Below are 57,671 nucleotides of genomic sequence, written 5' to 3' on the forward strand. Positions count from 1 at the left end.
CCACGTCGGGGGTGGCACAGCCCTCCTCGGTGCCGGCCCACTCCCAGGCACCGGCGCCGCGGGCGCAGTGCGTGCGGGCCTCGTCGAGGGTGAGCCAGTCGAAGCTTGGCTGTTTGCCCGCCACGATCACATTGACGTAGTCGCGGCTGCGCAGCGCATGGTCGGCCACGGAGAGCAGGGTGTTGGCGTCCGGCGGCAGATAGACCCGGACCACCTCCGGGCTCTTGTTGAGGATGTGGTCGACGAAGCCGGGGTCCTGGTGTGAGAAGCCGTTGTGGTCCTGCCGCCAGACGTGTGAGGTGAGCAGGTAGTTCAGCGAGGCGATGGGGCGCCGCCAGGGCAGCCGGCGCGCGGTCCGCAGCCATTTGATGTGCTGGTTGACCATCGAGTCGACGATGTGCGCGAACGCCTCGTAGCTGGAGAACAGCCCGTGCCGGCCGGTGAGGAGATAGCCCTCCAGCCATCCCTGGCACAGATGCTCGGAGAGCACCTCCATGACCCGGCCGTCGCGGGCGAGATGCTCGTCGGTGCCGAGCGTCTGCGCCTGCCAGGCCTTGCCGGTGGCGTCGTAGAGCGCCTCCAGGCGGTTGGACGCGGTCTCGTCGGGGCCCACGACACGGAAATCGCGGCGCTCCGCGGTGGCGGCCATGACCGCTTCCAGCAGCCCGCCCAGCACCCGGGTCGGCTCGTGCAGCACGCTGCCGCGCTTGCCGACCTCCACCGCATGACGCTCCAGCGGCGGCAGCGGCAGGTCCCGCACCAGCAGACCGCCGTTGGCGTGCGGTGAGGCACCGAGCCGGCGCGTGCCCTCGGGGACGCACGCCAGCACCTCGGGGCGCGGCCGGCCCCCGTCGTCGAACAGCTCCTCGGGCCGGTACGAGCGCAGCCAGTCCTCCAGCTGCCGCAGATGCCCGGGGTCGTCCCGTACGCCGGACAGCGGGACCTGGTGGGCGCGCCAGGTGCCCTCGACGGGCCGGCCGTCGACCTCGTGCGGGCCGGTCCAGCCCTTGGGGGTGCGCAGCACGATCACGGGCCAGCGGGGGCGCTCGGTGACGCCCTCGGTGCGGGCCCCGTGTTGGAGGGCGGCGATCCGGTCCAGTGCGTTGTCCATGGCGGCGGCCAGTTCCTGATGGACCGTCGCGGGATCGTCGCCGGTGACATGGATCGGGTCGTGGCCGTAGCCGCGCAGCAGCGCGTCCAGCTCTTCCCGGGGGATGCGGGAGAGCACCGTCGGATTGGCGATCTTGTAGCCGTTGAGGTGCAGCACGGGCAGCACCGCGCCGTCGTGCACCGGGTCCAGGAACTTCGTGGCGTGCCAGGACGCGGCCAGCGGCCCGGTCTCCGCCTCGCCGTCGCCCACCACACAGGCGACCAGCAGACCGGGGTTGTCGAACGCCGCGCCGTAGGCATGGGCGAGGGAGTAGCCCAGCTCGCCGCCCTCGTGGATCGAGCCCGGCGTCTCCGGCGCGACATGGCTGGGCACCCCGCCGGGGAACGAGAACTGCCGGAACAGCCGGGCCATGCCCGCGCCGTCCCGGCTGACATCGGGATAGGTCTCGGAGTAGGTGCCGTCCAGCCAGGAGTTGGCCACCACGGCGGGGCCGCCGTGTCCTGGCCCCCATACGCACAGGGCGTCCAGGTCGCGGGCCTTGATGACGCGGTTGAGGTGGGTGTGCACCAGGTTCAGGCCGGGGGAGGTGCCCCAGTGGCCCAGCAGCCGCGGCTTGATGTGCTCGGGGCGCAGCGGGGTCTCCAGCAGCGGGTTCGCCATCAGATAGATCTGCCCGACGGACAGATAATTGGCGGCCCGCCAGTGGGCGTCGAGCCGGTGCAGCTCGGCGGGATCGAGGGGGCCTGCCGTCGCCGGGTCCTTCGTCGTCCCGGCCGGGGGTTCCGCTTCGTGCATGCTCAGCTCCTCGTCAAGGTGGAGTGCATCGGGCGTGTCACGGGCGGCGGAGCGCAGGGCTGCAGCCCGGTCCGGGCCGGTTCCGGGGGGGCGGTGCACCCCGCGTCCGCGCCCGTCGCGGTGACACGCCCCGTGTCACCGCGACGGGGACCTGCCGGTTCAGTCCGGCGGCTCGGGCACCGGGGTGCCGCCGGGCTCCGGGGCGAGGGGCTCCGCCGGTTCCGGGCCCGGCCCCTCCGGGCCTGGCTCCTCCGGTTCCGCCGGGGCGGGGCCCGGGTCATGCGGCACCGGCCGCGGCTTCCTCGGCACGGGCCCGGGCCCCTCGGGCTCCGGTTCGGTGGTCAGGGCGTCTGTGGTCATCAGGGTCATGGTGCCCTCCTTCCTCCCCATCGTCCGTCCGATGCCTGCGGAAGGCAGGTTCACGAAAAGGGAAGGGAGGGGCGGCCGACAGCTTCGCGGGGACGTGGCTCAGGCGGCGAACGGGCCGCCGGGGTCCGCGGTGTCGCGCAGCGCGCGGGCGGTGAACGGGTCGAGCAGGGCGCTTCCGCTCAGGCCCAGGCTGATCAGCTCCACACCGTCGAGCGCGCCGGTGAGTGCGGGCCAGGTGGAGCCGGGGCCGGCGGCATCGGAGCCGTGGCTGACGCAACTGCCGTGGTGCAGCCAGCTCCTGCGGCCGCTGTCCGGACACGGCTCGTACCCAAGGGCAGCGGCAGTCCGTTCCTGTCGTGGGGGCGGTGGCAGGGTCTGCCACCGCCCCCACCGGCATCAGCCGGGCTTGAACGGCTGGATGTTGTTCAAGCCCCTCTGGAACCGGCCCACGCTGATGCCCAAGGAGAGTGGGCTGTCTTGCCTTCTAGTAGGACAGGTCTTTCTGATCCGTGATCAGGCGGCCGGCGATGTGCAGGTTGCCGTCGGAGTCGAGCACCGCGATGACCTTCTTCGTGGAGCCGTGGTGGGTCGTGAAGTAGATCTTGTCCGCCTCCTGCGAGGTGGAGTAGTTCGTGTTCACGGACAGCTCGATGCTCACCGGCGAGCTGATGAGCACGTCCTTCTTGGGTGAGGTCGGGTAGATCTGGTTCTGCCGCAGCTTGATGCGGCCGTGGGTGTCGCCCTCGTCCCAGTCCGTCGCGAGTCCAAGATCGATCTCGGGCATGTGGCTTCCCCTCCAGTTCAGGCGGACCGCTACTCCCCTCGCAGGTCTACAGCCGCGTCGCGCCATGTCTGCAGCCCGGCAAGGAGGCGCCCCGCTCCCCCAGTGAAAGAGCTTTCAGCCCGGGCGCGTTGCAACGCTTCCCGAGCCAGCTCGAGAATTTACACGGCCTGTTCACCCGATGGGGGTAAACGCCATGGATAGCCATCAAAAGTCCAAAAACATCGTCAGATGTCTAAATAATTGCGCACCAGGCGAGCCGGGGGGGCGGGGCTCCGGCCCGGTGACGCACGCACCCCCCCGGAGGCGATGGGGCCGGACCGGAGATCCAAGTGAAACGGCGTCTAGTACACATCGCGCACATAGCGCTTGTCCGCGGCGAGCTGTTTGACGTAACCGGCGGCCGTCTCCTCCGGCAGGCCGCCGTGTGCGACGGCGATGTCCCGCAGCGCCCGGTCGACGTCCTTGGCCATCCGGGACGCGTCACCGCACACATAGAAGTGCGCGCCATCCTGGAGCCAGGCCCACAGCTGGGCGCCGTGTTCGCGCATCCGGTCCTGGACGTAGACCTTGGCCCGCTGGTCCCGGGAGAACGCGGTGTCCAGCCGGGTGAGCAGCCCGTCGTGGTGCAGCCGGCCGAGGGCGTCCTCGTAGTAGAAGTCCGTGGCGCGCCGCTGTTCGCCGAAGAAGAGCCAGTTGCGGGCGCGGTGGCCGCGGGCGCGCCGCTCGTCCAGGAAGCCGAGGAAGGGCGCGACGCCGGTGCCGGGGCCCACCATCACCATCGGGGTGGCCGGGTCGGCCGGCGGACGGAAGTGGGCGGTGTGCTGGACGAAGACCGGCACCGGGCTGCCGGGCTCGGCATCGGCCAGAAAGGTGGAGGCCACGCCCTTGCGCGGGCGGCCCTGGCGGTTTTCGTAGCGGACCACGGAGACCGTCAGCCGGAGCAGTCCGGGATCGGTCAGCGGGCTCGACGAGATGGAGTACAGCCGGGGCTGCAGACGGGGGAGCAGCCCGGCCCACTCCGCCGCACCGGCCCGGACCGGGAATTCGGCGAGGACGTCGACGGCCTGCCGGCTCCAGGTCCACTGGGCCAGCTCACCCTTGTTGTCGGGCCGCAGCAGCTTCCTGAGGACCCGGTCACCGGTGCGATCGGCGACGAAACGGAGGAGCGCGGGGGTGACCTTGGCGATGTCCAGATGGCGGAGCAGGGCCTCGCCCAGCGGCACCGTGCCCGGACCGGTGAGGTCGACGGCGGCGGCGGGGTCGAGACCGGTGACGGCCAGCCACTCCGTGACCAGGTCCGGGCAGTTTTGCGGCAGCACCCCGAGCGCGTCGCCCACCTCGTACTCCAGCGGGGTGCCGTCGCCGTCCCGGGTGTCGAAGGTGAACTGCCGCACCTCCTTGGTGGCCCCGGCCCGGCTCAGCAGTTCATTGCCGACGAGACGGGCGGTGGCGGGCGCGGCCTTGGAGGGCCGGGAGGGCCGGGCGGCGCCGCCCGCGGCCCGCTCCGGTGCCGCGGGTGCCGGCGCCGGAGCCGCGACGGCCCCGGCGCCCGCCTCCCCGCCGGCGTCAGCCTCCGGAGCGGCGCCGTCCGGCTCCGGCCCGGCTTCCAGGGCCGTGAGCACCTGGTCGAGCCACTGTCCGGCCGGCTGCTCATAGTCCGGTTCGCAGTCCGCACGGGGCACCAGCCGCTCCGCGCCCAGCTCGGCGAGGCGGGCGTCGAGCCGGCGGCCGTGGCCGCAGAAGTCGTCGTAGGAGGAATCGCCCAGCGCCAGGACGGAGTAGCGCATCCCGTCCAGCCGCGGGGTGTCCGGCGCGTTGAGCGTCTCCCAGAAGCCGGTCCCGTTGTCGGGGGCGTCGCCGTCGCCGAAGGTGCTGGTGACGAGGAGCAGATCGGCGCCGCGCGGCAGGGCGGCCGGAGCGCTGTCGGCCATGCTGAGCAGCGTCGCGGTCCGTCCGCTGCCGGTCAGCCGGCGGGCCGCGTCGGCCGCGGCCTCCTCCGCGTTGCCGGTCTGCGAGGCCCACAGCACGATGACCGTGCGGGCCGCCGGCGCGTCGGCCGCCCCGGCCGGGGCCTGCGCCGGGTCCGCCGCGGTCGCCCGCCGGGGCGCCTGCGTACGCGAGAACATCCCGGCCAGTACGCCGTTGACCCACAGTGCGCTCTCCGGGCTGAACGGTGCGTGGGACGGCAGTACGGGAGTGCCGGTGGCGGGCCCGGAGCGCAGCCCGGTGAGGAAGCCGGAGAGATACCGCCGTTCGTGCTCGGCAAGCGCCGGCGGGGCGAAGTCGCCGAGCCCGAACATCCCGGCCAGCACCGCCGTCGCCCCGCCCGGGTCGCCGTCCCCGGGCTCCTCGCCCGTCACCCCGGCTGCCACCTCGCCCGGCGGCTGTGCGGACGCCGCCGCGACCCGGGCCAGCGACACCGCGCAGGCCTTGAACTCGGGCTGGAAGGAGACCGGGTCGACCGCGTCATGGGTCACCGCGTTGACGCTGAGGTACTCGCCGAACAGGTCGTTCCAGTGGAACGGCGCGAAGCAGTTGCCCGGCCGCACCCGGTCGGTCAACATGGCGGGCAGCACCGCCCGGCCGCGCCGCGAGGCGACCTCCACCGTGTCGCCGTCCGCCAGGCCCAGCGCGGCCGCGTCCTGCGGATGCAGCTCCACGAAGGGGCCGGGGTTCAGCTTGTTCAGCTTGCCGACCTTGCCGGTCTTGGTCAGGGTGTGCCACTGGTGGGGCAGCCGGCCGGTGTTCAGCACGTACGGGAAGTCGTCGTCGGGCAGCTCCGCGGCCGGGAGGTGCGGACGGGCGAAGAACGCGGCCCGGCCGGTCGCGGTGGGGAAGGACAGCCGGGGGCGGGTGCCGTCCGGCCGTTCGTCCAGGGTCTGGCTGACGCCGTCGTTGAGGTAGCGCACCGGGTTGCGGTCGGGCCCGTCGACGGCCGCGCTGGGCCACTGCACGGGGGTGTCCCGCAGCCGTTCATAGGTCACCCCGCGCAGGTCATAGCCGGTCTGCGGGTTCCAGGCGCGCTTGATCTCCTCGAATATCTCCTCCGCGCTCCGGTAGCTGAAGGCGTCCGCGTAGCCCATCTCGCAGGCGATCTCCGCGATGATCCGCCAGTCCGGCCAGGCCTCGCCCGGCGCGTCCGCGGCCTGCCGCACCAGCGTCAGATTGCGCTCCGAGTTGACCATCACGCCCTCGGACTCGGCCCACATGGCCGCGGGCAGCACGACATCGGCGTACGCATTGGTCTCGGTCTCCGCGAAGACGTCCTGGGCGACCACGAACTGCGCCGCCTCCAGCCCCTCGATGACCGTCCGGCGGTTGGCGACCGAGGCCACGGGGTTGGTGCAGATGACCCAGCAGGCCTTGATGTCGCCGTCGGCCATCCGCTGGAACATCTCGACGGTGCCCCGGCCGGGCCCGTCCGTCCGCAGCGTCCCCGGCTCCAGGCCCCACAGCTCCTCGACGAAGGCCCGGTCCTCGGCCACCAGCGTCGACCGCTGACCGGGCAGCCCCGGCCCCATGTAGCCCATCTCGCGGCCGCCCATCGCATTGGGCTGCCCGGTGAGCGAGAACGGGCCGCTGCCGGGCCGGCAGATCGCACCGGTCGCCAGATGCAGGTTGACCAGGGCATTGGTGTTCCAGGTGCCATGGGTGCTCTGGTTCAGGCCCATGGTCCAGCAACTCATCCAGTCATCCGCGGCGCCGATCCACTCGGCGGCCCGGCGCAGGTCCGCCTCCGGAATTCCGGTGAGCTCCGCGACCCGCGCGGGCGGATAGTCCTGGAGGAAGGCCGGCATGGCCTCCCAGCCCTCGGTGTGCTCGGCGATGAACTCCGTGTCCAGCCGGCCGTTCTCGGCCAGCAGATGCAGCAGACCGTTCAGCAGCGCCAGATCCGTGCCCGGTGCGATCTGCAGAAACAGATCGGCCTTGGCCGCGGTGGCGGTACGGCGGGGATCGACCACGATCAGCTTGGCGCCCGCCTTGACCCGTTCCATCATCCGCAGGAAGAGGATCGGGTGGCAGTCGGCCATGTTGGAGCCGATCACGAAGAAGACGTCGGCGTGCTCGAAGTCCTGGTAGGAGCCGGGCGGGCCGTCCGCGCCCAGCGACAGCTTGTAGCCGCTGCCCGCGCTCGCCATGCACAGCCGGGAGTTGGACTCGATGTGCCGGGTGCGCACAAAGCCCTTGGCGAGCTTGTTCGCCAAGTACTGGGCCTCCAGCGTCATCTGGCCGGACACGTACAGCGCCAGCGCGTCCGGGCCGTGCTCGTCGACGATCTCGCGCAGCCGCCCGGCGGTCTGCTTGACCGCCGCCGTCATCGCCTCGGCCACCGGCTCGTCACCGCGGTCCGCGCGCACCAGGGCGGACGACAGCCGCCCCGGCGCGGCGAGCAGCTCGGCGCTGGTCGCGCCCTTGGTGCACAGCCGTCCACCGTTCGCCGGGTGGGCCTTGTCCCCGGCCGCCTTGCGGACGGTCCGCCGCCCCTCCGGGTCCGTCGCGACATCCAGCACGATCCCGCACCCGACTCCGCAGTACGAGCACGCCGTCCGCACCTGCGTGAGGCGCTCTGCCAGCGGTTCCGGTGCGGTCACGGACGGTTCCCTTCGTGGTCGGAAGCTTGTTCCGACCCTACGAACGGCCCGTTAACCGGGTGTCACATCAAGCGATCACCAGTCGTTACGGCGGCCACACAGTCACCGGAGGCGCTCCGTGAGAACCGGGCGGCGGCCGCCGCTCAGGGCACCAGGGAGTCCAGCGGCACGGCCGGATCGGCCAGCCGCTCCGGGTCGACGGCCTGCCCGCTCCGCACCAGTGCCTTGATCGGCCCGGTGACGTCCCAGACGTTCACATTCATCCCGGCCAGCACCTGCCCCCCGGAGAGCCAGAAGGCGATGAACTCCCGGGCATCGGTGTCCCCGCGGAAGACGACCTGGTCATAGCCGTCCGGTTCGGCGTATCCGGTGTACTCCATGCCCAGGTCGTACTGGTCGGTGAAGAAGTACGGCAGCCGGTCGTAGCGGACGTCCTGGCCCAGCATCGCCCTGGCGGCGGTCTGCGGCTGGTGGAGGGCGTTGGCCCAGTGCTCGACGCGCAGCTGCCGGCGCAGGAGCGGGTGGTAGGCGTTGGCGACATCGCCGGCCGCGAAGATGTCCGGGTGGGAGGTGCACAGCCGCTCGTCCACCACGACACCGTTGTCGACCTTGAGCCCCGCCGCGGCGGCCGGCTCACTGTTCGGGGTGATCCCGACACCGACGATGACCGCGTCGGCCCCGATCAGGCTGCCGTCGGCCAGCCGCACGCCGTCCACCACGCCGTTCGTGCCGGTGAGCTCCGCGACCTGGACGCCACAGCGCAGCTCGACCCCGTGATCGGTGTGCAGGGTGGCGAAGATCCGGGCGGCCTCGGGCCCCAGGACCCGCAGCAGCGGCAGCGCCGCGGCCTCCAGCACGGTCACCTCGACCCCGGCGGCCCGCGCGGCGGCCGCGGTCTCCAGGCCGATCCAGCCCGCGCCGATCACCACGACCCGGGACCCGGACCGGAAGACCTCCCTGAGCCGGTCGCTGTCCGCCAGCCGCCGCAGGTAGTGGACCCCGTCGAGGTCCGCGCCGGGCACCGGCAGCGGGCGCGGGGTGGAGCCGGTGGCCAGCAGCAGCTTGGCGTAGCCGAGCCGGCTGCCGTCCGCGAGGGTCACCTCGTGGCCGGCCGGGTCGAGAGCGGTGACGGCCTGGCCCAGGCGCAGCTCGACCTCGTGCTCGTCGTACCACTCGGGCGGATGGACGAAGGCCGCCTCCCGCTCGGCGGTGCCCAGCAGATAGCCCTTGGACAGCGGCGGCCGCTCGTACGGCCGCTCGCGCTCGTCGCCCAGCAGCACGAGCGGGCCGTCGAAGCCCTCCTTGCGCAGCGTCTCCGCGGCCTTGGCGCCGGCCAGCCCCGCTCCCGCGATCAAGAATGCCGTGTTCCGGCCCATGTCCCGCTCAGCTCCTTCGGACGATCGGTTTCCCGTCATCCGTTCCCGCCCGGGGCCCCGGCAGGCACCGCCGATGGTGTGGCCGTCACTTGCGTCCCGCGGGGTGGCGGACCTGCCGGGGCATCCGTACGACTGCGGGAGAGCGCCGGGGCCGGCTGCCTCAGACCTCCGCTGCCGCACCGTCGAGGAAGTGGAATCCCGGGCGCGGATGCATCAGGAAGTCATGGTGCGAGATGTTCCAGGCGTACGCCCCGGCCACCCCGAACACCACCCGGTCACCGGCCCGCAGCCCCGGCGCCGGGACCGCGCGGGCCAGTACGTCCTTCGGGGTGCACAGCTGCCCGGTGACGGTGACCCGGTCCCCCCGGGCCACCGACCGCGGCCAGGGGTGCGGCCAGGGCGCGTCGGACGGCAGCACCGTGCAGGGCTGGTCGTGGCCCTTGGTCGCGGGGGTCCGCAGATGGTGGGTGCCGCCGCGCACCACGGCGAACTCCTCGCCGTGGCTGTGCTTCACATCCAGCACCTCGGTGGCGTACCAGCCGCAGTACGCGGTCAGCGCCCGCCCCGGCTCGATCCGCAGGGTGAGACCGGGGTGGGCCGCGGCGAGCCGGGCCAGGCCGGCGCCGTACGCGGTCCAGTCGAAGCGGCGCTCCGGCGCGGCGTAGTCGACGGCCATCCCGCCGCCGACGACCACTTCGGAGAGCGGGATCCGGTGCTCCGCGGCCAGCGCGGCGGCCCAGGTCACCACCGTCTCCGCCACGCCCAGCTGCTCCGGCGCCTCCAGGCCGCTGGCCAAGTGGGCGTGCACACCGCGGAGTTCGAGGTGCGGGTAGGTGCCGTCGGTGAGCAGTGCGACGACCTCACCGGCCTGGACGGGGTCCAGCCCGAAGGGGGTCGGGCGGCCGCCCATGGCGAGCGAACTGCCGTCCAGCGAACCGTCGTCGACCGGCAGATTGAAGCGTGCCAGCACCGCGATCCGGCGCTCCGGGGCGAGCCGGGCGGCCAGGTCCGCGAGCATATGGATCTCGTACACGCTCTCCACATGGAAGCGCTGCACCCCGCACTCCAGCGCCTGGGCGACCTCCGCCGGGGTCTTGCCCGGCCCGCCGAAGGCGAGCGGGGCGCCGGGCACGGCCTTGCCGGTGTGCGCGAGTTCGCCGCCCGAGGAGACCTCGTAGCCGTCGACGTACGGGCGCAGCGCGCCCAGGATCTCCGGCTCCGGGTTGGCCTTGGCCGCGTAGTACAGCTCCACGCGCTCGGGCAGCGCGGCCCGGACCTCGGCCAGATGCGCGCGCAGCGCCGTCAGGTCGTAGACGTAGGCGGGCAGTTCCTCGGGCGCGAGGCCCTGGACGCGGTCGCGGACCGCGTCGGTGGGGGCGAGGCCGGGGGTGGTCATCGGGTGCTCCAGGGGGTGGTGTCGTCGGCGCGCACGGCACCGGACAGAACGGCCTCGGCCAGCGGCGAGGGCAGCAGGACATAGCCGGCCTCACGGTCGGCCTTGCGCTCCCAGCGGGTGAGCAGATTGGCCTTGGCGGGCAGCGGGACACCGGCCAGCAGGGCGGCCAGCCGCGGTGGGCAGCCGTACCGGTCCGCGTGGGTCTGAAGGGTGCGGCGCACCTGCGCCCACAGCTCCGCCTCGGTGCCCGGGTGCAGATCGGCGAGCGCGGCGAGCATCTCGGCGACATGGTTGACCAGCAGGCAGTACACGACCCGGTCCCAGCCGCGCTGGGCGTCGTAGGTCATCGGGGCCGCGACCCGCTCGGGCAGCGACGCCAGCAGCTCGGCGTGGTGCTCGGGGACCAGCTTGGTGCCCTCCAGGTCACGGAAGAGGACCTGGGCGGGCATCCCGTCGCCGTCGACACAGACCAGCACGTTCTGGAGGTGCGGTTCCAGCACCAGGCCGTGGTCGAAGTAGGCGGCGAGCACCGGCGGGAGCAGCAGATTGAGGTAGGCCGCCCACCAGTCCAGTGCGGCCTGCGGTCCGGCGCCGTCCAGGAGCCGGGAGACATGGGCCTCGCTGGTGGGGTACTCGTCGGCGACGGCGGCCGCCAGCAGCGGGGTGGTGCCGGGCAGCAGCCGCTGGGAGAGACCCTCGCGGACGATGACGCCGAACCCTTCGAGCAGTTCGGTGTCCGGCCGGCCGTCGGCGCCGGGCAGCGCCAGGCTGCGGTAGGCGGGCTCGCGCAGCACCGCGCTGCCCGGGAACCGGGTGGCGAGATCCGCGAGCGCCGGCGCCAGCAGCCGAGTGAGGGCCACCGCCCCGGAGAGCTCGTAACTGGCGTTCTTCCGGAGGCAGTTGGTGATCCGGACGTTCAGGCTGAACTTGAGGAACGCCTCGCCGTCGTAGAGCGTGCGCACGGACGCGGTGGCAGCGAACGGCGCCTTTCCGGTGCCCAGGACACGGATGTCGTCGCGGTCCAGCGCCGCCCGCAGCCCGGCGTGGTCACGCAGCAGCTCGTACTGCCAGGGGTGGACGGGCAGCAGCCGGTAGCCGTCCGGGACCTCGGTGTGCAGCGCGTCCAGCGGGGCGGTGGCACCCTCGTCGGCCGCTTCCTCGGCGATCAGCTCCTCGCGCACGGCGAGCAGCAGCAGCGGGAAGGCGGCCCCGGTCTCGGGCGCGTACGACTGCCAGGCGGCGGGATCACCGGTGCGCGCCTTGGGGGTCGGGTGGAAGCGGTGGCCGAGGATCAGCGACTGCTCGGAGGTGACATAGGCGGTCTGCCAGTCCTCCGCGTCCGGCTCCCCGGCGACTGGGCACCGCTCCGTACGCGCCGCCAGCGCCGCGGAGACGGCCTGATGGCTGGAGGCGATCTGGGCCAGGAACTCGTCGTTGTCCACGCCGGTCCGCAACGACAGCTCGGCGTGCACGTACTCGGCCAGCCGGCGCCAGCCGACCTCGGCCCAGCCACCGTCGGTCTGTTCGGACACCGGGCCGGTGAAGCGGTGCGCGCCGAGCAGCGAGGTACGGCGCAGCGCGACCCGCAGCAGGACCCCGCGGCGGGGCAGCCGGATCAGCAGCTGCCCGTCGTCGACGGCGGTCTGGTGCTCGGGTCCGGACACCTCGCGCAGCAGGCAGTTGAGGAGGGTGTGCGCCACGGCCTGGTCGGCGGTGGGCAGCCCGGCGGGGGCGGCGTGCGCCACGGCGGGGCCGGGGGAATTGGTCAGCGGAGGCATCGCGGGCTCCTGCGGGTGCGGGGGAGGCGGGAGAGCAGAACGGGGGCGGCGGTCGCGAGGACGGTGACCACGGCGATCGCGGTGCCGGTCAGGACGGGCGCGACCGGGCCGAACCAGTCGTTGCCGACCGCGGCGGCCATACCGGCGGCGACCGCGCCGGCCTTGGAGAAGAATTCGATCGAGCCGAACAGCCCGCCCGGCGCGCGGCCCTTGGCACACTCCGCGGCCAGTACGGACAGACAGACCAGACCGAGGGTGAGCCCGGCACCGAGGACCAGGCGGACCGCGACGAAGCCGGTGAGCGAGTCCACCAGGCCGTGCCCGGCCAGACCGAGCGCGATACAGCCGAAGCCGATACCGATCCCGAGCCGGGGGCGGGAGCGGAAGGCGGCGTGCACCGCCATCGCCGCGACCAGGTAGCACATGTGGGGAAGGGCGAACAGCACACCGGACACCATGGGGTCGGTGCCGGGAATCCGTTCCTTGATGAGCGAGATCAGGTAGGGGAAGGAGATGACGGTGGAGAAGACGAAGGCGAACTCCAGGGCGTAGAGGGCGCGCAGCGAGGACCGCGGGTCGCGCCCGGAGGCCTCTGCCGCAGCGGCCTCGGCCGCGGCTGTCTCCACCGCCGACGCGCCGTCCGCGTCGACCTCCGCCGTGGCGGCCTGCGGTGCGCCGGTCCGGACCCGCGGCGGCTCCGGGAGCGCCGCCAGCATCACGGCCGCGGTCAGCGGCAGCACGGCCAGCAGGGCGTACTGGCGGTGCGGCGACAGCCACGGCGTCAGCGAGCCGACCACGATCGGGGCGAAGACCAGTGCCGCACGGGCGCTGCCCTGCATCAGGGTGAGCGCCCGGGACAGCGCATTGCCTTCGAGCGCCGCTCCCAGATAGCCGTTCGACGCGGCGAAGGTGCCGCCGAGGATGCCCTGCAGGACCAGCGCCGCGGTGAACGTGCCCATCGAGTCGGCCCAGCCGGCCAGCAGGAATGCCGCCGCCAGCCCCAGCTGCGCCCGCAGCAGGAGCCGTTTGCGTCCGAAGCGGTCCGCGAGCCGCCCCCACAGCGGTGCGCCGATGGCGCCGAAGATGGTGGGGACGATGTAGAGCATTCCGGCCCAGCGGGCGGCGTCGTCGCCGAACTCGGGCAGGATCTCGGTGAGGTACGGCGGCAGGCCGAGGGCGGCGAACGACGCCACGAAGTAGCAGCCGGCCACCGCGTGTACCTGGCGGCGGGCGAGGCCGGGGCGGTCCTTGGTTTCGACGACGGCCGGTTCGACCCGGCGTGCAGTGGTGGTCCTCATCGCGAAGTCCCCGTCGGGAGCAAGTAGTTGGGGCCGGTGGTGTAGTGCTTGTTGATGTCGGCCGCGCCCGAACGCTCCTTGGAGAGCAGCGTCCCGGCGCTCACCATCGCCTTGATGGGGAGGTGCGGGGCCTCCAGGACGTAGGCGCGCAGCGCGGCGCCCGGCTCGCCCGGGGCGCTGCCCAGCCGCTCGACGGCCTCGGTGAGCCGGTCGCGGACCAGATCCAGCAGCCGCGCGAGCGGCGCCCGTCCGTGCCGGGCGAGTCCGAAGGCGTACGAACCGGCGCACAGATGGACGGTGATGGTGGCGAACAGGTCCAGCACCGGCCGGTCGCTCTCGGCGAAGATCCGCGGATCGGCGAAATCCGCGGGGCCCGGGGCGTCGGCTCCCAGCGTGTCCCGCAGCCGGGCGGCGTTGATCCGCGGCCCGTCGTTGTCCTTGAACAGCAGCCGCAGCCGCGTGCCGTCCGCCGTGCGGTCCCACACCAGCGAGATGTTCTGCTGGTGGGACTCCAGCGCGATGCCGTAGCCGAAGAGCGTGGTCTGCCAGTCGAAGAGCAGGGTGAGGCAGGCGTCCAGCAGGGCGAGCGGATCGCCGCCGTAAAAGCGGTCCGCGAGGTGGTCGATCACCAGCCGCCCGCCGGGGGCCCGGCTCAGCAGTGCGGCCATCGGCACCACGGCACTGTCGTCCAGTCCTGCGGGGTAGCGGCGGCACAGCACGGTCAGCAGCTCGTGGTCGGCGTGCGCGTAAACGGTCTCGTCGGCCTGGAGGACCGATTCCCGGAAGCGCGGCTCGCGGGCGAGCACGGTCTCCAGCAGCCGCTGCCCCGCCGCGCCGTCGATGAGCGTACGGGGCTTGATGGTGCGCCGGTTCCGCAGGCCCAGCGTGGCGGTGGCCAGCGGCAGCTTCAGATGGAGCCGGGGACCGGCGTCCAGCGCCACGGTGCGCATCGACAGGGTGGGGACGACGTCGACCAGGGCGCGCTCGGACAGCACCGCGTCGTCGGCCAGGCCCGATTCACGCAGCGCACCGTCCAGCGGGTCGCCGAGCGTCAACGGGTGGACGGGCAGGGCGAGATGGCTGTCATCGAGGTGGGCGAGGCCCAGCTCAGCAGGCGTCGGCCAACAGGCGGGCAGCGCCGCCTCGCCCCCCGGAACGGTGACCGCGGTACGCGGCACGGCGAGCCAGCGCAGCGCGAAATCGGGGCGGAACTCGGGTGCGTAGGCGCGCAGCCGGTCCTCGGTCAGGCCGGACCGGCCGCGGGAGGTCGGGTAGACGGGGTGGTCGAGCCGGGCGGCGAGCGTGTCGTACGCCAGACCGCCCTTCAGTCCCGGCCAGTCGGCGGGGTCCGCGCCATGGCGGTCCATCAGCGCGTTCTCGGTCTCGTCGCGGGTCCGGGTGTGCAGCCGCATCGTGTCCAGGGTCTGGCGGCACTCCTCGGTGAAGGCCTCGAAGCCCTCGTGGTCGGCCGGATCGGCCAGCGCGTGGAGCGCCGTGAGGACCTCGTCGACGGTGGTCAGCCGGGCGCCGTCGGACTCCCGCACCAGGAGCGGCAGCCGCGCCGTGTGCGTGCTCTGGTAGCCGTCCTCGCCGAGGGGCAGCAGCAGCGCCCCGGCGGTCTCGTCGGCGGGCAGCCGCAGCCAGGGGCCGTCCGGCCGCTCCAGCAGCGTGCCACGGGTGCGCAGGCCGACCACGTCCTCGCGCAGCAGCGCGCCCAGGACACGCAGCAGCAGCGCGGATTCGTCCGCGTCCTGCGCGGCCGCGGCCCGGCCGGTGGCGGTGTCGAGCGCGGCGGTCACGACGATATCTCCCAGCGCTCGGCCGCGAAGAAGGCGTCCGACACCCGGTCCACGGTGCTCCGGTCGGTGCCGGTGGCCCGCAGTACGCCGAGGTAGTCGCGGTTGGTGCGGTAGTGCGGGTGCTCGGTGCCGACCTCGCGCAGCGGCCGGTAGCTGAGCCGCACGCCGTCCACCGTCCGGTCCGCGGCGGCGGGCGCCGCGGTGAGCGTCCCGGCCCGGTCGGCGCAGGCGTACTCCACCCGGCCCGCCCCGTCGCGCCGGGCGCCGAGGCCGGCGGGCAGCGGCTCGCCCAGGTGGGTCCGCAAGATGTGCTCGAACAGGGGGATGTCCAGGACCTGCGCGAGCATCAGGTCGCACTGGTCCCCGATGACGCGGTAGTTCACCTCGATGAGCCGGGCGCGGCCCTCGTGGACCATGAATTCCGTGTGGGCGGCGCCGAACCCGACGCCCAGCGCGTCCAGTTGGGCCAGCACCTGTGCCACCACGGGCTCGGGGTGGGCGGCGACGAAGTCGAGCCGCTCCTCGATGAAGGCCGGCGGGGCGGAGACCGTGGTGTGAAAACCGCCCAGGACATGCCGTACCCGGCCGTCGCCCAGGGTCTCCAGGGTGTAGAGCTCACCCTCCAGGAACTCCTCGGCGACCAGCGCCGCCTGCGGGCGCCGCGCCTGGATCTCCTTGGCGAGCGACACCAGCTCTTCCGGTCCCCCGGCGAGCACCACGTCCTCGCTCGCCACGCCCTCGCGGGGCTTGACGACGCAGGGGTAGGGCAGGCCGGCGGCGGTGAGCGCGGAAGGGTCCTCGCCGGGCGCGAGCTCCGCGGACCGTACGGTGTCGACGCCGGCCGCGGCGAGGCGCCGGCGCATCTCGGCCTTGTTCTTGGCGCGCAGCGCGGCCCGCCAGTCCTTGCCCGGCAGCCCGAAGTAGTCGGCGGCCAGGGCCGCCTGGGTCTGCAGATGGTCGCTGTTGGTGAAGACCGCCGCAGCGGGGTGGTGGTTCGCTATGCGGGTGATGACGGCGCGGAAGTCATGGACGTCGCACTCCAGGACCTCGGTCTGCGGGGAGACCACACGCCGGTGCGCTTCGGGCTGGTCCGTCAGGACCGTGAGATCGAGGCCGAGGCGGGCGGCGGCGGGCAGGAACCCATCGGTGACCGAGTCGGTGGGGTTGAGGGCGAGCAGATACATCCGCATGAGCGGGGCCCCTTCGGGGTCGAGGTGGTGCGGGACATCGGGGCGGGGGCGGGCCGGGGGACGGCGGCCCACCCCCGGTGGGGTCAGCTCTTCGGGAGCTGCACGCCGGCGGCCTTCGCCACGTCGGCGAGCATGTGCTCGGCGGCCTGGATGCCGATGCCGGACATCCAGGTCTCGTCCGGCACGGTGAAGACCTTGTGGTCCTTGACGGCCTTCAGGTCCTTCCAGACGGGGTTGGACGTGACGTCCTTCTGCTGGGTCTTGTCCGGGTCGTCCGCGACGGTCACGAACACCAGGTCGGCGTCGGCCTTGTCGATCTGCTCCGGGCTGACGTCGAGCATCGTCTTGACCGGGTCGGTGGAGCTCTGGGACTTCGGCCGGGCCAGGCCGATGTCGTTCAGGACCACGCCGCTGTAGGAGGACTTCTGGTAGAGGCGGGTCGGGCCGGCCACGAAGCGGACCACGGAGGCCGACGGCATCTTGCCGTGGTTCTTCTTCTTGATGGCCTCGCCCAGCGCCTTGGCCCGGCTCTCGTACTCCTTGAGCTTCCGGTCGGCCTCCTTCTCCAGGCCCAGGGCCTTGGCGTGGACCTTCAGATTGGCCTTCCAGGGGCCGCCGGTGGTCTCGGTGAAGACGGTCGGCGCGATGGCCTTGAGCTTGTCGTAGATCTTCTCGTGCCGGACCTTGGAGGACAGGATCAGATCGGGCTTCAGCATCGCGATCTTCTCAAGGTTCGGCTCCAGCAGCGGGCCGACGTCCTTGACGCCGCCGATCTCGTCCTTGAGGTACGCGGGGAAGCCGCCCTCGGTCTTCATGTGCGGGGAGACCGCGCCGACGGGCTTGACGCCGAGCGTGGTGACGTCGTCCAGCTCACCGGTGTCCAGGACGACGACGCGCTTGGGCTTGGCCGGGATCTTCACGTCGCCGCCCTGGACGCTCTTGACGGTGCGCGGGAAGCCGGCGCCGCCCTTCGCCGCGTCGTCGCCGCCCGAGGACGTGTCGCCGCCGCAGGCGGTCAGGGTCGCGGCCCCGACGGTCGCGGCGAGCAGGGCGGCCGGCACCCGGCGGCCGGAGAGAGCAGTTCTGAACATGAGGGACTTCCTTCGGGGGGAGCGGAAAGGGAAGTGCTCGTGGGGGAGAGCGGGTTCGGGTCAGACGGAGACGGCGGTGTGCCGTGCGGCGCTGCCCTTGGGGACGACCAGCGGGGTGCCGGTCTCGGGGTCGGGGATCACCCGGCAGTCCACGTCGAACACGGACTTGACCAGCTCCGCGTCGAGGACCTCCGCCGGGGCGCCCGCCGCGGCCAGCTGCCCGTCCTTGAGGACCACGAGATGGTCCGCGTAACGGGCGGCCTGCCCGAGGTCGTGCAGCACCATCACCACGGTGCGGCCCGCCTCGGAGTGCAGCGCGGCGACCAGGTCGAGGACATCGAGCTGGTGCCGCAGATCGAGGAAGGTGGTGGGCTCGTCGAGCAGCAGCAGATCGGTGTCCTGGGCCAGCGCGAGCGCGATCCAGGCGCGCTGCCGCTGGCCGCCGGAGAGCTGGTCGACGGACTGGTGGCGCAACTCCTCGGTGCCGGTGCGCCGCAGCGCCTCCTCCACCGCCTCCTGGTCCGCCGCCGACCAGGGGCTCAGCAGCCGCTGGTGCGGGTAGCGGCCGAGCCGTACCAGCGCCTCGACGGTGATCGCGTCGGGGGTGACCGGCTGCTGCGGCAGCAGCCCCATCCGCAGGGCCAGCGCACGGGCCGGCATCCGGTGGATGTCGGCGCCGTCCAGTGTGACGGTGCCGGCGGCCGGCGCCAGCAGCCGGGTCAGCCCGCGCAACAGGGTGGACTTTCCACAGGCGTTGGGGCCGACGACGGCGGTGACGGCGCCGCCGGGCAGCACCAGGTCGAGGCCGCCGACGATCAGCCGGTCGCCGTAGCGCAGGTCGAGTCCGTGGGTGGAGAGCTGGTTGGCGGTCATCGGACACTCCTGTTCACGGAACTGCTCTGACGGATCATCAGCGCCAGCAGCCAGGGCGCGCCCAGAGTGGCGGTGACCACTCCGACCGGCAGGCCGCTGACCGGCAGCAGATACTGCGCCACCAGATCGGAGGCGAGCAGCAGTACGGCACCGGCGAGGGCGGACAGCGCCAGCGTCCCGGCGGTCGGCGGCCCGGCGAGGAACCGCACCATGTGCGGGACGGCCAGCGCCACGAAGGCGACCGGGCCGGTCAGCGCGGCGGCCAGCGAGGCCAGCACGATGGCGATGACCAGGATCTGGAGCCGGGCGGTGTGGGTGTTGAGGCCGAGCGTGCCGGCCGAGTCGTCGCCCAGGTCGAGGACGGCGAGCCGGCGGTGCAGGACGAAGGCGAGGGCGAGCCCCACGGCCACCGCACCGCCCGCGGACCACACCTCGGTCCAGGTCCGCCCGTACACCGAGCCCGTGGTCCACTGCAGGGCCGAACCGGCCAGCTGGGTGGGGAAGCTGACGACCATGAAGGTCACCGCCGCGCTCAGCCCGGCCTGTACGGCGAGACCGACCAGCACCAGCCGGGTCACGCCGGTGCCGGAGCGCCCGCCGAACACCCCCAGCAGCACCGCCGCGAGCAGCCCGCCGCCGAGCGCGGCCAGCGGCATCAGCGCCTGCGAGGCCCCGGCGGCCAGCATCGCCACCGCGCCGAACGAGGCCCCGCCGGTCACCCCCATCACATCGGGGGAGGCGAGCGGATTGCGGAACAGCCGCTGCAGCAGCGCACCGCCCACGGCCAGGCCCGCCCCCGCGACGATCGCCGCGGCCATCCGTGGTGCCCGGAACTCCTGGACCACCAGCACCGTGCCGGGGTCACCGACACCGAACAGCCCCTGGAGCGCCTCGACGGGCGGCAGCGCCATCTCGCCCTTGGCGACCGAGACCGTCACCAGCGCGCCGAGCACCACCAGACCGGCGAGCGCGAGCAGCGGGGTCCGGCCGCGTCCCGGCCGGCGCCCGGTGGCCGGGGCCGGCGAGCCGAGCGCCTTCGCGCTCTGTACGACGTCGTTCATCGGGCCACCTTCCGGGCCAGCAGCGCCAGCAGCGGCGCGCCGAGGAACGCGCTGATGATGCCGACCTGGAGCTCGGACGGCCGGATGACGAGCCGTCCGAGAATGTCGGCGGCGAGCAGCAGCAGCGGGCCGGCGATCAGACAGCCGGGCACCAGCACCCGGTGGTCGGAGGTGCGCAGCAGCTGCCGGACCAGGTGCGGCGCGGCCAGCCCGATGAAGGCCAGCGGACCGGCCACGGCCACCGCGGACGCGGCGAGCAGCACGACGGCCAGCCCGCCGAGGGTGCGGATCCGGGACACCGGCACACCCAGCGCCTGCGCCGAATCGTCGCCCAGCGCCAGGGCGTTGAGGGAGGGGGCCAGGGCGAGCGCGAGGACCAGGCCGATCACCAGGGCCGGCAGCACCGGGTAGAGCACCTCCAGCGGGCGCTCGGCCAGCGAACCGGCCAGCCAGAACCGCGCCTCGTCCAGCGACCGCTTGCTGGCCAGCATGACCGTCGACGTCCAGGACAGCAGGACGAGCTGGAGCACGGTGCCGCCCAGCGCGAGGCGCACCGGGTCCAGGTCACCGGCGCGCCGGGCCAGCGCCTGGGCGAACAGCGCGGCCGCCGCGGCGCCCGCGAACGCGAACCAGAGGTACTGGACGGGCCGGGTCAGATGCAGCGTATAGATCGCGGTGACCACCGCGAAGCCCGCGCCCGCGTTGATGCCGAGCGTCGTGGGGGAGGCGAGCGGATTGCGGGTGATGCCCTGGACGACCGCTCCGGCGACCCCGAGCGCGGCGCCCACCGCGAGCGCCACCACCGTCCGCGGTACCCGAAGCCCCGTCACGACCAGGGCATCCGGGCCGTGTACGGCACCGGTCAGCGCGTCCCAGACGGTGGAGAGCGGTACGGAGCGGGCACCGAGGGCGAGGCTCAGGGCGGCACAGACCGCCAGTGCGCAGAGCCCGGCCACGAACAGCGGGACGCGCCGCAGGGCGTTCGCGGCGGGTCGCGCATCGGGCACAGGGGGTGCGGTGGCGGGTGGTTTGGTCGTCGACACGCGTCGTTACATTAGGTTAGGCATACCTAATTCTGCAACCGCGCGTTCGATAAACGATCAACTGTCCCTTTTGTCGGGTGGTCGTCACCTCGCTGCGCCCCGAGGGGGTGCGACCGAGTCACGAACCGAGGCCCCCGACCTGGGAGGACCTACCCATTCCGCTACCCGCCCACGCTCGCCGGACCCCTCGATGGCGACTCGTCAAGAGCTTTCACCGTCTCTGGGTTGAGTCGTCCGAAAAACGCCTCGATTGCACGGGATGGGTGGCTGTGTTGTGCTGAGGAAGGGGCCTGTGAAGGGGGCCCGTGACCCCGCCCGGCCGAGGAGCGCCATGCACCCCACCTCTTTGCGCATCGCGGTCATCGGTGCCGGCCCCGGCGGGCTGACCTGCGCCCGAGTGCTCCAGCGGAACGGCGTCCCGGTCACCGTCTTCGCCCATGAGGAGCCGACCGCCACCGATCCCCAAGGCGGGACCCTGGAACTGCGGTTGACGACCGCTCGGACCGCGCTGACGGCGGCGGGTCTGTACGAGGAGTTCACCGCCGTCGCCCGCCCCGCGGGCCGGAAGCTGCGGCTGCTCGACCACACCGGGACCGTCCTCCTCCAGGACACCCCCGACGCGCCCGCGCCCGAAGGGACCGTCCCCGACGCCTCCGCCGCGACGCCCGACCGCACCGCGATCGACCGGCCCGCGCTGCGCCGGCTGCTGCTCGACTCCCTCACCCCCGGCACCGTGCACTGGGGCAGCTATCTGCGCACCCTGCACCCGCTCGGCGACGGCCGCCACCGGGCCGAGTTCGACGACGGCCACAGTGAGACCTTCGACCTGGTCATCGGCGCGGACGGCGCCTGGTCCCGGGTGCGGCCGATGCTCTCCGACGACACGCCCCACTACTCCGGTGTCACCTTCGTCGAGACCGCCATCGAGGACGCCGACCGCCGCCTTCCGCACCTCGCGGATCTGGTCGGCGACGGCGGTGTGCTGGCGCTGTCCGCAGGCAAGGGGCTGCTCGCCCGCCGGTACGGCCGGGACCGGCTCCAGGTGTACGCCGGTTTCCGCGGCTCCCAGGACTGGGCGCTGGAGGCCGGGGTGACGGTGGCGGACGCCGGGGCCGTCCGCGCCCTGCTGCTCGACGCGTTCGCGGGGTGGGACGAGCGGCTGCGGGCGCTGCTGCGGGAGAACGACGGCGGGTTCGCCAGCCGTCCGCTGTTCGCACTGCCGGTGCCGCACACCTGGGCGCACACCCCGGGTCTGACCCTGCTCGGTGACGCCGCGCATCTGATGCCGCCGTTGTTCGGCGGGGGCGCGGGCCTGGCCATGCTCGACGGCGGCGAACTCGCCCGGGTCCTCGCAGGGGGCGGCGATCCGGACGCGGCGGTGCGCGCCTACGAAGCGGCCATGCTGCCCCGCGCCGCGCGGGCCGCCGAGTACGCGGCCCACGCCCTGGTCCGGGCCTTCGCCCCCGACGCCCCGGACGGCGCGCTGCGCTTTCTGCGCGCCACCCGGCAGTGAACCGTCCGGCGCGAGGGTCTCCCGCGCGGGCCGCCGCGGTCGCCCGGCCGCCCCGCCCTCCGGTTGCGCCCCCGCCCCGCCCGTCGGACGATCGGCAGCGTACGAGCGTACGAGCGTGCGGAGGCCGGAATCGGCGGCGCACGGAGGCGAGCGCGGCACCGCCCGGCCCTCGCCCGGCGCGGAGGGACGGAATACACCGTGAAGATCACTGAGCCCACGCCCGGTGGCCCCTGCTGGGTGGAGCTGGGCACCTCCGATGTGGATGCCGCCACGGTGTACTACCGCCATGTCTTCGGCTGGCGCGCCGAGACCGACCCGCGGAAGGAAGCGGGCGGCTACACCACGCTGTACCTGGGCGACGACCCGGTCGCCGCGCTGACCCCGCTCTACGCCCCCGGGCAGCCGACCGCCTGGACCGTTTCGTTCGCGACCCGGGACGCCGACGCGACGGCCGCGGCGGTCACCGCGTCGGGCGGGCGGCAGCTGATGGGGCCGAGGGACGTGTTCGACGTGGGCCGCTTCGCCGTACTGGCCGACCCGGAGGGCGCCGTCTTTTCGGTGTGGCAGGCCCGTTCGTTCGCCGGCGCCGCGGTGTTCAACGCACCCGGCTCGCTCGGCTGGGTCGAGCTCGCCACCCGGGACGCCGAGGCCGCCAAGGCCTTCTACACCACGGTCTTCGGCTGGACCGTGGGCACCCACGCGGACTATCCGCAGTGGGGCCTCGACGGCGCCGACTTCGGCGGCCTGAGCGCCCTGGACGAGTTCTATCCGGAGGACGTCCGGGCGCACTGGCTGCCGTACTTCGCGGTCGCCGACGTCGACGACACGGCCGCCCGCGCCGCCGAGTCCGGCGGAATGCTGCTGGTGCCCCCGACGGAGGTCCCGCACGGGCCGAAGGTCGCGGTGATCCGGGACCCGCAAGGCGGCTCGTTCGGGATTCACCGCGTCGGCACCGAGGGCTGACGCCCCGGCCGTCCCGGTGTGCAGGGCGGTTGCGGAGGTCCCTGGCCCGGGTGCGCCCGCCCCGTCACACGATCGGCGGCCTGTTCGTCGTTTCACCACATCCCCTTGGTGGTTTGCGCGTAATGTCCACTTCCCACCAGTGGGTGGCACTGCGCGTCAAGAACAGGAGACCCCTATGTCCACGACCGACATCCTCGCGGCCCGAGGCAAGCGGCTGGCAGCCGGCGCCGGCGCGCTGGCCACGGCCGTCGCCCTCGGTGCGACGCTGTTCGCCGCGGCCCCGGCCCGGGCGACGCAAGGCCCCGACAAGCCCTACGGCGTGATCATCGCCAAGAAGGGCCTGAGTGTGCGTCAGTACCCCAGCACGGACTCCTCCGTGCGGGGCTACCTCCGGCACCGTGCGCAGGTCGGCCTGGTGTGCAAGGTGCGCACCCAGAACGTGGGCGGCAACTCCTTCTGGTACCTGACCCGCGAGGAGCGGGGCGCCTGGGTCTCCGCGAAGTACGTGACCAACAGCGGCCGCGTCAAGTTCTGCAAGGACGTCCATCGCACCCGGGTGCAGCCGAAGCACCCGACGAAGCATGCCGTGGGCTGATGGAGCCCCGGGGAGGCCCGGTCCGGTACCGCAACGGTGCCGGACCGGGCCTTCGTGTGTGTCGGTGGCACGCGCCCTGCCGCCCGCCCCGCCGCCCCCTTCCGTATTACTGAAACAAGTTCTACTGTGCCTTCGTTCCGGCAGCCGACGGACCGTCAGTTTCGCGGGCCGTCCTCGGACCGGACGACCGGACCGGACGAACTGGAGGGGCCGTGCACCTCGAATACACCCCCGAGCAGCAGCAGTTGCGCGCCGAGCTGCGCACCTACTTCGCCGCGCTGGTGCCGGACAACACCTACGGCCGGGACCCCGGGAACACCCGCGGCGCACCCCTCGCAGACCCCGCCGCCCAGAAACGCTTCTACCGCGAGACGGTGCGCCGGCTGGGGGCCGACGGCTGGCTCGGCGTCGGCTGGCCCAAGGAGTTCGGCGGCCGCGGACTGTCCCCGATGGAACAGTTCATCTTCTTCGACGAGGCGGCCCAGGCGGGTGTGCCGCTGCCGCTGATGGCACTGAACACCGTCGGCCCGACGATCATGCAGTTCGGCACCGACGAGCAGAAGGCCTACTTCCTGCCCCGCATCCTCTCCGGCGAGATCGACTTCGCCATCGGCTACAGCGAACCCGACGCCGGTACCGACCTGGCCGCCCTCAAGACCCGCGCCGTACGGGAGGGCGACGAGGACACCGGCCGTTATGTCGTCAACGGACAGAAGATCTGGACGACCAACGGGGACACCGCGGACTGGGTGTGGCTCGCGGTGCGCACCGACCCGGAGGCCCCGCCCCACAAGGGCATCACCATGCTCCTCGTCCCCACCAGCGACCCGGGCTACTCCTGCACCCTGATCAACACCCTCGCCTCGCACGACACCACCGCCAGCTACTACGAGAACATCACCGTCCCCGCCACCCGCCGCGTCGGCCGGGAGAACCACGGCTGGCGGATCATCACCAACCAGCTCAACCACGAGCGGGTCACCCTCGCCGCCCACGGCACCATGGCCATCCGCGCCCTGCACAACGTCCAGCGCTGGGCCGCCGACACCGAACTCACCGACGGCCGCCGGGTCATCGACCTGGGCTGGGTCCGCGCCCGGCTGGCCCGTACCCATGCCAGGCTGGACGCCATGAAGCTGCTGAACTGGCAGATGGTCGACGCCCTCCAGCACGATGCGCTCACCCCGCAGGACGCCTCGGCGGTCAAGGTCTACGGCTCCGAGGCCCGACGGGACGCCTACGCCTGGCTCATGGAGGTCGTCGGCGCCGCGGGCCCCCTCAAGGAGGGCTCGGCCGGCGCGGTCCTGCACGGCGAACTGGAACGCGGCTACCGCTCCGCCGTCATCTTCACCTTCGGCGGCGGCAACAATGAGATCCAGCGCGAGATCATCTCGTGGATCGGCCTGGGGATGCCGCGGGTGCGGCGCTGAACCGACAGCGGGAGGTGTGGTGAGAGCGGACGACCCGGGGCTCTTCGGCCCGCGTTCGGTGACCTGGCAGCTGCATGCGGACCCGATGATGTGGATCGCGGGAATCCGCGCGCTGTACCTCCAGGCGCTGCATCCGCGCGCGGTGCGCGGGGTGTTCCAGAACTCCGCGGCCTTCCGGATGAGCGAGCAGGGCAGACGGGACGCCTGGGGCCGGCTGATGCGCACCGCGGACTTCGTCGGCACGCTCACCTACGGCACCACCGAGGCCGCCGAACGCGCCGGCGCCGCGGTCCGCGGCATCCACCGCCGGCTGTCCGCCACCGACCCGGCGACCGGCGAGCGCTACCGCCTCGACGAACCGGACCTGCTGCGCTGGGTGCACTGCGCCGAGGTGGACTCCTACCTGCACGTCCTGCGCCGCTCCGGCTACCCCGTCGACGACGACCGGGCCGACGCCTACCTCGACGAGCAGCGGGAGAGCGCCCGGCTCGTCGGCCTCGACCCGGCCGGAGTGCCCGGCAGCCGCGCCGCGTTCGCCGCCTACTTCACCCGCGTACGGCCTGAGCTGGCGCTGACCCCCGAGGCCCGCGAGGTGGACGCGTTCCTGCGCCGGCCGCCCACCCCGGCCGTGCTGGTCCCGGCCCGCGCCCTGCTCTGGCGGCAGGTGGCCCGGCTCGCCTACGGCGCCCTTCCGGCGTACGCGCACGCGCTCTACGGGCGCCCCGCACCACCGCCGGCCGCCGTCACCCGCCGGCTGCGCGCCACCGGGCGCCTGCTGCGCGCCGTCCCGCCCGCGGTCCGCTGGCGGCTCCCGCCCCAGCACCTTCTGCGCGCCGTCGAACGACTCGGCCCCGACACCCGCCCAGCGCCCTACAAGCTCCGCCGCTCCGCCGCCATACTGGACGGGCAGGAGGGCACGCAGGGGGAGCTGCGCGGCTGACCGCGGGGAACGGGGACGGGGGCGGCGAAACATGGTGGCGGAAAACAGACTGGTTCAACAGCGGTACCGGCTTCTCGGCACCATCGGGCGCGGCGGTATGGGGGAGGTGTGGCGGGCCCGCGACGAGTCGCTGGGCCGGCAGGTCGCGGTCAAATGCCTCAAGCCGCTGGGGCCGCGGCACGAACCCTCGTTCCTCCAGGTCCTGCGCGAACGATTCCGCCGGGAGGCCCGGGTCGCGGCGGCGCTCCAGCACCGCGGCATCACCGTCGTCCATGACTTCGGCGAGGACGACGGCACCCTCTTCATCGTGATGGAGCTGCTCAGCGGCCGGAACCTCAGCCAGCTGCTGGACGACAACCGCCGTCAGCCGCTGCCCGTCCCGGACGTCATCGAGATCGCGGAACAGGTCACCGCCGCGCTCGCCTACACCCATGAACAGGCCATCGTGCACCGTGACCTGAAACCGGCGAACGTCGTCCGGACCGCCGACGGCACGGTCAAGATCTGCGACTTCGGTATCGCCCGGCTCGGCCATGACATCGGCTTCACCGCCCGCCTCACCGGCACCGGCGTCGCCATGGGCAGCCCGCACTACATGTCGCCCGAGCAGATCGGCGCCCACGGCGTCGACCACCGCAGCGACCTCTACTCCCTGGGCTGTGTGCTCTACGAGATCGCCACCGGCGTGCCGCCGTTCGACCTGGGCGACGCCTGGGCGGTGCTCGTCGGCCACCGCGACCTGGCGCCGAAGCCGCCGCGTACGCTCCGCCCCGACCTGCCCGAGGCCTACGAGCGGATCATCCTCGACCTCCTGGCCAAGGACCCCGACGAGCGGCCCAGGGACGCCGACGAGCTGGGCAAACGCCTCGCCGATGCCCGTCAGCCGCACCCCGGCCGGGCCACCGTGGCCGCCGGTCCGGACGAGGTGACGGTGCCCGCCTGGCAACTGCCCGCCTGGACCGACGGGATGACGCTCGGCTCCTGGGCGGGCGCCGGCCGCCGGCCGCAGCGGTATCCGGCCGACGGGCCCGCCACCGTTCTCACCGGTACCTGGACCGGCGGCACCGGCCCGGAGGGCGACGACGGGTCCCCGGCCGCCGGGATCGCCAGCCCCGCACCGCCGGACGACCGCCGCACCGCCCTCGCCGAGCTGGCCGGACGGCACACCGCCGCACTGGAGCTGGGCCGGCTGGGCCGCTGGGAGGAGGCGGGGGCGGCGCACCGCGCGCTCGCCGCGGCCCGTGAGCGGCTGCTCGGCGCCGACCACCCCGACACCCTCACCAGCCGACTGGAGGCCGGTCATGCGCTGGGCCGGCTCGGCCGGCACTTCGAGGCGCACCAGATCTACGCCGAGGTGCTGGCGGGCCGCGAACGCGCGCTGGGCCCGGATCACCCCGACTCGCTGACCTGCCGCCACCACGTGGCACGCAACCTCGGCCGGCTGGGACGGCTGGAGGACTGCCGCGCCATGTCCCAGGAGGTGGCCGCGGCCCGCGCCCGGGTGCTCGGCGCACAGCACCCGGACACCCTCGCCACCTGCTGTGAACTCGCGCATGTAATGGGCAAGTTGGGGATGTGGGCGGAGGCGCTGTACAGCTACCAGGAGGTGGTGGCGGCGCGCACCGCCACGCTCGGGCCCGACCACGAGGACACCCTCGCCGCCCGCTACGAGGTCGGTATCGGCCTCGGCCGGCTCGGCCGCAGCGCGGACGCCCTGGCCCTCTACCGCGGACTGGTCGCGGACCGCACCCGCGCCCAGGGCGCCGGCCACCCGGAGACCCTGCGCGCCCGGCACGGCCTGGGCGTCAACCTCGGGCGGCAGAACCGCTGGCAGGAGGCGCTGCTGGAGGCTCGTGAGGTGGCCGCGGCGCGCGCCCGGGCGCTCGGCCTCGACCATCCCGACACGCTGGTCAGCCGCCGTGAGACCGCCGTCGCGCTCGGCTGGCTCGGCCGGTGGAGCGAGGCGCTGGACCTCTACCGCCAGGTCGCCGACGCCCGCGAACGGGTGCTGGGCGCGGCCCACCTCGACGCGCTGGCCAGTCAGAGCGACCTCGCCCAGTGCCTGGAGCAACTCGGCCGCGGCGACGAGGCGGCCGCGCTCCACCGCCGGACCGCGGCGCTGCACCAGGAGCGCGCCGCACGGCGGCGGTGAAGCGCTCCTGGCGCCCGCCCTTCGCGTCAGTCCGGCGTGACCCGGTAGAGCACCGTGCCGTGCGGCGGCACCTCGTGCGCCACGATGTTCCGCTCGCTGCGCGTACGGCGGCCGGTGACCAGATCGCGCAGCCGGTAGGAACCGGCCTCCGGCAGCCCGGCCGCGCCGGCCGCGACGGACAGCGTGCGCGGGGTGCTGCCCGAGTTGAACAGGGCGATCGCCCGGTCGCCGTTCCTCAGCGGCTTGGACAGCACCGCGGAGCCGTCGTCCTGGGCGACGACCCGCCCCTGGACGCCGAGCGCGTCCTGGTCGACGGCGATGACCCGTGGGTTCCCGAGCACCTCGCGGGCTGCCGTGGGCAGCGCGCTCAGATCCGTACTGGAGATCAGCGGCGCGGCCATCATCGCCCACAGCGACATCTGGCTCTGCATCTCGTGCCGGTTCAGGCCGGAGTCCCCCGCCAGCAGGAAGTCCGGGTCGTTCCAGCGTCCGGGCCGCTGGAGGCCTGCCAGGCGGGAGTTGTAGCGGAAGTTGTAGACGATGGAGGACCACTTCGCGGCCGGGGTGCTCTTCTGGAGGGCCACATCGCGGCCGCCCCGCCACAGGTTGCCGACCTCGGCGGACCAGCCGATCACCCGGTGCCAGACGCGGTCGCCGTCGAACTGGAAATAGGCCGGGGCCGACACCGAGAAGGTCATCCGGCGGCCGGTGGCACGCAGCGCCCGGCTCAACTGCCCGTACAGATCCCGGTAGGTCTCCTCCTTGGTGTGCCCGGACGGGACCGGCACATTGCAGCCGTCCGCCTTGACGTAGTCCACCTTCCAGCGGGCGAACTGCTCCGCGTCCTGCGGGAAGTGCCCCCGGCTGCCCGGGTACTTCTCGCAGGTGAGCGTGCCGACGTCCGTGTAGATCCCGAACTTCAGCCCCATCCGGTGCAACTGCCGCCCCAGGTACGCCATACCGTGCGGGAACTTCGTCCGGTCCGCCACCAGCTGTCCCTCGGCGCCGCGCTGTCTGCCCATCCAGCAGTCGTCGACGGTGACGGTGCGGTACCCCTTCCGGGCCAGGCCCGTACGGACCAGCGCCCGCGCGTTGTCGAGGACCACCCTCTCGTCGAGGTCGCACATGTAGTACGACCAGTTGTTCCAGCCCATCGGGGGGCGCGGGGCCAGATTCGGATAGCTGCCGGCGGTGCGCGGGGCGCCGGGTGCGCGGACCGGGTCGGGGGTGGCGGCGGCGGGCGCGGGGGCCGCGAGCAGCCCGGCCGAGCAGGCGGCGACGGCGGTCAGTCCGGCGACGGTGCGGCCGAGGCGGGGTACCGACGGATGGGACACGGGTCACCTCACGGGTGGGCGGGACGGCTCGCGGAGCGGACGGCGGGCGGTGCCGGGGCGGAGCACGGCCGGACGCTAGGAGCAGCCCCCTGCCCGGTCAAGAAGCCGCACCGGCCCGGCGGAAGGTTTCAGCCGCCTGCACCTGGCGACCGGGATCACCGCGTGCTACCAAGGGGCATGCCGGAACGGACTTCGTATGACGCGGTCATCGTCGGCGGCGGGCACAACGGACTGGTGGCCGCCGCCTATCTCGCACGCGCCGGGCGCAGTGTGCTGGTGCTGGAGCGGCTGGACCACACCGGTGGTGCGGCCGTGTCGACCCGGGCGTTCGCCGGGGTCGACGCCCGGCTGTCCCGTTACTCCTACCTCGTCAGCCTGCTGCCGCCGAAGATCGTGCAGGACCTCGGCCTGCGGTTCGCGATCCGCAAGCGCACCGTCTCCTCGTACACCCCCGCCGTACGCGACGGCCGCCCCACCGGACTGCTGGTCGGCGGCGGGGAGGCCAGGACCCGTGCCGCGTTCGCCGAACTCTCCGGCTCCGACCGCGAGTTCACCGCCTGGCAGCGTTTCTACGGCAGCACCCGGCGGCTGGCCGAACGGGTCTTCCCCACCCTGACCGAGCCGCTCCCCACCCGTGAGGCGCTGCGCTCCAGGATCGACGACGACGCCCTCTGGCAGGCGCTCTTCGAACGCCCCCTGGGCGAGCTGGTCGAGCAGACCTTCACCGACGACCTGGTCCGCGGGGTGGTACTCACCGACGCCCTGATCGGCACCTTCGCCACCGCGCACGACCCGTCACTGCGCCAGAACCGCTGCTTCCTCTACCACGTCATCGGCGGCGGCACCGGTGACTGGGACGTCCCCATCGGCGGGATGGGCGCCCTCACCGACGCACTGGCCGACGCCGCCCGCCGGGCCGGCGCGGAGATCGTCACCGACTGCGCGGTGACCGGCCTCGCGACGGACGGCCGGACCGCTGAGGTGACCTGCGACCAGGGCACGATCGGTGCCCGCCGGGTCCTGGTCAACGCCGCCCCGCGGGAGCTGGCCCGCCTCCTGGGCGATGCCCCGCCGCCGCCCGCCGAGGGCGCCCAGCTCAAGGTCAACATGCTGCTCACCCGGCTGCCGCGGCTCCGGGACACCCGCGTGGATCCACGGGAGGCCTTCTCCGGCACCTTCCACATCGCCGAGGGCTACCACCAGCTGGAGCACGCCTACCAGCAGGCCGCGTCCGGCGAGCTGCCCACCGCCCCGCCCTCCGAGATCTACTGCCACTCCCTCACCGACCCCTCCATCCTCGGCGCCGACCTGGTCCGCCAGGGCTACCAGACGCTCACCCTGTTCGGTCTGCACGCCCCGGCGCGGCTGTTCACCGCCGATACCGCCGACCACGCTCCCACCCGCGACCGCCTCCTGGCGGCCACCCTCGCCGCACTCGACAGCCACCTCGCCGAACCCCTCGCCGACTGTCTGGCCCAGGACGCCGACGGCCGCCCCTGCATCGAGGCCAGGTCCCCCCTCGACCTGGACCGGGAACTGGGCCTGCCGGGCGGCAACATCTTCCACCGCGACCTGGCCTTCCCGTACGCCGAGCCGGGCGAGGCCCTCTCCGACGACACCGCCGCGGCCCGCTGGGGTGTGGCGACGGCCCATCCCAACGTCCTGCTGTGCGGTGCGGGCGCGGTGCGCGGCGGGGGAGTGAGCGGCATCCCGGGGCACAACGCGGCGATGGCGGTGCTGGCGGAGGAGGAGGGGTAACGCGACCGGCCCGGGAGTTTTCTGACGCAGCATCAGAAAATCTCTTCCCTCGTCCGGCCCGCTGCGGCATCCTGCGCCCATGCAGACGGAGCTGAGCAACACGCTGGGAGCCGCGCACGCCGTCTTCGGGTTCACGCCCTTCCCCGCGGTCGCCGCGGCGATCACCCGGGCCGGCGGGTTCGGGGTGCTCGGGGCGGTCCGCTACACCGCGCCGGACGAGCTGGCGCGCGACCTCGACTGGATGCAGGAGCACACCGACGGGCTCCCGTACGGGCTCGATGTGGTGATGCCCGCCAAGAAGGTGGCCGGCGTCAGCGAGGCCGAGGTCGAGGCGATGATCCCGGAGGGGCACCGCCGCTTCGTCGCCGGACTGCTCGACACGCACCGGGTACCGCGGCTCGCGGAGGGCGAGGAGTCCGGCTGGCGGATCACCGGATGGATGGAGGAGGTCGCCCGCACCCAGCTCGATGTGGCCTTCGACTATCCGGTCAAGCTGCTGGCCAACGCCCTCGGTTCCCCGCCGGCCGATGTCATCCGGCGTGCCCACGACCGCGGTGTCCTCGTCGCCGCGCTGGCCGGCAGCCCCCGGCACGCCCGGCACCACAAGGACGCCGGTATCGACATCGTCGTCGCCCAGGGGTACGAGGCGGGCGGACACACCGGCGAGATCGCCACCATGGTGCTCACCCCGGAGGTGGTGGCCGCCGTCGACCCGCTGCCGGTGCTCGCCGCGGGCGGCATCGGCACCGGGGAGCAGATCGCCGCCGGGCTCGCCCTCGGCGCCCAGGGCGTCTGGCTCGGCTCGGTCTGGCTGACCTGCGAGGAGGCCGAACTGCACTCCCGGCGGCTGACCGCCAAGCTGCTCGCCGCGGGCCCCGGTGACACCGTCCGCTCCCGCGCCCTGACCGGTAAACCCGCCCGCCAGCTGCGCACCGAATGGACCGACGCCTGGGACGACCCGAACGGCCCCGGTCCGCTGCCCATGCCACTGCAGGGCCTGCTGGTCGCCGAGGCCAACTCCCGTATCCAGCGGCACGAGGTCGAACCGCTGCTGGGCACACCCGTCGGCCAGATCGTCGGCCGGATGAACAGCGAACGCAGCGTACAGACCGTCTTCGACGAGCTGACCCGCGGCTTCGAGCGGGCCATCGACCGGATCAACCGCATCGCCGGACGCGCGTGAACCCGAGGAGGACAGCGGAATGAGCACCGACTCCCCACCGCCCAACGGCTTCTGGGCGCAGGCCGCCGCCGACCCGGACCGTACGGTCCTGATCGCTCCGGACGGCGCGGAGTGGACCGCGGGCCGGCTGCACGCCGCGAGCAACCAGCTGGTCCACGGGCTGCGCGCGGCGGGCCTGGAACGCGGCGACGCCTTCGCCGTGGTCCTGCCCAACGGCGTCGAGTTCTTCACCGCCTACCTCGCCGCGTCCCAGGCCGGCTTCTACCTGGTCCCCGTCAACCACCACCTGGTCGGCCCGGAGATCGCCTGGATCGTCGCCGACTCCGGGGCGAAGGTGCTGATCGCGCACGAGCGGTTCGCGCAGGCGGCCCGGCACGCCGCGGACGAGGCGAAGCTGCCCGCCTCGCAGCGCTACGCCGTCGGAGCCGTCGACGGCTTCCGGCCGTACGGCCAACTCCTCGAAGGGCAGCCGGAGTCCGCGCCCGCCGACCGCACCCTCGGCTGGGTCATGAACTACACCTCGGGCACCACCGGACGCCCGCGCGGCATCCGCCGCCCGCTGCCCGGCACCCCGCCCGAGGACTCCCACCTCGGCGGCTTCCTCGGCATCTTCGGCATCAAGCCGTTCGACGACAACGTCCACCTGGTCTGCTCGCCGCTCTACCACACGGCCGTACTGCAATTCGCCGGTGCCTCACTGCACATCGGCCACCGCCTCGTCCTCATGGACAAGTGGACACCGCAGGACATGCTGGCCCTGATGGACGCGCACCGCTGCACCCACACCCATATGGTGCCGACCCAGTTCCACCGGCTGCTCGCGCTGCCGGCAAAGACCCGTGAGGCGTACGACGTGAGCGCCATGCGGCATGCCATCCACGGCGCCGCGCCCTGCCCCGACCACGTCAAACGCGCGATGATCGACTGGTGGGGCACCTGCGTCGAGGAGTACTACGCGGCGAGCGAGGGCGGCGGCGCCTTCGCCACCGCCGAGGACTGGCTGAAGAAGCCCGGGACGGTCGGCAAGGCCTGGCCCATCAGCGAACTGGCCGTCTTCGACGACGACGGCAACCGGCTGCCCCCGGGCGAACTCGGCACCGTCTACCTGAAGATGAGCACCGGCGGCTTCCGCTACCACAAGGACGAGGGCAAGACCCGCAAGAACCGGATCGGTGACTTCTTCACCGTCGGCGACCTCGGCTGTCTCGACGAGGACGGCTACCTCTTCCTCCGCGACCGCAAGATCGACATGATCATCTCGGGCGGGGTGAACATCTACCCCGCCGAGATCGAGTCCGCGCTGCTCAGCCACCCCGCGGTCGCCGACGCTGCGGCCTTCGGCATCCCGCACGACGACTGGGGCGAGGAGGTCAAGGCCGTCGTGGAACCCGCCGAGGGCCACCCGGCGTCACCCGCACTGGCCGCGGAGATCCTGGACCACTGCGCCCGGCACCTGGCCGGCTACAAGCGGCCCAAGTCGCTCGACTTCATCGCCGCCATGCCGCGCGACCCCAACGGCAAGCTCTACAAGCGGCGGCTGCGTGACCCGTATTGGGAGGGCAGGGAGCGCGCCCTGTAACCGGAGCGGCCCGCGCGGCCGTTCCCTCCTCCGGGACCGGCCGTCCGCTCCGGACCCTCCGCCCGGTGCCTTGACCCGGCGGGGGGTGCGGCCCAGGATCGCGCCATGACGCAAGCGCGGAGCAATACGGTCGACGGAGTCCTGCGACGCAGCGCCCGCCGGGTGCCCGGACGGACCGCGGTGCGGTACGCGGACCGGTCCTGGACCTACCGTGAGCTGGACGACGCGGTGACCGCCGCGGCCCGCGTGCTGCGGGCGGACGGCCTGGAGCCCGGCGACCGGGTCGCCGCCTACGGACACAACTCCGATGCGTATCTGATCGGCTTTCTGGCCTGCGCCCGCGCCGGACTGGTGCACGTGCCGGTCAACCACGGCCTGACCGGCGAGGATCTGGGTTACCTCCTCGACCAGTCGGGCAGCGCGCTGGCGCTCACCGACGCCGCGCTCGCCCACCGGCTGCCGGACTCCGTACGCGCCATGCCCTTCCACGGGGCGCCCGACGGGCTGCTGGAGCGGCTCGCGGCCCGGCAGGAAGCCGCGGACGACGCGCCGGGGGACGCCGGTCCCGGCGCCGCGGACCCGGTGGACGAGGTAGCCGACGACGCCCTCGTCCAGCTCCTCTACACCTCGGGAACCACCGCGCTGCCCAAGGGCGCGATGATGACGCACCGCGCCCTGGTGCACGAGTACACCAGCGCCGTCCTCGCCCTCGACCTCCGCGAGACGGACCGGCCGGTGCACTCGCTGCCGCTCTACCACTCCGCGCAGCTGCATGTGTTCCTGCTGCCCTATCTGGCGGTGGGCGCGGAGAACACCATCCTGGACGGGCCCGACCCGGGGCGGATCTTCGACCTGGTCGAAGCGGGCCTGGCCGACAGCCTGTTCGCGCCGCCGACGGTGTGGATCGCGCTGTCGCAGCACCCCGACTTCACCGTCCGGGAGCTGAGCGGGCTGCGCAAGGCCTACTACGGAGCCTCGATCATGCCGATGCCGGTCCTGGAGCGGCTCCGCGCCCGGCTGCCCGGCCTCGCCTTCTACAACTGCTTCGGACAGAGCGAGATCGGGCCGCTGGCCACCGTGCTCGGCCCGGAGGAGCACGAGGGCCGGATGGACTCCTGCGGGCGCCCGGTGCTGTTCGTCGAGGCACGGGTGGTGGACGAAGCGGGCCAGGAGGTGCCCGACGGCACCCGGGGCGAGGTCGTCTACCGGTCACCCCAGCTCTGCACCGGCTACTGGGACAAGCCGGAGGAGACCGCCGAGGCGTTCCGCGGCGGCTGGTTCCACTCCGGGGACCTCGCGGTCCGTGACACGGAGGGCTATTTCACGGTGGTCGACCGGGTCAAGGACGTCATCAACTCCGGTGGCGTCCTGGTCGCCTCGCGCCAGGTGGAGGACGTGCTCTACGAGCATCCCCAGGTGGCCGAGGTCGCGGTCATCGGACTGCCCGACGAGCGCTGGATCGAGGCGGTGACCGCGGTGGTCGTACGGCGCACGGACGGCACCGCCGGTGGCGAGGCGGTCGGGGAGCAGGAGCTGATCGAGGCGGCCCGCGCCCGCCTGGCGCCGTTCAAGGCACCCAAACGGGTGATGTTCGTGGACGCGTTGCCGCGCAACGCCAGCGGCAAGGTCCTCAAGCGCGAGCTGCGGGCGCGGTTCGGCGCGCCCTGAGCCGGGCCCGGCGCGGCGTGCGTGAAGGGCGGCTGTCAGTGCCCCCTGCCATGCTGAGAAACGGCGCGCACACCGCCGTGGGCGTCACGATCCGTGCAACGGAGGCCCCGCCATGCTGACCACCGACTACGTCCCGGGAACCCCCAACTGGCTCGATCTGGGAGCCCCCGACATCGACGCCGCCGTCTCCTTCTACTCCGCCGTGTTCGGCTGGAGCTTCCAGTCAGCCGGCCCGGACGCCGGCGGGTACGGCTTCTTCCAGCTCGGCGGTCAGACGGTCGGTGCCATCGGCCCGCTGACGGACGAGGGCGCCCGCTCCGCCTGGACCGTGTACTTCCACACGCCCGACGCGGATGCCACGGGCAAGGCGGTGGAGCAGGCCGGCGGCTCGGTGCGGGTCCCGCCGATGGACGTCTTCACCGCGGGGCGGCTGGCCGCCTTCACCGATCCGGCGGGCGCCGACTTCGCCGTCTGGCAGCCGGGCGACGTGCAGGGCCTGGAGCGGGTGATGGAGCCCAACACCCTCTGCTGGACGGAGCTGTACACCACCGACGCGGCCGCGGCGAAGGACTTCTACCGCTCCGTCCTCAGCTGGGACTACGAGGACATGCCGATGGGCGCCGACCTCATCTACTCCGTGGTGTCCGCACCGGGCGGCGGCCGGGGCGACGACTCCGGGCAGGGCGGCATCATGCAGCTGCCGGAGGAGAACCTCAAGGCCGGCTCGACCCCGGAGTGGCATCCGTACTTCGGCGTGACCGACTGTGACGCCACCTTCGCCGCCGCCACCGGCCAGGGCGCCACGGTACTGATCCCGCCCACCGACGCCCCCGGCGTCGGCCGGCTGGCCATGGTCAAGGACCCGGCCGGGGCTCCGTTCGCCCTGATCAAGGGGGACCCGACGATGACCTGAAGGGCCCCGCCGGAGGGCGGATGCGAACGCCGGGCTGCCGACCCCCGGCCGCCGACCCCTGACTGCCGGCCGACGCTTGCCGACCGCCGTCAGGCGGTGTCCCGCGGCCGGGTGTCGACGATGCGCTTGATCTTGCCGACCGAGCGCTCCAGGGTCTCCGGGTCGACGATCTCGACCGCGACCGAGACCCCGATGCCGTCCTTGACGCTGCGTGCGATCAGCCCGGCGGCCGCCGTACGTGCGTCGGAAGTCGCATCCGCCCGCGCCTCGGCACGCACCGTCAGCCGGTCCATCCGGCCCTCCCGGGTCAGCCGGAGCTGGAAGTGCGGGGCGACGCCGGGGGTGCGCAGCACGATCTCCTCGATCTGCGCGGGGAAGAGATTGACCCCGCGCAGAATGATCATGTCGTCGCTGCGTCCGGTGATCTTCTCCATCCGGCGGAAGGCGGGGCGGGCGGTGCCGGGCAGCAGCCGGGTCAGATCCCGGGTGCGGTAGCGGATCACCGGCATCGCCTCCTTGGTGAGCGAGGTGAAGACCAGCTCACCGTGCGCCCCGTCCGGCAGCACCTCACCGGTGAGCGGATCGACCACCTCCGGAAAGAAGTGGTCCTCCCAGACGTGCAGTCCGTCCTTGGTCTCCACACACTCCTGGGCGACGCCCGGCCCCATGACCTCCGACAGGCCGTATATGTCCACGGCGTCGATGGCGAAGCGTTCCTCGATCTCCCGGCGCATCTCCTGGGTCCAGGGCTCGGCACCGAAGACCCCCACCCTGAGCGAGGTCGTCCGGGGATCGACGCCCTGCCGCTCGAACTCGTCCAGCAGGGTGAGCATGTACGACGGCGTGACCATGATGATCTCGGGGCGGAAGTCCTGGATGATCTGCACCTGGCGGGCGGTCATCCCGCCGGAGGCCGGGACGACCGTGCAGCCCAGCCGTTCCGCGCCGTAGTGGGCGCCCAGTCCGCCGGTGAACAGCCCGTATCCGTAGGCGTTGTGGACGGTGTGACCGGGCCGGGCACCGGCCGCGTGGAGGGAGCGGGCGACCACATCCGCCCAGTGCGACAGATCGCGCTCGGTGTAGCCCACGACCGTCGGGCGGCCGGTGGTGCCGCTGGAGGCATGGAGGCGGCGCACCTCCTCCTTGGGGACGGCGAACATCCCGAAGGGGTACTGGGCGCGCAGATCGTCCTTGACGGTGAACGGGAAACGCGTGAGATCGGCGAGCGAGCGGCAGTCGTCCGGGTGCACCCCGGCCCGGTCGAAGGACTCCCGGTAGAACGGGACGTGGTCATAGGCGTGCCGCAACGAGGCGCGCAGCCGGGTCAGTTGCAGCGCGCGCAACGCGTCCCCGGAGAGCCGTTCCGCCTCGTCGAACGTCTCATGGCCCGTAGTCGCTTCCGGCATGGAGTTCACCGCCTCGATTTCACCTACCGATCATTCGGTAGCTGCATGCCGGTCCCAAGTAATCAGCGCGCGGCGAACACGTCAAGGGGCGTGGCGCAGCCGGCCCACGGGTAGCGTCCAGCGCATGAGTGACGTCCAGAAAGTGCAGGTAGGTGCGGTCCAGCTGGCATACCGGGTGTGGGGGGAGGAGGACGCGCCCCCGGCGCTGCTGCTGCACTGTCTCGGTGAGGACGGCGAGGACTGGCGCGGAGTGGTCGGCCGGCTCGCCGGCACCCATCGTGTCCTCGCCCTCGACCAGCGCGGCCACGGTCACAGCGACTGGCCGGGCGACTACGGCTTCACGCAGTGGCGGGACGACGTGATCGGCTTCCTCCAGGCGCTCGGTCTGGAGCGGGTGACCCTCATCGGGCATTCGCTCGGCGCGGTGGCCGCCCTGCTGGTGGCCGCGGAGCGCCCGGATCTGGTGGGCCGGCTGGTCCTGGAGGAGGTGCCCCCGCCGGTGCCCGCCGACGGGCCGCAGGAGGTGCCGGAGCAGCCGGCCGGCCCGCAGTCGTTCGACTGGCAGGCCAAGGTCGCGGTGGTGGCGGAGCACAGCGCCCCCGACCCCGTCTGGTGGCAGGCGCTGGCGAAGATCACCGCACCGACCCTGGTCATCGGCGGCGGCGACACCGGCCAGGCCGCGCGGGGACACCTCGACGAGCTGACCGAGCGGATTCCCGATGCCCGCCTGGTGACGGTCGAGGGGGCCGGCCACCTCGTCCACGAGGAGCGCCCCGGAGAGTTCCTCGCCGCGGTCAACTCGTTCCTGGCGCCGAGTCCGTAGCCTGGCGCGGGGGCCACGGCGCCCGTGCGGCCGGTTCCGCTCGGACTCGCGGCCGTAACCCCGCAGGCCCGCAGCCCCCGCAGCCCCCGGGGCCCGAGGTTCGAGAAAGGCCGACCGTGCAGCTGACCCCCTCGATGCGGAGTGCCCTGACCGCAGGCGTCGCCGTGACCGTCCTGCTCACCGGAACCGCCGGGGCCGTCGCGGCACCTGCCGCGCCCCCGGCCCCGGCCGCGTCAGCCACCCCCGCCGCACCCACCGCGCACTCCCCGTACGGCCAACTCCGCCCGCTCGCCGCGCTGTCCGCGGAGCGGCTGGCCACCGCCGATCTGGTCGCCGCGGCGAAGTGGGGCACCGGGAGCCCGGTCGAGGACCCGGCCCGGGAGCGCGAAGTACTGCGGGCGGTGGCCGAGCAGGCCCGGGAGCTGGGCGCCGACCCGGCGGTCACGGTGCGGGTCTTCCGGGACCAGATCGAGGCCGGCAAGACCGTGCAGCGCGCGCTGCACCGTGCGTGGGACGCGGACCCCGGCCGGGCGCCCACCGAGCGGCCCGGCCTCGCGGAGGTGCGAAGGGAGATCAACCGCGTCAACGGCGAGCTGGTACGGGCCCTCGCCGCCTCCCCGTCCGCCCGTTCGGCGCCGTACTGCACTCCGCTGCTGACCGCGGCCGCCGTGCGGGTACGCCACGAACGGCGTCTGGACGGGCTGCACACCGGTGCCCTGGCCCGCTCGCTGCGCTCGGTCTGTGACGGGCGCTGAGGCCGCGGCCGGACGAGGGCGCCCCGAGGCCGGCCGGGTCGGGCCCCTCGCGCCGTCGGGCCGCCCACCCGGTCGAGGCTGCCCACCAGCTCAAGCCCCCCGCACCGTCAGCCCGCCTCAACCCCCTTCACCCCGCCCGTTCCCCCGAAGCCACCGCCTTCGCCCAGCGGTAGTCCGCCTTGCCGCTGGGTGACCGCCGGATGTGGTCGGTGAAGACCACGGTGCGCGGGATCTTGTAGCCCGCCAGCCGTGTCCGGCAGTGCAGCTGGATGTCCGTCAGGGCCAACTCGGCCGCACCGGAGCGGAGTTGCACCACGGCCGCGACCCGCTGGCCCCACCGGTCGTCCGGCACACCGGCCACCAGCGCGTCATAGACGTCCGGATGCGCCTTCAGTGCCTGCTCGACCTCCTCCGGGTAGATCTTCTCGCCCCCGGAGTTGATGCACTGCGAGCCCCGGCCGAGGACGGTGACGACGCCGCCCTCGTCGACGGTGGCCATGTCGCCCAGCAGCACCCACCGGTCGCCGTGCGCCTCGAAGAAGGTCTCGGCGGTCTTCTCGGGGTCGTTGTGGTAGCCCAGCGGCACGTGCCCGCGCAGCGCGATCCGGCCCACCTCGCCGACCGGGACCGGCTCGTAGGTGGCCGGGTCAACCACCGCCGTACGGGAGTTGACCTGAAGCCGGAAGCCCTTGTCGGGGCCCGAGTCCGCGGTGGCGGTGCCGTTGAACCCGGATTCCGAGGAGCCGAAGTTGTTGAGCAGCATGACGTGCGGGAGCAGCGTGCTGAACTGGGCCCGTACGGTCTCCGAGAGGATCGCCCCGGAGCTGCTGACGCTGAACAGCGAGGAGCAGTCGGTGCCCTTGAGCCGCCCGCCGAGCGCATCGACGAGCGGGCGCAGCATCGCGTCGCCGACCAGCGAAACGCTGGTGACCCGCTCCCGCTCGATGGTCCGCAGCACCTCCTCGGGCACGTACTTGCGGTGGATGACCACCTTCTGGCCGAAGTGGAAGGCGATGAACGCGGTGAGGGTGGAGGTGCCGTGCATCAGCGGGGGAGTGGGGAAGAAGACCAGGCCGTCGCCCCCGGCCGCGACCCGCTCGGCCAGCTCCTGCGGGCGGGTGACCGGTTCGCCGGTCGGTGCCCCGCCGCCCATCCCGGAGAAGAAGATGTCCTCGTGGCGCCATATGACGCCCTTGGGCAGACCGGTGGTGCCGCCGGTGTAGATGACGATCCGGTCGTCGGCGGAGCGCGGCCCGAAGCCGCGGGCGGGTGAACCGGCCGTCTCGGCGTCCGTGAGGGCGACGGGGGCGATCCGCGGTTCGGGGGCGTCGGCGGGCGGGGTGCCGACCCGGACGAGATGGCGTAACCCCGGGGCGTGGGGGAGGGCGGCGGCCACCCGCGCGGTGAACTCCGCGTCGAAGACCAGCGCCGCCAGGTCGGCGTCCCGGTAGAGGTAGGCCAATTCCTCTTCCACGTAGCGGTAGTTGACGTTCACCGGAACCGCGCGGATCTTCAGGCAGGCGTAGACCGCCTGGAGGTACTCGACGCCGTTGTAGAGGTGCAGTCCGACGTGCCGGCCGGGGCCGATGCCGTGGTCGGCGAGGTGATGGGCCAGGCGGTTGGCGGCGCGGTCCAGCTCCGCGTACGTCAGCCGCCGCTCGGCGCCGGTCCCTGGATGGTCGACGTGCACCAGCGCCTCGCGGTCGGGGACGGTGTCGACGATCGACTCGAAGAGGTCGGCAAGGTTGTACTCCATGTCTCCTCCAGACCGGGTGGCGTCGGCTCGGCGGTCATTAGAGCGCTGCCGCGAGGAGCAGGGAAGAGGCCCGGCCAAGAAATCTGACTGTCTGTCAGAAAAGCCTTGAAGTCGCTGTGCGGCTACTGCAACCTGTTCTCGTCGCGAGACGGGAGGACGGAACATGGGTGGTACGGAACATCTCTCGGTGGAGCGCGTCGGCGCGACACTGGTGCTCACCCTCAACCGGCCGGAGGCGAAGAACGCGCTCTCGCTGCCGATGCTGGTGGGCCTGTACGACGGCTGGACCGCCGCCGACGAGGACGACGGGATCCGTTCCGTCGTCCTCACCGGCGCCGGCGGCACCTTCTGCGCCGGTATGGACCTCAAGGCCCTCGCGGGCGACGGGATGGCCGGCGAGGAGTACCGCGACCGGCTGCGCGCCGACCCGGACCTGCACTGGAAGGCGATGCTGCGGCACCACCGCCCCCGCAAGCCGGTGATCGCCGCCGTCGAGGGGTACTGCGTCGCGGGCGGGACGGAGATTCTCCAGGGCACCGACATCCGGGTCGCCGGAACGGGCGCCACCTTCGGGCTCTTCGAGGTCCGGCGCGGACTGTTCCCGATCGGCGGCTCCACCGTCCGGCTCGCCCGCCAGATCCCCCGCACCCACGCCCTGGAGATGCTGCTCACCGGCCGGCCCTACTCCGCGCAGGAGGCCGAACGCATCGGCCTGATCGGCCATGTCGTGCCGGACGGTACCGCGCGGGACAAGGCCCTGGAGATCGCCGAGCGGATCAACGGCTGCGGGCCGCTGGCCGTCGAAGCCGTCAAGGCCTCCGTCTACGAGACCGCAGACATGACCGAGACCGACGGGCTGGCGGCCGAACTCGCCCGCGGCTGGCCGGTCTTCGAGACCGCCGACGCCAAAGAGGGCTCCCGGGCCTTCGCGGAGAAGCGCCCGCCCGTCTACCGGCGGGCCTGACGCAAGGAGACCCGAATGTCCGAGGTCCTCACGGCACCACTCGTGGTGGAGTTCCCCTTCACCCGCTCGCTCGGCCCCGTCCAGAGCGCCTTCCTCACCGGGCTGCGCGAGCGCACCGTCCTCGGCGTCACCACGAGCGACGGCCGGGTGGTCGTACCGCCCACCGAGTACGACCCGGTCACCGCCGAGGAGGTCCGCGACCTCGTCGAGGTGGGCAGCCGCGGCACCGTCACCACCTGGGCCTGGAACCCGTCCCCCCGCCGCGGCCAGCCGCTCACCGCCCCCTTCGCCTGGGTCCTGGTCCGGCTCGACGGCGCCGACACCGCGCTGCTGCACGCGCTGGACGCACCCGGTCCCGACGCGGTGCGCACCGGCATGCGGGTCCGGGTCCGCTGGGCCGCCGAGCGCACCGGCGCGATCACCGACATTGCCTGCTTCGAGCCCGACGACCGCCCCGGCGACGGCGGCGAACCGGTTCCGCACAGCGGAGAGTTCGCGCACCCCGTCACCGGCATCACCACCCCCACCCGGCTCGACTACACCTACTCACCCGGCCGCGCCCAGTCCCGCTACCTCCAGGCCCTCGCGGACCACCGGATCACCGGCGAACGCTGCCCCTCCTGCCGCAAGGTCTATGTCCCGCCCCGCGGCGCCTGCCCCACCTGCGGCGTCGCCACCGACACCCAGGTCGAGGTCGGCCCCCGCGGCACCGTCACCACCTTCTGCATCGTCAACATCAAAGCCAAGAACCTCGACATCGAGGTCCCCTACGTCTACGCCCATATCGCCCTGGACGGCGCCGACCTGGCCCTGCACGCCCGGATCGCCGGCATCCCGTACGACCGGGTCCGCATGGGGCTGCGGGTGGAACCCGTATGGAGCGAGGACGGCCGCTTCCCCGACCACTACCGCCCCACCGGCGAACCCGATGCCGACTACGACAGCTACAAGGAGCTGATCTGATGCGTGAGGTCGCCATCGTCGCCTTCGGGCAGAGCGATCACCTCCGCGACAGCGCGGAGACCTCCGAGGCCGAGATGCTGATGCCGGTCCTGCACGAGGTGCTCGACCGGACCGGCCTGGCGGCCCGGGACATCGGCTTCACCTGCTCCGGCTCCTCCGACTACCTCGCCGGCCGCGCCTTCTCCTTCACCATGGCCCTGGACGGTGTCGGCGCCTGGCCGCCGATCTCCGAGTCCCACGTCGAGATGGACGGCGCCTGGGCGCTCTACGAGGCCTGGGTGAAACTCCTCACCGGCGAGGCGGACACCGCGCTGGTCTACGCGTACGGCAAGTCCTCGCCGGGCGACGTCCGCGAGGTCCTCACCCGCCAGCTCGACCCCTACTACGTGGCCCCGCTCTGGCCCGACTCGGTCGCGCTCGCCGCCCTCCAGGCCCAGGCCCTGATCGACGCCGAGCTGACCGACGAGCGGGAACTCGCCGGAATCGCCGCCCGCAGCCGCGCGGCCGCCGGGGCCAACCCGCACGCCCAGCTGCGCGGCGCGGTGCCCCAGGGCGAGCACGTCGTCGCCCCGCTGCGCACCGGCGACTGCCCGCCCATCGGCGACGGCGCCGCCGCGGTCGTCCTCGCCGCCGGCGACACCGCCCGCCGGCTGACCGACCGCCCCGCCTGGATACGCGGCCTCGACCACCGCATCGAGGCCCACGGCCTGGGCGTCCGCGACCTCACCGACTCACCGTCCACCCGGCTCGCCGCCGAGCGCGCGGGAGCCTTCGAACGGACCCCGGACACCGTCGAGTTGCACGCCCCCTTCACCTCCCAGGAAGTCGTGCTGCGCCGCGCCCTGAAGCTCGACGCGCCGGACGGCACGGTCCGGATCAACCCGTCCGGCGGCGCCCTCGCCGCCAACCCCGTCATGGCCGCCGGGCTGATCCGCCTGGGCGAGGCCGCCGCCCGCATCCACCGGGGAGAGTCCGACCGCGCACTCGCCCATGCGACCTCCGGGCCGTGCCTCCAGCAGAACCTGGTCGCCGTCCTGGAAGGGGAGAACCGATGAGCGAGACGAACAAGGAGCCCGTGGCCGTCATCGGCATCGGCCAGACCAAGCACGTCGCCGCCCGCCGGGACGTCTCCCTCGCCGGACTCGTCCGCGAGGCCGCCCGACGCGCCCTGGACGACGCCGAGTTGAGCTGGGCGGACATCGACGCCGTGGTGATCGGCAAGGCCCCCGACTTCTTCGAGGGCGTGATGATGCCCGAGCTGTACCTCGCCGACGCCCTGGGCGCGGTCGGCAAACCGATGCTGCGGGTGCACACCGCCGGTTCGGTCGGCGGCTCCACCGCCCTGGTCGCCGCCAACCTCGTCGCCGCCCGGGTCCACCGCACCGTCCTCACCCTCGCGTTCGAGAAGCAGTCCGAGTCCAACGCCATGTGGGGCCTGTCCCTGCCGGTCCCCTTCCAGCAGCCGCTGCTCGCCGGCGCCGGCGGCTTCTTCGCCCCGCACGTCCGCGCGTACATGCGGCGCACCGGCGCCCCGGACACCATCGGCTCCCTCGTCGCCTACAAGGACCGCCGCAACGCCCTCAAGAACCCCTACGCCCACCTCCACGAGAAGGACCTCACCCTGGAAAAGGTCCAGGCCTCGCCGATGCTCTGGGACCCGATCCGCTACTCCGAGACCTGCCCGTCCTCCGACGGCGCCTGCGCCATGATCCTCACCGACCGCACCGGCGCCGCCCGCGCGCCGCACCCGGCGGCCTGGGTGCTCGGCGGCGCGATGCGCAGCGAACCCACCCTCTTCGCCGGCAAGGACTTCGTCTCCCCGCAGGCCGGCAAGGACTGCGCCGCCGACGTCTACCGCCAGGCCGGTATCACCGACCCCCGCCGGGAGATCGACGCGGTGGAGATGTACGTCCCCTTCAGCTGGTACGAGCCGATGTGGCTGGAGAACCTGGGCTTCGCCGAGGAGGGCGAGGGCTGGAAACTCACCGAGTCCGGCGTCACCGAACTCGACGGCGCGCTCCCCGTCAACTCCTCCGGCGGGGTGCTGTCCACCAACCCGATCGGCGCCTCCGGCATGATCCGCTTCGCGGAGGCCGCCCTCCAGGTGCGCGGCCGGGCCGGAGACCACCAAGTCGACGGTGCGCGAAGGGCGTTGGGGCACGCCTACGGCGGCGGCTCGCAGTTCTTCGCGATGTGGCTGGTGGGCGCCGACACGCCGGGCGGCTGACCTCCCCCGGGGGCCGACGCGCCCGGCCGGCGCGCCCGCCCCCGGATCACCACTCCACCGCCTCGCCACGTCCCCTGTCCGTCCCCGGACACAGTGGTTAGGCTGACCGCGGACGACGAACCGGGAGGTGCGGTACACGTGACCGACAGCATCACGGAGCAGCGGCTCATGGGCGGGCCCAGGCCCGATCTCGACCTGACACAGGCCGAGTGGCAGTCCAGCCCCCAGGGCGTGGGCGGCGTCCAGATCGCCTTCGTCGAGGGCTATATCGCGATGCGCAATCGCCGCAGCCCCGAGATCCCGGCGGTGATCTTCACCCCCGCCGAGTGGCGCGCCTTCGTCCTCGACGCGCGCGAGGGGGAGTTCGACCTCACGTAGGTCATTGATCACGGGCATTGGTTACGGCCGGCCTCATCGGCGTCGGCCCGGCAGACCGCGCAGGTCCCGTCGTCACGGCCGGGCCGGCTCAGCGCCGCAGGGCCCACTTCTGCACGGCCTCCAGCGGACCGGTGGAGAACCGGCGCAGCCACAGCGTGGAGCCCATCATGAGGACAGCGCACACCCCGGCCCACAGCCCCATCACCCACCAGGGGCGGCCGGTGTCTCCCCAGCGGGCGGCGAGGCCGAGTCCGATGCCGTAGCAGAGCAGCATGCACAGCAGGTTCTGCAGCACGTACGCGGAGAGCGCCGTCCGGCCGACAGAGGTGAGGCCGGCGGTGAACGGGCCCGGGCGGCGTATCCGGCTCACCACCGCGCCGATCAGCCCCATGTACCCGACCGCCACCAGCGGAGCGGCACAGTACCGTTCCAGCAGGATGAAGCCGCTGCCGCCCACGGCGGTCGCGGCGGAGAGCGGTACCCCGAGGCCCAGGCCCCAGCCGAGCATCCGCGCCCTGATCCGCCGGCCCGTCTCGTCCACCGCGAACGCACCGGCCCGGAACAGCCGTACCCCGAGCAGGAACAGGAAGACCATGAGCCCGAAGGCGAGCACCGGCTCCAGGCGCAGCGCGAAGGCGGTCTCCAGCCGGAACGCGATCTGGTCGGGGTAGCTTCCGTGCGCGTACAGGTCGACGATCCGCTGGGACACCCCGCCGCCGCTGCCGCCATTCCCGGCCAGCAGCGTGGTGAGCGCACACATCAAGGCCAGGTGCAGCCCGGCTGCCCACCACATGGCGCGCCGTCGGGTGCGTTCCGACCGGGCCAGCAGCCAGGCGACGAGGAGTGCGGTGACCGCGTAGCCCATCAGGACGTCCCAGGCGAAGACGAGGACGAAGTGCACGGTGCCCTCGGCGAACAGGAACAGTGCCCGCCACCGGTAGCGGCCCGGCCAGGGCTGACCGCGCCGGGCGGCCGCGTCGAACTGGATCGCGAGGCCGACTCCGAACAGGATCGTCAGCATCGAGAAGGACTTGCCGTTCGCCACGAGCTGGAACAGGCTCTCGGCCGCCGCCGGTAGGGACCCGTATCCGGCGTGTCCGGAGCCGTTCTGCAGGAACCCCCACTCGGCGCCAGGACTGACGAAGACCCAGACATTGGTCATCAGGGTGCCGAGGATCGCGGTGCCGCGCAGTACGTCGAGCAGGGGGAGCCGGCCACCCCCGGCATCGGACGAAAGGGGCGGTGAGTGCAGTGTCCGGGTCATGCCTTCATCGTCGACGCGGCCTGTCCGGCATTCCTCGTGAGCGCAGACGAATTGCCATACATCGAAAGATGCACCCGCTGGGGGAAAGCTTCCCTCTGCGGTCGGACGGCCGTGGACGCCCTCGCCGTCATGCGCCCCCGACCTCCTGCCCCTGCTCTCCACCGCACGGGGTCCGGGGAACGGCGGGGAGTCAGGTGAGCACCACGCACCCCCGCTCCCGGAGGGCCGACACCGGCTCCGCCGCGTCCGCCACGGCGTTCCAGCGCAGATCGAGCTTCTCCAGCGACGGCAGCCCGGCGATCCAGGGCGGCAGCCCCGTGATCCGGTTGCCGCGCAGGTCGATACGGCGCAACAACGGCAGGGCGCGCAGCACCTCGGGGACCTGGCGGAGGGCGTTGTCCCGCAGCTCCAGCACCCGCAATGCGCGCAGCGCCGCGAGGCTCCCGGGCAGTCCCGTCAGCGCATTGCCGCCCAGCCACAGCTCCCGGAGCCGGCCGAGCCGCCCCAGCGACTCCGGAAGGTCACTCAACTCCGCCCGCTGCGCGCGGAGTTCGACCAGCCCGGCCATCGCACCGAGCGCCGCCGGCAGCCGGCCGAGCGGATTCTCGCCGACGTTGAGATAGCCGAGCCGGTCCAGTCGGCCGAGGCTGTCCGGCAGTGCGGTGAGCCGGTTGTCGTGCAGATAGAGGTAGCGGGCCAGCCCGGCGAGTTCACCGAACACGTCGGGGACCGCGGTCAGCCGGTTGTGGCCGAGGTCGAGGGTGTGCAGCGCCCGGAGACGGCCGAGCGCCGCCGGGATCTCGGTCAGTGCGTTGTCGGCGAGGATCAGTACCTCCCAGTCGGCGCGCCGCCAGACCTCGGGCGGCACCGCGGCCAGGCCCGCCTTCCAGAGGTTGAGCACGGGAGGGTGGCCGGAGCCGGGGTGCGTCACGGGTGAGTTCCTTCCGGGCGGTGCGACCGGACTACGGCCAGTCGAGCAGCTCGGGCAGCGGAGCCGGCGCGCCCGGTCGGCGGCAGTCCAGCGGGTGGTGCGGCCGGCGGCCGGCCAGCCAGGCCGCGAGATCGGTGACCGGGCCGCACACGGTGACCCGCGGCGCGTCCACGCAGCCGTACCGCCGTACCGGTGTGCCGTCGGTGTCCGTCAGAACGAGGTGCAGATCCGCGGGAACGCGGGGCGCCAGGTAGTCCAAAAGGTGGCGGCACAGCTCCCGCGGCCAGTCCTGCGGGCCGTAGCCGATCCGGGCGTCCGCCGCGTGGATCTCCAACTCCCGCCACCAGGCCAGCAGTGCGGAGCGCAGATCGCCGTTGCGGTGCCGCACCGGCCGCGACCAGTCGGCCGGGCCGACCACCGCCCAGGCCGCGGACGCCTCGGCCAGCGCGGCCCGCACGGCGTCCCCCAGCGCCGCCGCGTCCCGCAGCGCCCCGGCCTCGATCGCGGCGGCGCGCGCCGGGCGACCACCGTCGTACGGCTCGATCAGCTCCCCGCGCAGCCCGTAGCGGGCCTGCCGGGCCAGGGCCAGCGCGACACCCTCGATATGCGAGAGCACATGCGCGCGCGACCAGCCGGGCAGTTCACTGGGCTCCCGCACCCCGTCATCGGTCAGCGCGGGCAGCAGGGCACGCAACCGCTCCTGGCCGGCCCCGACCTCGGCCCGTACCGCCTCGGCCGTCATCGTGCGCTCCGTCGTCTTGGCCACCGCAGCTCCTTCGTCCTGGCATCCGGCGCGGGGAACCGTGCCCGTACGGCGCCGGGTACGGACACGGGTACACAGGTCCCGCCCGTCGTCCGCCGTGCCGCCGACAGGCCGCACATGAGCCGGCCGCATACGGGCGGACCGCACTCGAAGTCCCGGCGATTTCATGGCAGTTGACGCATTCCGGCCACACCGCCTCCGCTACCGGTTAATGGTCGGCGGTGACATTACCATTAGCCTCATGACCGCAACCCGGCTCGCGCTCGATCTCGCCGTCACCCTCCGCCACGACGGGCACGGCGGCGTCGCCGATGACCTGGCTCACCCGGAAGGACTCGCCGACTGGATACGCGAGCGGGTGTCGCTGCTCGACTGCGCCGGTCAGCCGGTCACCGTGGACGAGCCGCTGCACACCGCCGTACGGGACCTGCGGGCCGCGGTCCGCTCGCTGTTCGCCCGCGCCGTCCGGCCGGGACCGCCCAGCTCCGCCGACGCCCACCGGCTGCTCCCGGAAAGGGGGGCGGTCCAGCGGCTGAACGCCGCCGCTGCCCTGGTCCCCACCGTCCCCCGGCTCAGCTGGGAGCCGGATGCCCGGCCCGCACTGCGGCTGCACCCGGCCGGCTCCCCGCCGCCCGCGGACCGGATCGTCGCCGCCCTGGCCCGCGCCGCCCTCACCTTCCTCGACGGGCCGGACCGCGCCCTGCTACGGGCCTGCCCCGCCCCGCGCTGTGTGCGCTACTTCGTCAAGGACCACGCCCGCCAGGAGTGGTGCACCCCCTCCTGCGGCAACCGCGCCCGGGTCGCCCGCCACCACGAACGCCGCCGGGAAGCCCGGGACGCACCCCAGGCGCAGTCCGGCGCGGCGGATCACCCTTCAGGGCCGAGGGGACGCAGGTCGTAGAGGTGGGACCGGTCTCCCTTGAAGCTGCGCCAGACCGTGGCCGGGGGCTCGTGTTCGTCACCGTCGCTGTTCAGCGGGCAGGCGGTGACAAGGCCGTCGGCGATCTCGCAGTGCCAGCCGTCATCCGGTCCCCAAACGCACCACACCTGCCCGTCTGTCCGACAGTAGGCAGGTCGACCGTGGCGCTCACCATCGCGCTCGAATTGATGGCGAAGCCCGTCGACGTGGCGCACGAAGGCGAAGGAATCAAGAGCCGTCATACCGTCGGCACCGTACTGGGCAAGGCTGTCCGTGGCGACGGTGTTCTGGCGTGGCCCGGTCGGCGGCTTCTCGCCGGTGCGGCGATGCAGTATGATCATGATGCAGCTTCGGGCAGCGGTCCGGAGTCGCGCGTCTGTGGTCCAAGGAAAGACGCCCATCAGCCGGTGGGAAATGTAGGTGCAAGGCCTGCCGGGCGCTCCGCGAAGGGGCCCTTCCCCGTATGAGGAAGGGTCCCTTTTTGATGCTGTCCGGCCCTGGGGATGACATATGTCCTGCCGGGGCGCTGAACGGTGCGTTCTCCGCGGCGAAGGCGCTCCCGAAGCGGACAAGGCCGCGTCGGTGCCTCAACTCTCCTACTGCACAGGAGAGTTGGCTTACGCGCTATGTCTTCGGTGTGCTCGACGCCGCAGCGAAGCGGCATGCTCCCGTCTGTACGAGGTCCGGAGGCCAGGCGGCCACGTGACCCGGCGGCCCCCCCCGGTAGGGTGAGAGCATGACAGGTGAGCGCGATCTCCGGACCCTGCTGAGCGGGATGCGTCCCGAGCTGAACGAGGGCCGTTACGTCTTCGTCAGTGTTCCCGGCGCGGTCCCCGACGGGCTGACGCCGGTGGTCACCGTCACCGAGCCCGAAGGCCGCACCCTCGTCGTCCACCAGGAAGAGGCCGACCGCGCCGGCCTCGGGTACGACTACGTCGCCGCCTGGATCACCCTGCGGGTGCACTCCGCGCTGGACGCCGTCGGGCTCACCGCCGCTGTCGCCACCGCGCTCGCCCAGGCCGGCCTCAGCTGCAATGTCGTCGCGGGCTTCCACCACGATCACCTCTTCGTGCCGTATGCCGCGGCGGACGAGGCGCTGCGCCGGCTGCGCGCGCTGGCCGAGCAGGCCTGAGAGCACCGGCCACGGGGCGGACGGCGGCGCCGCGCACCGGGTGTCGCCGACCTCGACGCCCGCGCGGCGCGCCCGGCCGGGCCACGTACGATGGCGGCATGTCCTTCCTCCGCCGCCGCAGCGCAGCCACGCCCGCCGGGCCTGACTTCGACGTCCTCGCCATGGACCCCGGGGACTGGCCGGGCAACCTGGGAGCCGGGCTGCTGCCCGCGCCCGACGGGAGCTGCCAGGGCGTCTTCCTCCGCTACGACCTGTTCGGCGGCCGCGGCCCCGCGATGATCATCGGCAATCTGCCGGAAGGCTCCCCGGCCCGTGAGCTGGAGGACGACCAGGTGCCCTTCGAGGTGGCCCAGCTGCTGGCCGCGCTCGGCAACGACGAACCGGTGACGGTCGTCGAGACCGAGGACACCCCGGTGATGCACGACGACAACCTCCTGATCGTCAAGCGCATCAAGTGCTCCGAGGGCCGGATCTCCTGCGCCCAGTTCGACCGCAGCGACGGGGTGCTGGTCACCATCGCCAGCTGGGACCGGCCGATCACCGACGACCTCTACGCCCTCCTCAAGCCGCTGCCGGCGGAGCTCTTCCAGCAGGGCTGAGCCCCGGTGCGGCACCGGAGCGGACACAGCGTCGCGCCCGGTGGACGGTTCGTCCGTCCACCGGGCGCGACGCGCTCATCCGCCGTTTCCTAGGCGTCCGAGCGCCGCACCTCGACATCCGCCGCCCGCACATAGCCGACCCGGTGCCCGAGCTGGATCTCGTAGTAGACGTCCTTGCCGCGCACGACCGTGTGCTTACTGACGTCGAAGGTCGGGGAGTAGAAGTAGTCGCCCCGCATCCGGCCCCCTACGGCGTACATCTGGCCCGCCGCGAGCTTGTACGGCAGCGGGGAGACCGACTGGTAAGGGACCCCGGCCGGGTAGGCCTCCTTCTCCGGGTACGCCCGGCCGTAGACCGGGATCTCCTGGCGGTCCGCCTTAGGGGTGGCGATCAGCCCGTTGGCGTGCACCGCCGCCGGCTCGTCCTTCGGATTGTGGAACCACGCCTTCTGCCCGAGGTACCAGATCGCTGTCCAGTCGCCGGACCGGCCGGCCACCGCGAACCGCTGCCCCGTCGTGGCGCGGGCACCCGTGTCGTTCACCCCGGTCGTCGAGTCGCTGCCGTTCGGGTGCAGGCCGACGTCCTTGACCAGCGGCGCGTCCTCGTCGGGTGCGCTGTGCAGCCGGACCGCCGTGGAGCCGTGCGGCGCACAGGGGTCACCGGCCTTCGTGCAGCCGGTGTAGAGCGGCTGGTTCTCGTCGTAGTCGGGGCGGATGGTGACCAGCCCGCCGCGCGGACCCGCGGTGGCCTTGAAGGGCTTGCCCAGCAGGGTGAAGTAGTGCGCCCAGTCCCAGTACGGGCCGGGGTCGGTGTGCATGCCCGGGATGGTGGCCGTCGTCGTGGCGGGCACATTGTCGTGGCCGAGGATGTGCTGCCGGTCGAGCGGTACGTCGTACTTACGGCTCAGATACTTCACCAGCCGGGCCGAGGCGCGGTACATCGCCTCCGTGTACCAGGCGTCCGGCGCGGCCAGGAAGCCTTCGTGCTCGATGCCGACGGAGTGCGAGTTGATGTACCAGTTGCCCGCGTGCCAGGCGACGTCCTTGGTCGGCACGTGCTGGGCGATCAGGCCGTCCGAGGAGCGGATGGTGTAGTTCCAGGACACATAGGCCGGGTCCTTGATCAGCTTCAGCGTGGTTTCCCAGGAACCCTCGGTGTCATGGATGACGATGGCCCTGACCCGTTGGTCCGCGGGTCGGTCCGCCTTGTCGTGGTTGCCGTAGTCACCGTCGCCGAACTCCTCGTACGGCGCCGGGACCGACTCGCAGGCGACATTCCACGGGCACTCCAGCCGGTGGTCGGCGGGCGCCGCCGAGGCCTTGGTGGCCGGCGCGCCGAGACGTTTCTGCTGCGCGGGATCAGGAGCCAGACCCGGCGCCGCGGCCAGCGTGACCCGCTGTCCCGCGTCGGTGGTGCGGGCCTGCCCCTGGCGCATCACCGCGAACACCTCGTCCGCGAAGGCCTTGCCGCTGCGCGCACTGTCCTGTCCGCCGTAGCGTGCCACCGCCGCGTACCACCGGGCCGGGCCGGCGCCCGCGGCCGTCCCCAGCTTGCGCTGCTCCGCGGCGAGCAGCGCCGCACCGCCGAGCACATTCGCCGCGGGATCGCTGCGCAGCTTCTCCACCGGAATCCCGGTCAGCCGCGCGGCCGTCGGCAACGTACGGAGCCGGGCCGGGAGTTCGGCCGGCAGCGCGGCCCGCTGCGCCGGACCGGCCGGCACCCGCTTACGGGCCCGTGCCCCGTCGCCGCGGGCATCCTCGGTGCCCCCGCTGAACTCCGGCGTCCGCGTCAGGGCCGTCCGGGCGTCGGTCAGATGCATCGGACCGTAGCCACCGGAGACGCTGGGCGCACCGCCGTGACCGTCCCAGCGCGACTCCAGATACGAGACGCCGAGCAGCACACTGCGCGGCACATGGAAGCGGGCGGCGGCGTCGGTGAAGGCCTGTTGCAGCGCGTCCGTCCGCGGCTGGCCGGCCTCTGCGGACGGCGCTCCGGAGAGCGGCAGCAGCAGCACCGCGGCCGCGACGGCGGTGGCGGATCTCCGCAGCGCGGGGCGGCGGACTCTCTTCTCGTCTTCCGGGGCGGATCCTTGCAAAGCAACCTCCTCGAGCCGGCCCCGAGCCGGGGCGGTGTGACGGTGGGTGCGCAAACAGCCGCACGGGCGGGACCCGAGACTAGAGCCCCTGTCGGCTCAGAGCTATACGTCTGCCGACAGTCCGTCAATCACCAAGCCGGTTCGGGATTCCGCATGTCAGGGCGTCTCCAGAGGAGCCTTCCCGAAGCGGTGCCGGGCCTGCGGAGCGTCAGTGGAATGGACCAATGCCCCGCCCCGGAGGGTGCGGAGAAGCGCCGGCCCGCGGACCGGCGCACAAGGGTGAGCGGCGCACCCCGTGCCCGGGCGCGCCGCTCACAGTCCCCCCTCGGCGGTCAGCGGGTGCCGACCGCCGCCCGTACCGCACGCCGCGCCATCTGGCAGTCGTCGTGCAGTCGGCGCAGGAGCAGCCGCTGCTCCTCGCCCGCCGCGGGCACACCGGGCTGTCCCGGAACCGGTGTCCCCGTCGGCGTGGGCTCGCGCATGGTCCGCTGGACCGCGGTCTCATAGCGCCGGATCTCGCGGGTGAGCACCAGCATCAGATTCACCAGGAAGGCGTCCCGCGAGGCCGGTCCCGCGTTCTGCGCGAGCTGGCTGATGTGGCGGCGGGCGACCGGCGCGTCGCCGAGCACCGACCACAGCGTCGCCAGGTCGTAGCCCGGCAGGTACCAGCCCGCGTTGTCCCAGTCCAGCAGCACCGGACCCGCGGGGGACAGCAGCACGTTGTTCAGCAGCGCATCGCCGTGACAGAACTGGCCCTGGGTGTGCGACAGGCCGTGCATCAGCTTCTGCAGGTCGCCCAGGTCCCGGTCGGTGAGCAGCCCCAGGTCGTGATAGCGGCCGATGCGGTCCGCGTAGTCCAGCGGGGTGTCGAACAGTCCGGCCGGCGGACGCCAGAGATTGATCCGGCAGATCGCGCCGAGCGCGGCCCGTACGTCCGCACGGGGCGGGGCCTCGGACGGGTGCCGGGGCAGGGCCGCGACCCGGCCGGGCATCCGCTCCATGATGAGGGTGCAGTTGTCGGGGTCGGCCGCCACCAGCCGCGGCACCCGAACCGGCGGACGATGCCGGACGAATGCGCGGTATGCACTTATTTCCTGCCGGAACCTTTCCGCCCAGGCCGGAGACTGGTCGAGTAAACACTTGGCGACCGCGGTCATCCGGCCCGTCGTCCCCACGAGCAGGACGGATCTGCCGCTGCGGCGCAGTACCTGCACCGGGTTGAACTCCGGGCAGATGCGGTGCACCGAGGCGACGGCGGCGCGCAGCTGGGCGCCCTGGGGGCCGGACAAGTCGAGCCGGCCGCTGAGCGGTTGGGGGCTCGTCCCGTGCATCCGCCGCGTACGCCCGCCGGGGAGACCGGTGACCGCGGCGGCCGCGGAGGGGGACGGGTCGAGATACGGGCCGCCTCCGGTCGGATGCGGGCGGTGCGGCCGGGTGGGGGCGGTCACGGCGGACGATGCTGCATACATGGGTGAGACAGATCCCTTCGTGCGCCGGCGAGTTGCGTGCGCTCCCCGGCCCGGTGGTGGGAACCCGTGAACGGGCCCCGTGCAGGAGGCCGATCCAGGGTCCCTGTGAAGGGCGCGCACCCTGGGGAATGCGGTCCCGCCACCAGGCCGGGGGCGGCATGTCTACAGAACACGTGGCTGCGGGTGGCAGACCATCTGGCGCAGGGTGGCGAACCCTGGCGAATGGACCCAGTGCACGTCAACGGCCGTTACTGTCAACTCAGTCGAGGAACCTGGGGGCTTGACGTGGACAGGCAGCCGAACACCCGTCTCGCGGACCTTTTCGGCCTGGCCGGCTGGTCCAAAGGAGAGCTGGCGAGACTGGTCAACCGGCAGGCGGCGGCCATGGGCCATCCGCAGCTGGCGACCGACACCTCACGAGTGCGGCGCTGGATCGACATGGGGGAGACCCCGCGCGACCCGGTGCCCAAGGTCCTGGCTTCCCTGTTCACCGAGCGCCTCGGCCGTGTCGTAACCATCGAGGACCTCGGGTTCGCAAGAACCGGCCGCTCGGGGAAGCGGCAGGCCATGGACGGTCTGCCGTGGGCTCCCGAACGGACCGCCGCGGTCCTCACGGAATTCACGGGAATGGACCTCATGCTCAACCGACGCGGCTTGGTGGGTGCAGGCGCTGCGCTCGCCGCGGGTTCCGCACTCACCGGCGCCATGTACGACTGGCTGCACACCGACCCGACACCGGCCGGCGCACCGCGCCACGACACCCCGTTCGCCTCCGACTCCGTCCATGACGTCGACCAGATCGGCTTCGACCGCTACGAGGCGGCCCCCGTGGGGTCCCAGGAGATCGATGCGCTGGAGCGCTCGGTCGAGGTGTTCCGCGCCTGGGACGCGGCCCGTGGCGGCGGACTCCAGCGCAAGGCCGTGGTGGGCCAGCTCAACGAGGTGGGCGGCATGCTCGCCTACCGCCACCCCGAGCATCTGCAGCGCAGGCTGTGGGGGGTGGCCGCCAATCTGGCGGTGCTGGCCGGCTGGATGTCCCACGACGTGGGCCTGGAGCCCACCGCCCAGAAGTACTTCATCATCGCCGCCCATGCGGCCCGCGAGGGCGGCGACCGCCCCCGTGCGGGGGAGGCCCTGTCCCGGGCCGCCCGTCAGATGGTCCACCTGGGCCGCCCGGACGACGCACTCGATCTGATGAAGCTGGCCCAGTCCGGTTCCGGCGAGGAGACCCTGCCGCGCACCCGCGCCATGCTGCACACCATCGAGGCCTGGGCGCAGGCGTCCAAGGGGCAGGGCCAGGCCATGCGCCGCACCCTGGGCGAGGCGGAGGACCTGTTCGTCTCGGACAAGGGCGATGTGCCGCCGCCGAGCTGGATGCAGATGTTCGACGAGGCGGATCTGCACGGCATGCAGGCGCTGGCGTTCCGGACCCTCGCCGACCACGATCCCGCGGCCGCCCGGGTCGCCCAGCACCACGCCAAACGGGCGCTGACGCTGCGGGAGAACGGCCGCCAGCGGTCGCAGATCTTCGACTACATCTCGATGGCGTCGGCCTGCTTCATCGGCAACGACCCCGAACAGGCCGACCGTTACGCCCGGCTGGCGCTGGTCTCCATCGGGGAGAATTCCTCGCACCGGACCTGGGACCGGCTCCGCGAGATGTTCCGGCTCACGGGGCAGTACGCCAACTACGCCACGATCCAGGACCTGCGCGAGGAGATCCAGCATGTCCTGCCGAAGGCGAAGCCCAAGTCCAAGGGGTCGGGCCTGGGCCCCGGTATCGGAGCCGGCGTCGAGAAGAACTTCTCGGCCTGAGGCGGGCGGCGGAACGGGGTGTGACGGTGGGTCACCTGTAGCAGGGGGTGAAGCGTCCGCCGCGGCCCGGCTGCCTCAGCTGCCCGGCGACAGCCCACCGACGGAGGTCACCGGGGCGGCCGTTACGGCACCGCCCCGTCCTCCGCCTGCCCGGCGACGCGTCAGCCGCCGACCCGGGCGACCAGCACACAGGCATCGTCCTCGCGCTCGGCGGTGCCGAACTCCTCGACGACGATGCGGACGCTGTCCTGGGCACTGCGCGCGGCGGCGAACCGTGGGGCCAGGGCGAGCAGCCGCTCGGCCCCCTCATGGGCGGCGTCCACGCCCTGCGCACGGCGCGGGACCAGGCCGTCGGTGTGCAGGACGAGGAGGTCACCGGGCTCCAGCTGCTCGGTGTGCTGGGTGTAGGCCGCACCCGACGTCGCCCCGAGGAGCACACCCTCGGGCGGGTCCAGCGCGCGCCCCGTGCCGCCGCGGAACAGCAGCGGTGCGGGGTGCCCCGCCTGGGCCCACTCCAGCGTCCGCGCGACGGGGTCGAACCGGCCGCACACCGCGCTGCCCAGCGCCGGCTGGGCCGCGCTGTCCAGCAGTTGGTTGAGGAAGCCCATCAGCGGGCCCGGCCGCTGTCCGGCGACCGCCATCCCGCGCAGTGCGCCGAGCACCATCGCCATCCCGGACGTGGCGGTGACGCCGTGCCCGGTGAGATCGCCGACGCTCAACAGCGTGCTGCCGTCCGGGAGTTGCAGTGCGTCGTACCAGTCGCCGCCGATGAGGGCGCGGGTGCCGGCCGGGAGATAGCGCCCGGCGAGGTCCAGGGCCACCGGGCC

General features: G+C 72.9%; 46 protein-coding genes and 1 pseudogene (2 of these 47 cut by a window edge). 22 read left to right on the forward strand and 25 right to left on the reverse strand.

The window, feature by feature from the left end:
* The 15 genes and pseudogenes from ACFW5B_RS21290 to ACFW5B_RS21360 all read right to left on the reverse strand — a co-directional run.
* Positions 1-1,906, reverse strand: partial view of a phosphoketolase gene (locus ACFW5B_RS21290; RefSeq protein WP_386441668.1) — the 5' portion only. It extends 503 nt beyond the left edge of the window; the window shows 1,906 of its 2,409 coding nt (coding positions 1-1,906); the start codon lies at positions 1,904-1,906; its stop codon lies beyond the left edge, outside the window.
* Between the two features lie 159 nt (positions 1,907-2,065).
* Complete coding sequence (locus tag ACFW5B_RS21295; RefSeq protein WP_386441671.1) at positions 2,066-2,275, reverse strand: hypothetical protein; 210 nt, start codon at positions 2,273-2,275, stop codon at positions 2,066-2,068.
* Between the two features lie 129 nt (positions 2,276-2,404).
* Positions 2,405-2,599, reverse strand: a pseudogene (locus ACFW5B_RS21300) (lipase); the annotation flags it as partial.
* A gap of 160 nt (positions 2,600-2,759) precedes the next feature.
* Positions 2,760-3,059 (reverse strand): DUF6342 family protein, encoded by a 300-nt coding sequence (locus ACFW5B_RS21305; protein WP_386441674.1) that lies wholly within the window; start codon positions 3,057-3,059, stop codon positions 2,760-2,762.
* A 341-nt stretch (positions 3,060-3,400) separates the two neighbouring features.
* Positions 3,401-7,651, reverse strand: a complete 4,251-nt coding sequence (locus tag ACFW5B_RS21310) for a molybdopterin-dependent oxidoreductase (protein ID WP_386441677.1) — start codon at positions 7,649-7,651, stop codon at positions 3,401-3,403.
* Positions 7,652-7,794: 143 nt separating this feature from the next.
* Entirely contained in the window at positions 7,795-9,027 is a 1,233-nt protein-coding gene (locus ACFW5B_RS21315) for an NAD(P)/FAD-dependent oxidoreductase (protein ID WP_386441680.1), read from the reverse strand.
* A gap of 160 nt (positions 9,028-9,187) precedes the next feature.
* Complete coding sequence (locus ACFW5B_RS21320) at positions 9,188-10,423, reverse strand: type III PLP-dependent enzyme (protein WP_386441683.1); 1,236 nt, start codon at positions 10,421-10,423, stop codon at positions 9,188-9,190.
* Positions 10,420-12,201 carry an IucA/IucC family protein gene (locus ACFW5B_RS21325; RefSeq protein ID WP_386441686.1) on the reverse strand — a complete coding sequence of 594 codons (1,782 nt, stop codon included), beginning with the start codon at positions 12,199-12,201 and terminating at the stop codon, positions 10,420-10,422. The genes ACFW5B_RS21320 and ACFW5B_RS21325 overlap by 4 nt, the downstream gene beginning before the upstream one ends.
* A complete protein-coding gene (locus ACFW5B_RS21330; protein ID WP_386441689.1) occupies positions 12,189-13,499 on the reverse strand; it encodes an MFS transporter in 1,311 nt (436 codons plus the stop codon). Before ACFW5B_RS21330 ends, ACFW5B_RS21325 begins: the two co-directional genes overlap by 13 nt.
* The gene (locus ACFW5B_RS21335) at positions 13,496-15,298 is read right to left on the reverse strand and encodes an IucA/IucC family protein (protein WP_386441693.1); all 1,803 of its coding nucleotides are present in this window, start codon (positions 15,296-15,298) and stop codon (positions 13,496-13,498) included. The genes ACFW5B_RS21330 and ACFW5B_RS21335 overlap by 4 nt, the downstream gene beginning before the upstream one ends.
* On the reverse strand, positions 15,295-16,488 hold the full coding sequence (locus ACFW5B_RS21340) for an acetyl-CoA carboxylase biotin carboxylase subunit family protein (protein WP_386441806.1): 1,194 nt from the start codon (positions 16,486-16,488) through the stop codon (positions 15,295-15,297). Before ACFW5B_RS21340 ends, ACFW5B_RS21335 begins: the two co-directional genes overlap by 4 nt.
* An 83-nt stretch (positions 16,489-16,571) precedes the next feature.
* Positions 16,572-17,579: an ABC transporter substrate-binding protein gene (locus tag ACFW5B_RS21345; RefSeq protein ID WP_386441696.1), complete on the reverse strand. Its 1,008-nt coding sequence runs from the start codon at positions 17,577-17,579 to the stop codon at positions 16,572-16,574.
* A gap of 60 nt (positions 17,580-17,639) precedes the next feature.
* The gene (locus ACFW5B_RS21350; protein WP_386441699.1) at positions 17,640-18,452 is read right to left on the reverse strand and encodes an ABC transporter ATP-binding protein; all 813 of its coding nucleotides are present in this window, start codon (positions 18,450-18,452) and stop codon (positions 17,640-17,642) included.
* On the reverse strand, positions 18,449-19,513 hold the full coding sequence (locus ACFW5B_RS21355; RefSeq protein WP_386441702.1) for a FecCD family ABC transporter permease: 1,065 nt from the start codon (positions 19,511-19,513) through the stop codon (positions 18,449-18,451). The genes ACFW5B_RS21350 and ACFW5B_RS21355 overlap by 4 nt, the downstream gene beginning before the upstream one ends.
* Positions 19,510-20,520, reverse strand: coding sequence for a FecCD family ABC transporter permease (locus tag ACFW5B_RS21360; protein ID WP_386441809.1), 1,011 nt, complete (start codon positions 20,518-20,520; stop codon positions 19,510-19,512). The genes ACFW5B_RS21355 and ACFW5B_RS21360 overlap by 4 nt, the downstream gene beginning before the upstream one ends.
* A gap of 367 nt (positions 20,521-20,887) precedes the next feature.
* Between ACFW5B_RS21360 and ACFW5B_RS21365 the strand changes: the two genes are divergently transcribed.
* The 6 genes from ACFW5B_RS21365 (at position 20,888) to ACFW5B_RS21390 (ending at position 28,149) form a co-directional block, all read left to right on the forward strand.
* Positions 20,888-22,069, forward strand: a complete 1,182-nt coding sequence (locus ACFW5B_RS21365) for an FAD-dependent oxidoreductase (protein ID WP_386441705.1) — start codon at positions 20,888-20,890, stop codon at positions 22,067-22,069.
* Between the two features lie 198 nt (positions 22,070-22,267).
* Positions 22,268-23,032 carry a VOC family protein gene (locus tag ACFW5B_RS21370; protein WP_386441708.1) on the forward strand — a complete coding sequence of 255 codons (765 nt, stop codon included), beginning with the start codon at positions 22,268-22,270 and terminating at the stop codon, positions 23,030-23,032.
* Positions 23,033-23,207: 175 nt separating this feature from the next.
* Positions 23,208-23,627 (forward strand): SH3 domain-containing protein, encoded by a 420-nt coding sequence (locus ACFW5B_RS21375; protein ID WP_386441711.1) that lies wholly within the window; start codon positions 23,208-23,210, stop codon positions 23,625-23,627.
* Positions 23,628-23,839: 212 nt separating this feature from the next.
* On the forward strand, positions 23,840-25,057 hold the full coding sequence (locus ACFW5B_RS21380) for an acyl-CoA dehydrogenase family protein (RefSeq protein ID WP_386441714.1): 1,218 nt from the start codon (positions 23,840-23,842) through the stop codon (positions 25,055-25,057).
* A 19-nt stretch (positions 25,058-25,076) separates the two neighbouring features.
* Positions 25,077-25,997 carry an oxygenase MpaB family protein gene (locus ACFW5B_RS21385; RefSeq protein ID WP_386441717.1) on the forward strand — a complete coding sequence of 307 codons (921 nt, stop codon included), beginning with the start codon at positions 25,077-25,079 and terminating at the stop codon, positions 25,995-25,997.
* A gap of 34 nt (positions 25,998-26,031) precedes the next feature.
* Complete coding sequence (locus tag ACFW5B_RS21390) at positions 26,032-28,149, forward strand: tetratricopeptide repeat protein (RefSeq protein ID WP_386441812.1); 2,118 nt, start codon at positions 26,032-26,034, stop codon at positions 28,147-28,149.
* 26 nt (positions 28,150-28,175) lie between these two features.
* On the opposite strand, the gene ACFW5B_RS21395 is transcribed toward ACFW5B_RS21390, so the two are convergent.
* Positions 28,176-29,483 carry a glycoside hydrolase family 27 protein gene (locus ACFW5B_RS21395; RefSeq protein ID WP_386441720.1) on the reverse strand — a complete coding sequence of 436 codons (1,308 nt, stop codon included), beginning with the start codon at positions 29,481-29,483 and terminating at the stop codon, positions 28,176-28,178.
* Between the two features lie 177 nt (positions 29,484-29,660).
* On the opposite strand from ACFW5B_RS21395, the gene ACFW5B_RS21400 reads away from it, so the two are divergent.
* The 5 genes from ACFW5B_RS21400 to ACFW5B_RS21420 all read left to right on the forward strand — a co-directional run bounded on the left by ACFW5B_RS21400 (position 29,661) and on the right by ACFW5B_RS21420 (position 36,584).
* Positions 29,661-31,241, forward strand: coding sequence for a phytoene desaturase family protein (locus ACFW5B_RS21400; RefSeq protein WP_386441722.1), 1,581 nt, complete (start codon positions 29,661-29,663; stop codon positions 31,239-31,241).
* A gap of 79 nt (positions 31,242-31,320) precedes the next feature.
* The gene (locus tag ACFW5B_RS21405; protein ID WP_386441724.1) at positions 31,321-32,424 is read left to right on the forward strand and encodes an NAD(P)H-dependent flavin oxidoreductase; all 1,104 of its coding nucleotides are present in this window, start codon (positions 31,321-31,323) and stop codon (positions 32,422-32,424) included.
* Positions 32,425-32,443: 19 nt separating this feature from the next.
* On the forward strand, positions 32,444-34,003 hold the full coding sequence (locus ACFW5B_RS21410) for an acyl-CoA synthetase (RefSeq protein WP_386441726.1): 1,560 nt from the start codon (positions 32,444-32,446) through the stop codon (positions 34,001-34,003).
* 105 nt (positions 34,004-34,108) lie between these two features.
* Entirely contained in the window at positions 34,109-35,671 is a 1,563-nt protein-coding gene (locus ACFW5B_RS21415) for an acyl-CoA synthetase (protein ID WP_386441729.1), read from the forward strand.
* Between the two features lie 112 nt (positions 35,672-35,783).
* Positions 35,784-36,584, forward strand: coding sequence for a VOC family protein (locus tag ACFW5B_RS21420; protein WP_386441732.1), 801 nt, complete (start codon positions 35,784-35,786; stop codon positions 36,582-36,584).
* Between the two features lie 89 nt (positions 36,585-36,673).
* Here the strand turns inward: ACFW5B_RS21420 and paaK are convergent, their stop codons facing one another.
* Positions 36,674-37,990, reverse strand: coding sequence for a phenylacetate--CoA ligase PaaK (gene paaK / locus ACFW5B_RS21425; protein ID WP_386441735.1), 1,317 nt, complete (start codon positions 37,988-37,990; stop codon positions 36,674-36,676).
* A gap of 124 nt (positions 37,991-38,114) precedes the next feature.
* Between paaK and ACFW5B_RS21430 the strand changes: the two genes are divergently transcribed.
* Both ACFW5B_RS21430 and ACFW5B_RS21435 read left to right on the forward strand, forming a co-directional pair.
* Positions 38,115-38,813 carry an alpha/beta fold hydrolase gene (locus ACFW5B_RS21430; RefSeq protein ID WP_386441738.1) on the forward strand — a complete coding sequence of 233 codons (699 nt, stop codon included), beginning with the start codon at positions 38,115-38,117 and terminating at the stop codon, positions 38,811-38,813.
* Positions 38,814-38,929: 116 nt separating this feature from the next.
* Entirely contained in the window at positions 38,930-39,568 is a 639-nt protein-coding gene (locus ACFW5B_RS21435; RefSeq protein WP_386441741.1) for a chorismate mutase, read from the forward strand.
* Positions 39,569-39,695: 127 nt separating this feature from the next.
* On the opposite strand, the gene ACFW5B_RS21440 is transcribed toward ACFW5B_RS21435, so the two are convergent.
* Positions 39,696-41,324, reverse strand: a complete 1,629-nt coding sequence (locus ACFW5B_RS21440) for an acyl-CoA synthetase (RefSeq protein WP_386441744.1) — start codon at positions 41,322-41,324, stop codon at positions 39,696-39,698.
* A 163-nt stretch (positions 41,325-41,487) separates the two neighbouring features.
* Here ACFW5B_RS21440 and ACFW5B_RS21445 point away from each other — a divergent pair, with 163 nt between their 5' ends.
* The 5 genes from ACFW5B_RS21445 (at position 41,488) to ACFW5B_RS21465 (ending at position 45,856) form a co-directional block, all read left to right on the forward strand.
* Complete coding sequence (locus ACFW5B_RS21445; protein WP_386441746.1) at positions 41,488-42,288, forward strand: crotonase/enoyl-CoA hydratase family protein; 801 nt, start codon at positions 41,488-41,490, stop codon at positions 42,286-42,288.
* A 15-nt stretch (positions 42,289-42,303) separates the two neighbouring features.
* A complete protein-coding gene (locus tag ACFW5B_RS21450; protein WP_386441749.1) occupies positions 42,304-43,251 on the forward strand; it encodes a Zn-ribbon domain-containing OB-fold protein in 948 nt (315 codons plus the stop codon).
* Positions 43,251-44,306, forward strand: coding sequence for a thiolase domain-containing protein (locus tag ACFW5B_RS21455; protein ID WP_386441752.1), 1,056 nt, complete (start codon positions 43,251-43,253; stop codon positions 44,304-44,306). The genes ACFW5B_RS21450 and ACFW5B_RS21455 overlap by 1 nt, the downstream gene beginning before the upstream one ends.
* Positions 44,303-45,478, forward strand: coding sequence for a thiolase domain-containing protein (locus ACFW5B_RS21460; protein WP_386441755.1), 1,176 nt, complete (start codon positions 44,303-44,305; stop codon positions 45,476-45,478). Before ACFW5B_RS21455 ends, ACFW5B_RS21460 begins: the two co-directional genes overlap by 4 nt.
* A gap of 138 nt (positions 45,479-45,616) precedes the next feature.
* Positions 45,617-45,856, forward strand: a complete 240-nt coding sequence (locus tag ACFW5B_RS21465; RefSeq protein WP_386441758.1) for a DUF397 domain-containing protein — start codon at positions 45,617-45,619, stop codon at positions 45,854-45,856.
* Between the two features lie 88 nt (positions 45,857-45,944).
* Here ACFW5B_RS21465 and ACFW5B_RS21470 read toward each other — a convergent pair whose 3' ends face one another.
* The 3 genes from ACFW5B_RS21470 to ACFW5B_RS21480 form a co-directional block, all read right to left on the reverse strand.
* Positions 45,945-47,120 carry a DUF418 domain-containing protein gene (locus ACFW5B_RS21470; protein WP_386441761.1) on the reverse strand — a complete coding sequence of 392 codons (1,176 nt, stop codon included), beginning with the start codon at positions 47,118-47,120 and terminating at the stop codon, positions 45,945-45,947.
* A gap of 190 nt (positions 47,121-47,310) precedes the next feature.
* Entirely contained in the window at positions 47,311-48,051 is a 741-nt protein-coding gene (locus ACFW5B_RS21475; RefSeq protein WP_386441764.1) for a leucine-rich repeat domain-containing protein, read from the reverse strand.
* 31 nt (positions 48,052-48,082) lie between these two features.
* Complete coding sequence (locus ACFW5B_RS21480) at positions 48,083-48,817, reverse strand: maleylpyruvate isomerase family mycothiol-dependent enzyme (RefSeq protein WP_386441766.1); 735 nt, start codon at positions 48,815-48,817, stop codon at positions 48,083-48,085.
* A 238-nt stretch (positions 48,818-49,055) separates the two neighbouring features.
* Between ACFW5B_RS21480 and ACFW5B_RS21485 the strand changes: the two genes are divergently transcribed.
* On the forward strand, positions 49,056-49,715 hold the full coding sequence (locus ACFW5B_RS21485; RefSeq protein WP_386441769.1) for a CGNR zinc finger domain-containing protein: 660 nt from the start codon (positions 49,056-49,058) through the stop codon (positions 49,713-49,715).
* Here ACFW5B_RS21485 and ACFW5B_RS21490 read toward each other — a convergent pair.
* Positions 49,682-50,074, reverse strand: coding sequence for a hypothetical protein (locus tag ACFW5B_RS21490; RefSeq protein WP_386441771.1), 393 nt, complete (start codon positions 50,072-50,074; stop codon positions 49,682-49,684). The genes ACFW5B_RS21485 and ACFW5B_RS21490 overlap by 34 nt on opposite strands.
* Positions 50,075-50,469: 395 nt before the next feature.
* Here ACFW5B_RS21490 and ACFW5B_RS21495 point away from each other — a divergent pair, with 395 nt between their 5' ends.
* Both ACFW5B_RS21495 and ACFW5B_RS21500 read left to right on the forward strand, forming a co-directional pair.
* Complete coding sequence (locus ACFW5B_RS21495; RefSeq protein WP_386441774.1) at positions 50,470-50,865, forward strand: ACT domain-containing protein; 396 nt, start codon at positions 50,470-50,472, stop codon at positions 50,863-50,865.
* 98 nt (positions 50,866-50,963) lie between these two features.
* The gene (locus ACFW5B_RS21500; protein WP_386441777.1) at positions 50,964-51,464 is read left to right on the forward strand and encodes a hypothetical protein; all 501 of its coding nucleotides are present in this window, start codon (positions 50,964-50,966) and stop codon (positions 51,462-51,464) included.
* Between the two features lie 89 nt (positions 51,465-51,553).
* On the opposite strand, the gene ACFW5B_RS21505 is transcribed toward ACFW5B_RS21500, so the two are convergent.
* Together ACFW5B_RS21505 and ACFW5B_RS21510 are read right to left on the reverse strand one after the other, a co-directional pair.
* A complete protein-coding gene (locus tag ACFW5B_RS21505; protein WP_386441781.1) occupies positions 51,554-53,560 on the reverse strand; it encodes an N-acetylmuramoyl-L-alanine amidase in 2,007 nt (668 codons plus the stop codon).
* 332 nt (positions 53,561-53,892) lie between these two features.
* Positions 53,893-55,029, reverse strand: a complete 1,137-nt coding sequence (locus ACFW5B_RS21510; RefSeq protein WP_386441784.1) for an aminoglycoside phosphotransferase family protein — start codon at positions 55,027-55,029, stop codon at positions 53,893-53,895.
* Positions 55,030-55,314: 285 nt separating this feature from the next.
* Between ACFW5B_RS21510 and ACFW5B_RS21515 the strand changes: the two genes are divergently transcribed.
* Positions 55,315-56,844, forward strand: coding sequence for a hypothetical protein (locus ACFW5B_RS21515; RefSeq protein ID WP_386441787.1), 1,530 nt, complete (start codon positions 55,315-55,317; stop codon positions 56,842-56,844).
* 161 nt (positions 56,845-57,005) lie between these two features.
* Here ACFW5B_RS21515 and ACFW5B_RS21520 read toward each other — a convergent pair whose 3' ends face one another.
* Positions 57,006-57,671, reverse strand: the 3' portion of a protein-coding gene (locus tag ACFW5B_RS21520) for a PP2C family protein-serine/threonine phosphatase (RefSeq protein WP_386441790.1). 801 nt of this gene lie beyond the right edge of the window; 666 of the gene's 1,467 nt are visible here — the last part of the coding sequence; its start codon lies off the right edge, out of view; it ends in the stop codon at positions 57,006-57,008.

Origin of the sequence: Streptomyces sp. NPDC058773, assembly GCF_042746015.1 — a bacterium.
Classification (GTDB): domain Bacteria; phylum Actinomycetota; class Actinomycetes; order Streptomycetales; family Streptomycetaceae; genus Streptomyces.

Bases quoted from the DNA above. Each gene is read 5' to 3' on its own strand.
- ACFW5B_RS21295 (WP_386441671.1), bottom strand. From the start codon at position 2,275: ATGACCCTGATGACCACAGACGCCCTGACCACCGAACCGGAGCCCGAG.
- ACFW5B_RS21305 (WP_386441674.1), bottom strand. From the start codon at position 3,059: ATGCCCGAGATCGATCTTGGACTCGCGACGGACTGGGACGAGGGCGAC.
- ACFW5B_RS21315 (WP_386441680.1), bottom strand. From the start codon at position 9,027: ATGGGCCGGAACACGGCATTCTTGATCGCGGGAGCGGGGCTGGCCGGC.
- ACFW5B_RS21320 (WP_386441683.1), bottom strand. From the start codon at position 10,423: ATGACCACCCCCGGCCTCGCCCCCACCGACGCGGTCCGCGACCGCGTC.
- ACFW5B_RS21325 (WP_386441686.1), bottom strand. From the start codon at position 12,201: ATGCCTCCGCTGACCAATTCCCCCGGCCCCGCCGTGGCGCACGCCGCC.
- ACFW5B_RS21330 (WP_386441689.1), bottom strand. From the start codon at position 13,499: ATGAGGACCACCACTGCACGCCGGGTCGAACCGGCCGTCGTCGAAACC.
- ACFW5B_RS21340 (WP_386441806.1), bottom strand. From the start codon at position 16,488: ATGCGGATGTATCTGCTCGCCCTCAACCCCACCGACTCGGTCACCGAT.
- ACFW5B_RS21345 (WP_386441696.1), bottom strand. From the start codon at position 17,579: ATGTTCAGAACTGCTCTCTCCGGCCGCCGGGTGCCGGCCGCCCTGCTC.
- ACFW5B_RS21350 (WP_386441699.1), bottom strand. From the start codon at position 18,452: ATGACCGCCAACCAGCTCTCCACCCACGGACTCGACCTGCGCTACGGC.
- ACFW5B_RS21355 (WP_386441702.1), bottom strand. From the start codon at position 19,513: ATGAACGACGTCGTACAGAGCGCGAAGGCGCTCGGCTCGCCGGCCCCG.
- ACFW5B_RS21365 (WP_386441705.1), top strand. From the start codon at position 20,888: ATGCACCCCACCTCTTTGCGCATCGCGGTCATCGGTGCCGGCCCCGGC.
- ACFW5B_RS21375 (WP_386441711.1), top strand. From the start codon at position 23,208: ATGTCCACGACCGACATCCTCGCGGCCCGAGGCAAGCGGCTGGCAGCC.
- ACFW5B_RS21400 (WP_386441722.1), top strand. From the start codon at position 29,661: ATGCCGGAACGGACTTCGTATGACGCGGTCATCGTCGGCGGCGGGCAC.
- ACFW5B_RS21405 (WP_386441724.1), top strand. From the start codon at position 31,321: ATGCAGACGGAGCTGAGCAACACGCTGGGAGCCGCGCACGCCGTCTTC.
- ACFW5B_RS21410 (WP_386441726.1), top strand. From the start codon at position 32,444: ATGAGCACCGACTCCCCACCGCCCAACGGCTTCTGGGCGCAGGCCGCC.
- ACFW5B_RS21415 (WP_386441729.1), top strand. From the start codon at position 34,109: ATGACGCAAGCGCGGAGCAATACGGTCGACGGAGTCCTGCGACGCAGC.
- ACFW5B_RS21420 (WP_386441732.1), top strand. From the start codon at position 35,784: ATGCTGACCACCGACTACGTCCCGGGAACCCCCAACTGGCTCGATCTG.
- paaK (WP_386441735.1), bottom strand. From the start codon at position 37,990: ATGCCGGAAGCGACTACGGGCCATGAGACGTTCGACGAGGCGGAACGG.
- ACFW5B_RS21430 (WP_386441738.1), top strand. From the start codon at position 38,115: ATGAGTGACGTCCAGAAAGTGCAGGTAGGTGCGGTCCAGCTGGCATAC.
- ACFW5B_RS21440 (WP_386441744.1), bottom strand. From the start codon at position 41,324: ATGGAGTACAACCTTGCCGACCTCTTCGAGTCGATCGTCGACACCGTC.
- ACFW5B_RS21445 (WP_386441746.1), top strand. From the start codon at position 41,488: ATGGGTGGTACGGAACATCTCTCGGTGGAGCGCGTCGGCGCGACACTG.
- ACFW5B_RS21450 (WP_386441749.1), top strand. From the start codon at position 42,304: ATGTCCGAGGTCCTCACGGCACCACTCGTGGTGGAGTTCCCCTTCACC.
- ACFW5B_RS21455 (WP_386441752.1), top strand. From the start codon at position 43,251: ATGCGTGAGGTCGCCATCGTCGCCTTCGGGCAGAGCGATCACCTCCGC.
- ACFW5B_RS21460 (WP_386441755.1), top strand. From the start codon at position 44,303: ATGAGCGAGACGAACAAGGAGCCCGTGGCCGTCATCGGCATCGGCCAG.
- ACFW5B_RS21470 (WP_386441761.1), bottom strand. From the start codon at position 47,120: ATGACCCGGACACTGCACTCACCGCCCCTTTCGTCCGATGCCGGGGGT.
- ACFW5B_RS21485 (WP_386441769.1), top strand. From the start codon at position 49,056: ATGACCGCAACCCGGCTCGCGCTCGATCTCGCCGTCACCCTCCGCCAC.
- ACFW5B_RS21490 (WP_386441771.1), bottom strand. From the start codon at position 50,074: ATGATCATACTGCATCGCCGCACCGGCGAGAAGCCGCCGACCGGGCCA.
- ACFW5B_RS21495 (WP_386441774.1), top strand. From the start codon at position 50,470: ATGACAGGTGAGCGCGATCTCCGGACCCTGCTGAGCGGGATGCGTCCC.
- ACFW5B_RS21500 (WP_386441777.1), top strand. From the start codon at position 50,964: ATGTCCTTCCTCCGCCGCCGCAGCGCAGCCACGCCCGCCGGGCCTGAC.
- ACFW5B_RS21510 (WP_386441784.1), bottom strand. From the start codon at position 55,029: ATGTATGCAGCATCGTCCGCCGTGACCGCCCCCACCCGGCCGCACCGC.